Raw genomic sequence first — 41,773 nt, 5'->3', positions numbered from 1 at the left:
GCTCTGCCTCCGGCAGCCGAATACTCGAATCCTCCGGATTCTCCTTTCGCGCGTCCCCGCGCGAATTGCCCACCTCCGGTGGGGAATTGAAAAGGACCTCCGGCCCGTTTCCAATTTTGCTGACCTCCGGTCAGTGAATTGGGCCCCCGGCCCAATTCTGAATGCGCCATATTCCCAGGGGTGTTGAGGGACCGTCAGTATTGAAGGCTGAGGAGTGGTGGGGGGTCAATGCCCTCCGGGCATTTGCTCGGGAATTCCATTCCCGACCACCGTAAAACCAAAATACACGGTTTCCGGGAGAAGAATACGAACTCCCGGAAACCCCATCGGTGTTGGCCCTCCGGGCCAACACCCGTCAGCCGCCCTCCGGGCGGACAGCCGGACCCAGCCCGACAGTTGCCCACCGGACACCTGAGAGGACGCCACAACGTCCCTCACGGGCCCCAGCGGCCCGAGCGCGGCGACCCCTCGACGCGCAACCACCAACCCCCACACCCGATCCCCGAGGCCGCCACGCCGACCGCACCCGCCCACCACCATCCAACGGACGCGGAAGCAGGGGCAGCAGAGGGGATGTCACACCCCCGACATCCTTCCGACGCGTACCTGAACCAGGGCGAGGTGTGGGGTGGGTGAGGCAGGGCAGCAGCGGGGAGCTCTGCCAAACCCCGTAGTGGCCTTTCACTCAAGGTGACCACCTGCCCCAATGCCCGTCTGTGGTCAGCAAGATCTCCGAGTGCAGCAACAGGGCTCTCGTGTACGTACCTTATGTCCGATGCGCGTCCGCCACCGCTGGCCCATGGGACACAGGCCGTGGCCGGATCGGTCCGCCCGTCCGTCGATGGAGGAAGGTCTGCACGGCGGGGCATGTTGCGTCGGCTCAGCCGGTCTTTGGTGGACTTCGGGGCCCGCCATCTCAGTTGCCCCTCGGCGTCGTGCCAGTACTGCTGGACCCACACCTGCCGCAACGTTTCGACCTGCGGGAGCATCTGTTGCGGTGGCGGGGCACCGTCGTCGAACACGGCCCTCAGCAACCAGATGCCGTCCCTGCCAACCTGCAGCGCATATTCCTCCAGCGCCACCTTGCCCTTGGGAAGACGATAGTAGAAGGCCGGTCGCCCGTAACGTTCTGCCCAACCCGGCAAAATCAACCGTGCCAGCCATTCCTTGTTCTCAAGGGCGAGTCACTCCAACGCGGCCCGCAGGGTCTCGGCGTCGAGCTCTATCCGGTTCGGCGTCCGCACTTTGCCCAGCACATGAGTCGAGTCCGTCCGGATCCGGCCACCGCGTCGCTTGCCCAGACCAGCCGCCACGAGGTGTTCCACCATCACGGCCAGCAGCCGGTCGGCTCGGTCCCCCTGGGCCATCCGGTCTCGGAACTCGCTGAGCACGGAGTAGTCGAACCCGGGATCGTCAAGATCCATTCCGAGGCAATACTTCCAGTCCAGTCGGCAGCGGGCCGCCTCAGCGGCCTGCCGGTCAGTCAGATTTTCCGCATACTGCAGCACCGACACCATCGCCAACCGTGCCGGCGACAGAGCCCGTCGCCCGTCGGCCGGGAACCAGTCGGCAAAATCCTCGTCCGTGAACAGCACGTCCAACCGGTCCCGCACCCACATCGCTGCTGCGCCCTGCGGATTGCTCGCCCGCGCCATCCGCACCGTCAACGCCGGAATCGACCGCCCCGAACTCACACTCATTGACATCGCGGTCACCCCTCCGACCGCCGGAACCGCCCTGCGCTACCAGCGCAGCACACCACACAACCGAGAGACAAGACCTCGCGCAGCTTCACACCGTCCGCCGAAGATCACCAACAGCATCCCGAATGTGAGACAGGGCCGTTAGTTTTACAGTCCCGAAGGGGGGCGTCCTCTCAGCCGCCGCCCGCCGTGTGCGTGAGAAGATCCTGCGCCCAGACTCACTCGCTCCGAGGGATCCGCATGTATGAGCAGGCTCTCGACGACGCGTCGAGTCATGAACTTGAGGAGATACCGCAGCCAGGGGATGAGCGCTTGGTCGAACACAATGGGTCCTACTACCAAGTGCGCCTAGCGGAGCTCACAGGTGACGTGCACTTTCCACCTGTCATGAATGGTCTGGACTACTTGGTCAGCGTGGTAGAGCACCTAGAGGGTGGAAGCGAACCAAGTGCAAGGGCCATGAAGTACGCCGTGCTGCACCTGGCTGCGGGCGCCGAAGTGCTTCTCAAGGCGCGTCTGCAGATAGTGCACTGGTCTCTGGTGTTCGCCAACCCCGGGGACGCTACGAGAGAAGCGCTCGAGAACGGAACGCTGAACAGCTGCACTCCGCAAGAGACGCGAAAGCGGCTGACCAACATAGCGGGTATCAAGTTCAGCAAGCGTGATGAGGCTGCTCTCTCCGACCTAGCTGAACGCCGCAACGCTCTGCAGCACTACGGCTTGGTTGGCGAGTACGCCAAAGCCGGCACCGTGGAGAGCACCACTGCCCAAGTACTGAACTTCCTCATCAGTTTCGTCGATGAGCACATTCTGGAGCACATCACAGATGAAGAAGAACGGCACCATGCGGAGATCGACATGGACCGGATCCGCGGAGGGGTCCGCACGATCCAGGGCTACGTGGCAGAGCGCATGAAGGACCTCGCTCCGGTCCTGGGGCCCGTCAGAGCGCGCACCCTCCGGTGCCCGCAGTGCCAGCAGTTCGCCCTCACTCCGACACTCGTCAGGGGCGTGCCGGAGTGGTGCCAGTCGGACGCAAGGTTCTCCACCATGTACTGCCACCTCTGTGTCCAGGGCTATGGCGCTCTGGGCCTCGCCCTGGGCTATGCCGTCCGCGTTCTCAACCGCGCCATTCCTGATGCCTCGTACGACGGTGACGCCCCGGACCGGTGCCCCGTCTGCACGATGAGCAGCCTGGTTCGAGGAGCCTCGACAGCTGCCACTCCGGAGACACCCATCGACTTCTGCTTCCATTGCGCAGATGTGATCGATGGGCTGCAAGAGTGCCAACGCTGCGGCTCTATCTACACCAGCGAGCAGGGTCATCGATGCCGACGCCGTAGCTGAATGCCTCGCGCATGTGGACGACGTCCTCATGGTGGCGACGGGGTCCTGATGAGGGCTGAGGGGGCGTCGCACCGCACCGTAGCTGGGAGAAGGCCGCGCCCCAGCCTCGATCCGCAACTGGACCGCACGGGACATGGACACTGCCCTGTACTGGCTAGATCACCCCACCAACACCACAACCAGCACATACGAACACTCAACAAACATGATCACCACGCGGAGAAACTGACCACACCAGACCAACACTCACTCCACCTGACAAAGCGCCAGCTCAGCACACAGCCCAAGCCGTTCCCTCCCTCACCGAGCCGTAGCAACCGGGGCATGAAGCGCTACCACCACCAGGCACCAAACTGATCAGCCCAGGCCAACCCACGAACTTCTGATCAGAAAAACCGCCCCTGTACAACGCTCTGCGGAAGCTGGGCGTGGCGTAGGTGTGACCGCGGCGGGACGGTGTGTCCGCTTCAAGGGGCGGTGCCGTTTGCGTCGTTGCCAGATTTCGCTATCGGTCCCACAGCGGCTGAGTGGCCCACTCAGCGTCGAAAACCTGCTTCGTCCCCTGCAGCTTGTCGAGGCTGCCGTCCAGGAAGCCCGCCTTGAGCAGCGGGTGGTTCTTGCCGTAACGCGCCAAATCGCGCTGAAGCCAGGTGGCGGGTACCTCCTGGTAGGCGCCCATGAGCTCGGCGCGGCGAATGAAGGCAGGACGAGCCGGGCGGTGGCCGACACTGCGCGCGGTGATGAGGCGCAAGTACTCGAAGCGCTCCCAGGTGCCGGTGTAACTGGTGTCGCTCAGCGCGAGGTGGCCGGTGAAGATGACGCTGAGTTGCTCACGGAGACGCTCTCCGTGATCAGCCACGCAGAGGGTGGCTTCAGGACCGAGCAGCGCCGACGCAGGCAGGACCTCCTCGTTGGACGTTTTCTCAGCCTGCGGCTCGGTGAGGATGCGGGCCAGGGTCGGCCAGCGTTCGGCAGCAAGCGCGGCGATGCCTGCCACGTAGATCACCATCGTCGCGGGGGCGCGCACGAGGTTCAGCAATCCGGCGGTTCCGCTCTCGTACACGGGGACGGCGAGTTGGTCGATGTCGCGGATCCACCATCGGTCGGTCTCTTCACTGCCCCAGTAGGCGACGGTGGCAATCAGGGCGAGGAGCTGTTCCACCTCGGCTTCTAGGATCCGCAGCCGACGCCCGTGTTCAGCCTCGACGTTGGCGGCATCCCACGGCCCGTCTGTACGGATCGGAAGGGTGGCAATGCGGGTGAATTCCCTGCGGAGGGTGTCATGGAGGGAGATGGCCTGTTGGTTGCCGGCCAGGGCGCGCTTGGCGGAGGCCACGGCGATCGCGGTGCTAGCGGGGTGCTGGCGGTCGGTCTCGGCGAGGGCGTCGGCGGCGTCGGCGAGTTGCCCGAAGAAGGTATCGGCGTCAGCCGGCAGGTATGTGGCGGAGCGAAGGGTTGCCAGATCTTGGGCCTGGTCGGCCAAGGGGCGGGGGTCGGCCCAGTAGGTGGTGAATGTGCGGGTGGCGCTCCGGGCAATGGCGTTGCGCAGGGCGGGGTCCCACTTGGCGGACCACCCCGCGATAGCTAGCCCGTAGTCGGCGAAGACCCGGTCCAGGAGAGCGTCGATCTGCGGGGTGTAGTGGTCGAGTTCCTCGGGCGTGTTGAGCATGCTCGTGGCGTTGAGATAGTCGCCGTGAAGGTGCATCACCAGGCAGTTCAGCGTGTGCAGCGGGGCAAGGCCGGCGGCGTCGTCGGGGTGGGCCACCACGGTGGGCTCGATGCCCGCCTCGCGCAACGCGGTCTCGATCAGTCGGTCGAAGTTGGTGGTCAGCACGACGCGTACGAGTCCGGCGGCTACGAGCCGGGCGATGGCATGGTGAGCGGCGGTGGGCTTCTTGCGACCCTCCTCCCGCTCCTGCTCATCAGGCTCGAAATAGGAGCGCAGCAGCGCCTGCCGCTCAAACGCCGTGGTGGTGAGGGCATCCAGGAGGCCGTCGTAGGTGGCGGGCTGTCCGTACCGTTGCTGGTACCAGGCGTGCGGATCACCGATCTCGGCGGCACCCTCGGCGACGGCCAGGCGCTCGATCAGGTTCTGCTGGACGTCCCAGGCGTGCGGGATACCTGAGGGCACCGAGGCACCGGCCCCGAGCAACACGGCATACGCGCCAGGAGTGGCACGCAGTGCGAACGCCAGGGTCACATGCGGTTCCATCTCCAAAACGGCCTCCAGCCACGACAGCATGACGGGCGTCGACCTTCGGGTGAGGCCGCCTGCCCACCTCCACTTTACGTCATCATGACGAAAAGTGGAGATGCTCCGAGACCCACGGCCGCGGCGCGAGTAGCCACTGTCACAAGTACCGCGGGCCAGAACGGTCAGTGAGATCAATGTGCTCCACGAAGCCGTCGCGCAGGTACTCGTGGACCGCCTGCTCAGGAACACGGAAGGATCGGCCAACCCGGATCGCGGGGAGGTGACCGCTGTGGACCAGCCGGTAGACCGTCATCTTGGAGACACGCATTACGGAGGCGACCTCCGCGACAGTCAGGAAAACCACTTCACCGAGCGGGCGCGGATCCCGGGTGGCTCCGCTCCGGTGCTGGGCAGGCACCGGGCCTGCCCGGTGCGCATCAGGGCGCGAGGTCGGCACAGAGGAGACCTCATCGTTCTCCGCCATCCCGTCGAGCAGCCGCTGCTTGCTCCGGTCCAGCCTCGCCTGATCGACAGTCACAGCAGCTTCGACCTGGTGCAGCAGGTTACCGATCACAGTGTCGACGAAGTCGTTGCGGTCGCTGTCCGTCATGCCCGCTCCCCCTCTCCTTCTCGTGTCGTGCCCGTCTCAACGGAGTTCGTGACAACGGGTCCCGTGTCAAGCAGCCCGGGCAACGCCACACGCAGCGCATCCTTCGCCTTCGCCACGTGCTTGCGGACTCCCCCCGGCTGAAGGTCCAGCAACTCTGCGATGTACGGCACGGACTGCTGCTCGAAGAAATAGAGCAAGGCCACCTGTCTACGCCTGGGCGGAAGTCCGCGGATCACCTGCAAGCAGCAGTCCAAGTCGCCCCGAGCAATAACGACATCCGCCGGATCGGGTGCGACACGGCCATACAGCCGTTCCAAGCCAGGCTGCAGACGTTTCCCGACGATCTCCCGTCGCAAGCTGTCGATCCACTTGTTGCGGCACACGCTGCGCAACCAGTTGCGGCGCTCCTCCGAATCCAAGGGAGCGAGAGATTCCCACTGCTGTACGGCAGCAATGAACGTCTGCTGCACGAAATCCTCGGCCTCGTCCTCATCACAGCCGGTCCGAACCATGGCGTAGCGGGTCAGTCCGTCCGCCTCTCGCTCCCATAGCGCGGATACCCCTTCTCGCTGTTGCGTCACACCGGTTTCCCCCTGATTCGATTCTGATGGAGCGCCGACATACACCTGCATCGCAGGCCCCCCTCTCCCCCGCTCCTGAACCACCACCGTGCCGTCCGGAGCGTCATGCACCAAGGCGATCAGAGTGACCCTGCGCTGCCATTCCGCCAGGAACGCGGAGGCACCCGCAAGGGCGGCAAGTAGACACAACGTCAGCCAGAACCCAGCCTGGTCAACTACCGTTTCCACCCAGCCAGTTCCGTGCACGAGAAGAGTGTTCACACCATGAAGTCGAACGATCAGCGCAAAGCGCTGCCTCCACACACCAAGATTCTTAAATTGGATCCACAAAGCGCAGCGCTGAGCATCTGACCCGCGGCTCCGTCCGGCACCAAGGCGCGGGTAAGTCCGCGCAGCAGGTAGCCGAGGCCATCACGCAGGCGGCTGCGGGTGACAGGAGTTCGCCGACTCCCCGTGATTGCGCCGCGCACCTGGGGCCGTGGCCGCTTCCGCGTGCCCGGCAGTTCAGACGGCCCGGGTGACGGGCGCGGCCTCGAGTCGTTCCAGGCGCTCGTAGAGGGCTCGGACGAGGCGGGCCCGGTTCTGGACGCAGCGCACAGTGCCCTCCAGCGTCGCGGACAGCCGGCCTTCCGCCTCTTTGAGGACGACGTCGGCGAGCGCCTTGGGTCCGCTGTCCTTCGGCAGCTGGTCGGCGCGGCGGCGGACATGGGAGGCGACCGCGCGGGCGTGGCCGGTGAGTTGGAGGGCGATCTGCTCGTAGTCGCGGGTCGTGAGCGTGTCCTCGCCGGTCCACGCGAGGACGGCCTTGACGAGGCTCTCGTACGGTTCACGATCGAGTGGGAGCCCGGCTTCGATCAGGCCGTCAGGGTCGTACAGAACCGTGTGCGTGCTGGTGTGTATGGCGGGCCTCGCTACCGGGGCTTCTTCGCGCGGGTGGCCGGCGGTCACCGCTGGGTGTCCTCGCCGCCGTCGGCCCCGCCGTCCTGTTCCTCGCTGTGCCGACCGAGGAGCCGGGCGAAGCCGCGGTCCGCGCGGGCCAGCAGGGCCGGGGAGGGAACGCCGTAGGTAGGCGGCTGGAGGCCGCGGCCCTCCGAGGCCGGGGCGGTGGACTCGGTGTGTGCGCATGGGGCTCCGCCTCTCCGGCTGGTGGTCTGTGGGTGCCGTCGACGCTACGCAGCTGGGGACAGCGTTCTCAACGAAGTTGCGGACGTAATCAAGATCTCTGTGCGCCTGCCTGCGGCCCAATCTCCCTCCCACGCGCAGAGGAACCCCAGGGTGGGGAGTTCGGCGCTGTGCGGGTGCGTGAGTGCGCTCCTGGCGGGTGTGGAGCTTGATCGGCCAGTGGGATCACGCGGGCGACGACGCCTGCGTAGCCATCTCCTCGAGCCGGGCAAGAGTGAGATTGAGGTTGCCCTCGGTGGCAGCAACGTGATCCGCATCCTGTTCGGGAGCAGGGTTGCGGCGCTGCTGCGGCGGTTGCGCCGGGTTGGGCAGACCATTCTGGCCGGCCCCCCTGAGACGCTGGCGGATGGCGGCGGCCCTCTCCTTGACCTTGGCCGATGTCCGGTCCTCGTCACTGAAGCGGCCACGGTCGTGGTCGTCGTCCAGCGGGGTGGCGCGGCAGGGCAGGCAGTCGTCAGCTTCGCGGGACGGGTGCTGCGGGCAAGGGTCCTGCGCCCGGCGAAGCTGCGGCTCAGGCAGATCCCGAAGATCGCGACGGTAGATGACTTCTGGGCAGCGGATCTTCGTCGTGTCGCACCGGGAGATCAGGAAGCGCCGCAACTCCGACAGCGTCCAGCCATCGGCCATAGCGGTCATCGCCAGCGGCGCCAGGGACCGGACGGTCTGTGGCCCGAGGCGGCCGGGGAGGTTCCGCATGAAGTCCGTGGCGGCCTTGCGCCGTGCAGCTGCCTGTTGTTCCTCCTGCGATACCTCCGCCGAGCCAGATGCGGCAGCCGCATCGCCTTCATTCTTGGTCGGCGACGCCGTCTCTCTCTCGGGTCCCCCGGCACCCGTCACGGACGGGGCACCTGTGACAGACAAGGAGAGAGAGTCTTTAAAAACAGTCTCTTCCTTATAAAGAGCCCCCGCCTGACCGACCCCCGGTCGGAGGGGGGTCGGTCGACCGACCCCCGCCTGACCGACCCCCGGAAAAGCTGGGGCCGGTCGCGAAACGGCATTTCCCCTGGTCGGACCGACACCGGGATTCCTGGGGGTCGGTCGCGCACCGCTCGGTGAGGCTGCGCTCGCAGGGCCAATCTTGCGGGGATCCAGGTTCTCCGGCTCGATACGGATCGCCTTCACATTCCCGCCCGCCAAAATCGCGTCGGCCATCTCCGCGACATCCTCGGCGGTGAACCTGTGGGAATCGACGCTGAACGTCGTGTACCAGGAACCACCCCGCTTGATCACGGGCTTGCCCGCCTCATCGAGTACCTGCTCCCCCGCCTCGTCGAGCACGGGCTCGCTGGTGGCGCGCTGAACCTTGAACTTCACGACGAACGCCTCGCTCACGAGCGCACGCATCGCCTTGGACAGCGAAGTCTCACCCTCGGCATAGTCGCCGCACAGCGACTCCACGGTGACGTCCTCGCCGTCCTTGGCACGGATCAGACGGGTGAGCAGACCGACCGCCAGGAGCGAGGGCAGCTTGTCGATCGCATCGTTCTCGACAGCGGCGAACCGCTGAGGCTTCGAGGGGCGCTTCTGCATCACGCCACCGCCTGAGCGGCTCGAATGCGGACCGAAGCGAGGCCAATAGCCTGACGCGTGATGACCGAGAAGATGCGCATGTCCGGAAAGGGGACGCGCTGAGCCGCGGATGTGACAGAACGAGCGGAAGAATCTCTGCCCACACAGCGCGGGGTGGGCAGGCCCGTGGCCACGATGAGACAGCCAGACGAAGCTCAAGGCGGCCTGCTCCGGCCAGCCGGCGAGCATCGAGGACTCGGAGCGGCATCGGCACCATCATCCGCACGTTCCAGTGGCCCTGCCTCAAGAGTCCGCCAAGCCTGCAAATTCAGAGGGCACGTGGAGAGGTCAGTTCACGGAAGCGAAGGTCGAGGAGTCGCTAATCCGCTTCCCAGAGAAGAGCTGAGTGGGCATCAATACTGTGCCAAGCTCGATCCATGGTGTGCGATCTCAAACACGAAGCAGGACTTGCTGGCCATGCGGTTCGTCCCGGGAAGCGATGTGCGCGTAGCCATTCGGGACGCATCAAGGCCCTCAGGCTCGCCCACGCAGGGGACCGGTTCGGCAACCCAGCACGTCCTCTGCGCAGTAGAACGCGCGCACAGCACGTGGCTCCCGGCCCGCGCTGCGGGGCGGCCAGTCCTTCGGTGGGGATGACAACACGGGCAATGGCGGCACGAGTCCCACGCACTGAGGCGGCCGCACTCCGCCGCGGATAACGTGCAGACCGAAGGTCGCGCCACACTCCGTGCCCTAGGAGAAGAAGGCCCTCTTCTTCACAAGGAAGAAGAGGCGTCAGCATTCAAATCCCGGTTACCCACGGCACCTGACCTGCGCAAACTTCCGGAGCCCCGCTCGGACGCCGGTACCTACGTCGGTACCTACGCCGGTACCCACGTCGGTATCAACGCCGGTACCCACGTCGGTACTCGTACCTCCCTGGGAGGTGTCCACGCCGGTCGCCCCGAAGGGCGACCGGCCCGCGCGCCGCATCGCGCCCAGCACAGCCGTGGCGGTGGGCCAACCGACGGAGCGGCCATCGGTCCAGCGCCAGGCGCTCACCCCCAGGTCAGACCGGTGACCAACGCGGAACCAAAGTAGCGGCCAGCGACCACCTCGATGGCTTGGCAGGGAAGGTCATCTCCGTGCTTGAACATGTTGACCACGCACGTCTGCACCGGATGCGTCGGCCCACCCGACCGGGCCCCGGTATCCGCCTCCAACGGCCGGGACTGCGGTGTGGCCAAAGCGAAGCAGGCCAGCACGGTGCGCTCATCCTCGTACCAGTAGTGGTCCAGGATCGCGGGGTTGCTGAAGTCGAGGCACTGGAAGGTGACGGCAATGTCCTGCTGCCCGTAGGGGGCGTCACGCAGTGCGGGCACCACATCGTCGAGGGTCTCGCCGCGAGCCAGGAGCACCGCCCGCTCGACCGATACGCCCCACGGCGGCGGCTCACTGTCCGGACCGTCATCAGCAGGCCCGTCCACAGAGACGAGTTCCGTCCCGATCTCGGGTGGTTCGAACCGAGCGCACCCCAGGACACTGCCCCATCCAAGACCTGCGTTGACACACAGCGTGCCGGCGAACACCGCCCACGGCGTGCGCACCAACTGCTCCCGGCCAAGGTCCACCACCAGGCGCTCGAACTCCTCCAGCGGGAGCAAGACTGGTGTGGCAGGTGCGATGAAGGTGTCGATCCAGATCCCCATGAGTTGGTTCTACCTATGCTCCGAAGCTACGTCATCCCGAGATCAGTGCAGGCAGTGGCACTCAGTCACGCGCACAGCGACCCACGGGCGCCTGGCGCGGTCTACGGAGGCCGGGGCTTACGCGCAGGTGGCCGGAGGTGGTGGAATGCGGAGCGTGCCCCATACATCCGTACCGAGCGCCTCTTCACCACGTTCAGCAGGGCGCCTGCCGGTTCGGCAGGAACGGGTTCTGCAGGCCATCCGGGAATCGATCCGTACGCGTGGATACCCGCCGTCCATGCAGGAGATCGGAGCGGCTGTAGGTCTCACGAGCACCTCCTCTGTCGCCTATCACCTGGACGTGCTGTGCAAGCAGGGGTGGCTGCGGACAGTCCCGAACAAGGCGCGTGCCTACGTGCCGGCTGACCTGGTGCACGAGCCCGACGTGCCCGTACCTGCGGCGGCCCTGGCACGCGTCCCGCTCGTCGTCGTCTCGTCTGACGGGGCCCCGGCCTCCGGCCATCAGGTTCTGGAGGTCCTTGTTCTGCCCCGCCTGCTCGTCGGGGACGGGGAGCTGTTCGCGGTCGCCGTGGCCGACAGTTCGATGGAAGCGGCCAGCGTCCTGGACGGTGATCTGGTGGTGGTCCGGCGACAAGGACCGATGGAGAGCAATGACCTCGTGGCCGTCGTGCTGGACGGCAAGGCCACAGTGCGCCGCTTCAAGCGAGACGGCGCCAACGCGCAACTGCTGACCGGGAACGGCAGCTCACCCATCTGGTGCGACGAATCCGCTCTCCTCGGAAGGGTCGTGACCGTCCTGCGCTGCCTATGACGTGCCCCTGCCGCGCATCAACCGCTGTCGGTGGCAGACCAACCCGACGGGCGTTGGACGGCTGGAGTGGCGGCCACCGGGTGAAGGTTCCCCATGAGGCCAGCCGCCTTGCGGCGATCCAGCAGACGGCCCTCGCACATGCAGGGGCCATCTGCCTGATCGCGCTGGCCACTTACAGTCGGCTCTGAACCCACACGACGATCAGACTGACCGCTCCGGAACCGACTCCGTAGGCGGCTCCGTGCAGTGTCTGGCCATAGAGTGTCCGCCCATTCCGGGCTATCCATTGGTGAAGGCAGGCGCCCAATCGGCCAAGCCGCCTGGGCTTGGGCCAAGGGTCCTTGTTAGGCTCTTCCAAAATGGCATCTCCAGCTTCTACTTCGAAGTGATTGTTGGGGCGCCGCGCAGGGAGCTCACCCGACTCGGTTCCTAGGCCAGTCATCGGGTACGGGCTCCCTTTGCGTTGTAGGTGAGGGTAGCCGCAGGGGCATACAACGCGATGTCCACGCACGGGCAGGACACCCTTGGAGTGCGGCTACTCAGGGGCTTCTGACGTCCTGTCATGCAACCCAAGGCCACCCGGCGCCACCTATCACCACTGAGGTCGGCCCTCAGTGGTTGCATGGACATTGCAGAGTGAAATGCGCCACATTCCGTGCGAAATGCCGATGCACTCCTTTCCGCCTGACTTGGCGCCTCTGCTGCGAAGACCGTAGGGCACTACCTCGAGTGATCGTTCTCGATGGCTGGTTTGACGCCACTACGCAGGTCGTGGCGTTGAAATCCTCAGGAAGACACGGGAATTCGCGGGAATTGACTAACTAGGAGTGAACTAGGAGGAACGGTCTGATAGGCGGCGCTCGCGAGTTCGGCTGAATCCTGGCGGTCAGCGCCGTCGTTTGCTCGCTTCGGGCGCTGGAGGACCGAGCAAGGGTTGCAAGGCGCGCCCGTCGTTCTCCTCTTGAGGGCGCAGCTTGCAAGCGGCGGATACCGCGCTCTTCTCCAGGTGACGTCGCCTCACGGGCGCAGGTAACACAGGGCAGCACTGCCCCGGATCGGTAAGCGGGTGCGCTGCCCCCGCATCCGGTTACCCAGGTGTGCTCCGCCCTGGTGAATCTGCGATTACCCGGTTCTGACCTGGACTTTTGCCGTGATTGGGCAAGCAGTCAGGTAAGGGGCGATGGCGATGGTTCACGGCAGTTGATCCGAAAGGAGCCTGCCGTGAACACCTCGCACCTCGACACCAACGTGATCGATCGCCTGAACGCCGAATGGCGCTGGCTGTGTGACCGCACCGCCCCCGCCGCCCAGGTGCGCGGCTGGCTGATCGAGGCGGGCGTCCTCGACGAGGACGCCCCGCACCGCTTGGACAAGCTCCACGACCATCTGCAGCAGCACTCGCAGGAACAGGGACGGCACTTCAGCGATCTCTGGCTGACCGTCCTCCTCGAGCGGGCCGTCGGCGAGGGCGAGCAGGCGCAGTTGGCGGCGCGGGTGGTGGTGCAGGCGATGCTGCCCGGCGCGGTGCGGATGACGCAGCGGTGCCTGCGGGACGGCGAGGCGTTCGCCGACGTGGCCCAGCTGGTCATCGCGTCGCTGTATCAGGTGGTGCGGCGCTTCCCTATCGTTCGGCGCCGCCGGCAGCTGGCCCGGAATCTGCGCCTGGAGCTGTGGCACGTGGTCTCGCGTGAGTTGGCGCGGGAGTTCGCTCCCAGTGGCGAGGAGTTGCCCGGCGCGAGCGACCCGGTGGCCGGCGACGTCGCGGACCCGGTGGCGCAGGCCGAGGTCGTGCTGTTGGCCAGCGCTGCCCAGGCGGTCGGCCTGCACAGTGCGGGCGAACCGGTCGAGGAGCTCACCGGTGCACGGGGCGAGCTGGTCGAGCTCCTGGTCTGGGCCCTGGCAGAAAAGGTCCTCACCACCGATGCCGTGTCCGCGATTACCGATCACTACCGCACCGCAGGCGCGGTCAGTGACGCAGCGGCAGCCCGCGCGGCGGGAGTAAGTGCGGCGGCCATCCGGCAAAAGCGCAGGCGCGCCGTCGTGCAACTGCGCACCGCAGCCCCGATGTGGGCGGCCGCCGCGTGAGCCGGGGCGAGGTCTTTCAAAGTTTCTTCGCTCCGGCTGTCACATCCACCCCGAGCCGCCTCCCCTTCCCGTCATGTGCGGGCGTGCTGCCTGCGCGCGGCGGGCTGGGAGGAGCGAGGTGGTACGCGATGAGTGAGGAGCCAGGCGGCGTGGAGCTGCAGGCGGATGAGAAGCGGCTGGTGGAGATCAAGCGGCGGGCGATGCTGGTTGCTGCTGCGTTGGTGAGGGAGCCGTTCGCCGAGCGGACGGTGGAGGCCCTTCGGGCGTATGTGGACGAGGACGCGGACGAGGGCCAGGAGTTGGCGGATCGTCTGCGCGCGCTGCCCGAGAGCGTGCTGCGGGCCCGTATCAGCGAGCTGCAGTCCCGCGCGGCGGACCTGTACATCGGTGAGATGCGCGGGGGCAAGACGCCGCTGCGGGCGCTGGACGCCGCAGGCGCGTATGCGGGCGATGGCGAGCGGGGGGCGGGGGCGTGAGGGCGTCCTGGCGCAAGGCGCCCGCCCTGGCCGAGGACCGGTATGAGGACCAGGTGCCCGAGGAGTTCGCGGCGGAGACCGCGGCCGGGTGGGCCACCGTGTCCAGTGGCGCGGCCGCGAACCTGACCGCGCTGCTGCGGTGGGCGGCCTGGGCGCTGCTGCTCGCGGGACCGGCCCTTGGTCTGTATGCGTTGGCGCAGCCCCCGGCCGCGGTGGGTGCACCCCAGCCGCGGGCTACGGCACCGGCGGTGGTGCGCGACGCGGCGGGTCCGTCGGGGTTCGCCGAGCTGTACGTCGCCGCGTATGTGAGGGCCGGGGAGGGCAGCGAGGCCTCGCTGCAGCCGTACTTCCCGGGCGTGCGCGACGTCGTCCTGGACGCCAAGCCTGATCTGCAGCGCGCGGAGCGGCTGGCGACGGTGCAGGTGGAGGAAGCCTCCAGCGGCTATTGGTCGGTGACCGTGGCCGCACGCGTGACCGGCGCCAAGGGACCGGCCAAGAAGGAGGGTTCGACCGGCACGGACTCGGCGCAGACGGCGGGTGAGGTGCTGCGGTACTTCCAGGTCGCGGTGAAGTCGGCTGGTTCCGGCGGCGGGTATGCCGCCACTGCGCTGCCGGCCGAGGTCGCCGCCCCCACTCCGGGCGAGGCGCCGGAGCTCGGTTACGGACACCCGGTGCCCGCGGACGAGGACGAGCCCGCCACCGACGCCGTTGGTGACTTCCTGGCCGCCTACCTCAGCGGCACGGGCGAGCTTGACCGCTACCTGTCGCCCGGCACCGACCTCAACGCCGTCTCCCCCGCCCCGTACAGCGAAATCAAGGTCACTCAGCTCGCTGAACTCGGCGGGGAGTTCCGCCCCGGTGCGGCCGCCACCGAGGGCACGCGGCGTCAGCTGCTCGTCGACCTGGAGGCCACCGACCACGCCGGACAGACCCGGCCGCTGACGTACGCGCTCGCACTCACCGCCCGTGATGGGCGTTGGGAGATCTCCGCGCTCGATACCGCGCCCGCCCTGGGCGCCCAGTCGAAGGGACACAAGTAATGCACAACATCGTGATCGCCGCCGGGGTGCTCGGTGACGTCAAGGACATCGGCACCGACGTCAAGGGCCTTCTGGTCAATGTGGCTCCGCCGATCGCGGGGGCGCTGTTCGTTCTCTACGTCTGGGGGCAGACCAAGTCGCCGCTCAAGGCGTTGGTGGCGGCAGTGATGGCCGGGGCCATCTGGTGGGGCATCGCCAACATGGAGACCTTGCGCGACAAGACCGGCGAAGACCTCGACCGTTCCAGCCCCGTTCTGGTCGTGCCCGTGCAGGAGCGGCTGTGAGCACGACGGAGGCGGCCTTTAGCGCCGAGGTGGAGGACGCGCTGATCGGGCGGTGCTACACCAAGGCGCGGCGGCATCCGCTGGTGGTCGGCACGCTCCCGGGCGGCGGTCGGCTGTGGGGTGGCCCGTACACGATTCCACAGCTGGTTGTCGCAGCCGTCTCGTTCGCACTGCTGCTGTTGTTCCGTCCGGTGTGGGCGCACTTCGGGTCCGTGCTGAACGTCCTGATCGCCGTCGGGGTGCCGCTGGGGTTGGCGTTCGCGGTGCGGCGGGTCAGTGTCGATGGACGCAATCCGCTGGCGGTGGCCGGCAGTGTGCTGAGCGTGCTGGGTGCCCCGGCCGAGGGGCGTCTGGGCGGGCGCCCGGTCAAGGCCCTGACCCGCCGGACATCGGTCCGTGGTGGCTGCACCCTCACTCTGCGCCCGTCCCACGCCCCGGCCGCCGCTCTTGCAGGTCCGGTCACGGTTCCGGTGGTGGAGCGCGCGCCTGTCCGGCGTGCCCGCTCGCAGTCTCCGCTCCCGGCCAACGGCCTCAACATCTCCCGACCGCAGGCGCCGCGCCGCGGCCCGGCATCGGCTGCACCGGTGTCCGGCACGGCTGCTCCAGTGCGGGTGCGCTCGGGGGTCCAAGCGCGGCTGGCCGCGCACGCCAACGCATCGATCAACAAGAAGTAGGGACGGGGAAGCGTCATGCGGGTTCCGGTACGGCACATGTCCGGCAACGTCATCTGGACGGTGCACGGCAGCGTGTGGGCGATCTGGCGGGTGGAGGGCTCGGCGCACGCCAATGCCTCACGGCGCGCGAAGAAGGCGCGCCTGGGCAGCCTGGAGTCGCTGGTCAAGCAGCTTGAGGGCGAGTCGATGCTGCTGTCGCTGTGCCCGCAGGTCAACCCCGCCTCCGTGGTGGAGAAGATGACGGCCGGGGTGAACCTGGCCGCCTCCGAGCGCTACACCGCGCTGGCCCACCGGGTGCTGGACCAGTTGGAGCAGCTGGAGCTGACCGCGCGCACCGACTGGCTCGCAGTGAAGCTGCCCACCTCCCGCCGCCAGGCGGTATCGGACGCTGTGCGGGCGGCGAAGGCGGAACTGGCCTGGCAGCTGGGCCTGCTTCCCGCTCCGGTCTCCGCCGGCGAGGAGCTGGAGCGCCTGGTGCAGGCCGCCGATATGGCCGCGACCTGGCCCTCCGGTGTGCGGATGCGCCCGGCCAGCGAGGCCGAGATCATGTGGATCTACGGGCACAGTGCGCGCCGCGGCGTCATCGAGCCGCTGCTGCCCGAAGGCCCCGCAGCTCAGGCAACCCGCGGTCGGGGACGCTCGGCTGCGGCGCTGGGTCAGGTGATCCTCGCCGAGGGCGGGATCAGCCGCCAGCCCTCCACAGCGAAGAGCGGGCGCGGCAAGACCAGTCGGGCGCCGTCGTTCGAGCGGCGCTGGCTGGAGTCGACGACCGAGTGGGGCACCTCCTACCAAGCGCTGCTGGGCCTATCCCAGATGCCCGAGTCCTTCATCTTCCCCGGCAGCGAGTACCTGGCCGACGTCGACCAGTTCCCCTACCCGGTGGACTGGGTGGTGCGCCTGGCCGTGGAGGGCGGGGCGAGCGCCGAGGCCAAGTCGCGGCGCCAGGCCCGTGAACTGGCCAACCAGTACAGCGAATACGAGGCCGAGACGGCAGGCCCGCCCGCGACTGTGGACAAGGCCGCCAGCGGGATGGATGAGTACCGCGAGCGGCTGACCTCCTCGGCCTCCGAGGTCGAGGTGCGGGCCATGGTCACGCTGTGCGTGTGGGGCGACAGCCCCGCCGAGGCCGAGCGGCGCGCCACGGAGCTGCGCGGCCACTTCGGCGGCAACGAGTACGTCTTTGACCGGCCCCGCGGCGAGATGGAAAACCTCTGGTACGGGATGCTGCCCGGCGCCCGCACCCCCCGCGTGATGACCCAGTACGCCCAGTACCTCCTCGCCCGGGACTTCGCGATGTCCGGCCCGTTCTCCGGCAGCGGCCTGGGCGACGACAGCGGCCCGCTGTACGGGCTGCAGCTGGCCGGCGGCGGCATGCGCCCCGTGCTGATCGACTTTGCGCGAGCGCCGCGGGAGAACGCCTCCGCCTCGGCCGCGTACTGCGGGGAGCTCGGCGCGGGCAAGTCCGTCGCGTTGAAGGCGGCGGTGTACGCGATCCTGGCCGCCGGGCGCCGTAAGGGTGTGCGGGGCAGCCGCGGTCGCGCGGTCATCGTGGACCGCACGCCGAAGCAGGAATGGGTGAAGTTCGCCCGCTCCTGCCCCGGCGAGACCCAGGTCATCACCATCGACAACACCGCCTCCGTCTCCCTCGACCCGTTGCGGATCTTCGACAACCCCCAGGAGGCGCAGCGCTTCACCGAGTCCTTCCTGACGCTGCTGCTGGGGATGTCGCCGATGAGCGATGAGGGCATCGCCCTGTCGGAGGCGATCTCCTCGGTGCTCGCCGCGCCGCGGGCCTCGATGCGGGTCCTGGCCGAGGAACTGGCCACCCGCGGCGCGGAGGACCCGGCGTCCAAGACGATGGCCCGCCGGCTGGGCGCGGTGGCCCGCAAGGACCTGGGCCGGGCCCTGTTCGACGAGACGCTGCCCGTCGTCCGCACCTCCGAGGCCGACTCCGTGGTGTTCTCCGTCGCCTCCCTCACGCTCCCCAAGAAGCGCGAACTGGAAGGCTCGCGCCTGGACCGCCTCGAGTTCGAGAAGACCTTCGGCCGCGCCGCGATGTATCTGATCGCCGCGCTCTGCCGGAAGATCGCCTTCCAGCGCGACGAGGAGTTCACGGCGGTCGTGTGGGATGAGTGCTGGTGGCTCACCTCCTCCCCCGAGGGCTGCGAGCTGCTGCTGGAAGTCGTCCGCGATGGCCGCAAGCACAACTCGGCGGCGCTGGTGGGCAGTCACGACCCTAACGACATCGGGCCCCAGGACAGTGAGATCGGCCAGGTCATCCTCGGGCTGATCCCCCGCAAGTTCCTCTTTAGGCACACCGACCGCGAGCTCGCCCGCCGTGGCCTTCGCTTCTTGGGCTGCGACCCGCACGACGAGGACCTGCTGACCGTGGTCACCACGGGCCTGTCCCCCATCAACGTCGACGACCAGGAGAAGGCCGCGCGGGCGGGCGAGTGCCTACACCGCGATCTCAACGGGCGCGTTGGTGGCATGCAGATCCTCATCCCCGCCGACACGGCGGCCGCGACGGCCATCCACTCCCAGCCCCTGGCCGCCGTATGAACGCCATTGACGTCGTCGGCACCCGAGCACGCGCCCTGGGGCAGCGTGTGGGATCGGGGACCAGGAAGTGGTCCAGCCCGCGGCGTGCCTTCGCGGCGGGGGCGGGGCTGTTGCTGCTCGCCACGCTCCTGTCGCTGCTGCTGGCCGGCAGCGCGGGAGCAGCTCCCGAGCCGCCGCCCGCCCCCTCGCCGTCCCAGTACGAGCCGGGCCTGGAGCCAACAGCCCCCGGCCTGCTGCCGCCCGAGGAGCGCCGCGAGGAGCCTGCGGTCCCCTACGCCCCGGACGGGGATGAGGACGCGCAGGAGGAGAAGGCCGAGGAAGACAAGGCGGAGGAGAAGGCGCGGAAGCGGGCGACCTTTCTCGCCGACTGGAACAAGCGGATCGCCCAGTACAAGGCCGACCGTCGTAACGGCGGCGTGCTGTCCGCGTTCGAGGTCACCGATCAGTACGGCAACCCGGTCTCTGCCTACCGGATCTACTCCGACACCGGCAGCTGGAAAGACTGGGACCTCAAGATCGAAGCCTTCCTGGTCGAGATTCTCTTCCTCGGCACGAAGTGGCTCGTCAGCTTCGCGTGCTTCCTCATCGCCTGGTCGCTCAGCTTCAAGCTCGCCGGTCTGCTGCTGAAACCGGCGCTGATCGTCTCCGATGCGCTGTACTCCAACGTCGTCGTGCAGATCGGACTGCCCGGCCTGTGCCTGACCTACGCCGGGCTCGTCGCCGGATGGCACCTGATGTTCGGTCAGCGGGCCCGCGGCTGGGGCGAAGCAGCCGCCGCCCTGGTGATCTCCGCGCTCGCCGTGACCACCCTGGCCGCCCCGCCGCAGATGCTGCTGTCCGAGCAGGACGGCGCCGTGGCCACCACCCGAGTCCTGGCCGTCGAGGTCGCCGCCCTGGTCCTGGACAACCAGGATCTCAAGACGAACGACAAGGCCACCACCCTCAACAACTCCGGCAAGAACGGCAACGGGTGGGAGACCGACGAGTCCCACCAGCTGTCGCGGCCCATCACCGACGCGCTCGCCGACGCGTTCGTCGTGCGCCCCGCGATGCTCCTGTCCTATGGCCAGACGTTCGAAGGCGCCTGCGGCAAGAAGTTCCAGGAGTCGCGCATCGAGCAGGCCGTCGTGGACCAGTACGTGGACGAACTCCTCGACCTGCCCGAGGACAAGATGCGGGAGAAGATCCCGTGGGTCGGCGGCGCCATCGGCAGCATCGTGGAGGGCACCACGGAGGTGCCCGACAAGGTCATCAAGGAGAAGGTGCAGGCCAAGGGGCCGGTCGCGAAGTTCGAGAAGGCCTGCGTCAAGGGCGACGCCACCGCCTCGCTGAAGAAGGCGTCGATGGACAAGGTGGGCGGCGCCTTCTTCATGCTCCTCGCCGCCTTTCTCACCTGCCTGTTCATCACCGTCGTCGACGGCAGCTTCCTCTACGCCCAGTTCTGCATCGCCAAAGAGGCGATGATCGCCAAGGTCGCGCTCGTCATCGGAGTCCTGCCCGGCCCGGGGCGCTCGTGGCTGTGGTCCAGAGCCACATCGATCGCCCGCTCACTGGCCCTGATGGTCGTCACGGTCCTCGCCCTGAGCGTGCTGATCGTCATCATCACCGCCATCATCAACGCGCCCGAGAAGGACCTGCCGGGCGGCGTCACCATCCGGTTCATCGTCATCGACCTGGTGTGCGTCAGCGCGTTCGTCTACCGCAAGCGCCTGGCCAGGGCGACTGAGAGCGCGGCCCTGCGCGCCCGATCGCGCCTGAACCGCAGTGTCTTCGGCGGCAGCGAGCCCTCAGAACTCGGTCAGCAGGCCCCGCGGCGCAGCATCGGCCGCAAGCTGCTGGTCGGCGGGATGATGCTCGGCGCGCTGGCCGCCAGCGGCGGCGCGGCCGGCGCCTCCTTCGGCCACGCACGCGGCTCCACCGCGCTGGCCGCCCGCCTCGCCCGCGGCTCGGGACGCATGATCGGCGGCACCGCGAAAGCAGCAGCCCACACCACCAAAGCGGCCGCAAAGGGCGGCCTCGCGGTGACCAAGCTCGGGCTGAAGTCCACGCTGGGCCTGCCGGTCTACGGGCCACGTGCCGCACGCCGCACCAGTGCGGCCGCGGCCGCAATCCCCGGACAGGTCACCGGCGGAGTCCAGCAGCTCGGCCAGCGCCTGGCCCAGGTCCACCAGCAATACACCCCGCCCGTACAGAACTTCGGCAAGGAGTACTGGCACAACCTGCGCTCCGCCGGACGCATCGCCACCGGACGGCGCCCGCTCGGCCGCTACACCCCCGCCCCACCCGGCTCCCCGGCTCCCGCCGCTGGCGGACCCGGCAGGCGCCGGCCACCCGCTCCCGCCCGCCCGGCACGTCCGCCGCGCCCGGCTCCGGTGGCCGCCCGCCCTGCCCGGCCCACTCCAGCAGCCGCCCCGGCTGCGCAGCCTGCCGCACCACGCCGTCCCGTTCCCCCGCGCGTCCCCCAGCCCCCGGCCAGCCCGGCCCAGGCCGCGCTGCAACGGCGCCTGCACCGCGCCCGGCAAGGGGCCCCGCGGCCTCGCCCGGTGTTGCCGCCCGCGCCGCCCCGGCGCCGGAGGAATCCGTGACCGGCGCCAAGAAGGCGGCAGCCTGGGGCTGTGGGCTGCCGTTGGCCCTGATGGCCTCCGTCCTCGGTCTGTGCATTCTGTTCGTCGCCGCGGTCGCCGGCGGCGCCGCTGAACACGAAGACGAGGCAGGCGGCGGCGCCCCGGCAGGAGGGCAGGGGGTGCCCGCGAAGGTGGCAGGCGTGGACCCGGTGATGCTCGCCGCCTACAGCTCCGCCGCCGAACGCATCCGCAGCGTGCGCCCCAAGTGCTCCGGGGTTCGATGGTCGGTCATCGCCGGAATCGGGAAAGTCGAGTCCAACCACGCCGGCGGCCGCAAGGTCGCCGCGAGCGGATCGATCACGCCCCGCATCATCGGCGTCCGCCTCGATGGCAGCGGAGCCGGCGGCAACACCACCGCATTCACCGACACCGACGGCGGCGCCTGGGACGGCGACACCAGCTATGACCGTGCGGTGGGGCCCATGCAGTTCCTGCCCTCCACCTGGAAAGGCGCCTCCGGCCAAGACGGCAACAACGACGGCGACAAGAACCCGCACAACGCCTTCGACGCCGCGCTGGGCACCGCCGCCCACCTGTGCGGGAGCGGCAAGAAGAACCTCGGCGACGAAGGCCAGCTGCGCAGGTCGATCCTGCGCTACAACAACGCCGGCTGGTACGCCGACAAGGTCCTCGGTTTCATCCACCAGTACGACCAGCTCGCCCCCTCCACCGACAACAGCGCGGTCGGCGGCCGAGCAGGCGACGTCGTCCAGGCCGCCCTCGCCCAGCAAGGCGAGCCCTACGTCTGGGGCGGCGGAAGCACCAGCGGCCCCACCAAGGGCGGCTTCGACTGCTCAGGACTGCTGATGTACGCCTTCTACAAAGGCGCCCACATCACCCTCCCACGCACCTCACAGGCCATGCGCGGCCTTGAAAGTAAACGCCCCGTCTCTCGCAGCAACGTGAGGGCTGGCGACATCATCGTCATCAACAACGACGGCAACTGGGGCCACGTAGGGCTCGCCATCGGAGGCGGGAGGATGGTCCACGCCCCCAGGCCAGGCAAGAGCGTTGAGACCGTCCCTCTCAGCGACTGGACCCGCTACGACTGGGCAATTCGCCGTGTTCTGTGACAGATCGCACCGCTGTTTCACGGAAGGACAGAAAACCACGCGGCGCGATGTCACATCCGCGGCCGCACGGCTCCCCTTTTTCCAGTGATGCCCAGCTGCGCACACAGACACGTCACGGAGGCGGACGACATGATGTACGACCCCGGAGCCAGCATTCCTCCAGTGGCACTTTCCCCAGACGCCGCTGCGGGACTGCGGCCCTTCGCCGGACAGCCGGCCGGTGGGAGCACGAGTGCCGACTCCAGCAGCGCCTGCTCGCCGAGACCGACCCCGGCGGCCCAGCTGCCTGGCCGCCGAGAAGCCTCCGGGTCGGTATAGGCCTGGAGAGCGGAGGCTGGAGCCGTGTTGTCGGCGATGCGGCTCCAGCCGGCCTCGGCGGGCACGGCTCAGGGTCCGGGAGCCGGCGGTGCGGGGCAGAGCCCACTTCACCTGGTCTGAGGGTAGAAGGAACCCGGGGTTGATCGGAAGCGGGGACCGGTCACGCTGAGAGCTGCTCAGCCTCTGCCCATGGGCGAGGTCCAGCGGCTGGTCATCTCGATCCCTTTTACTTGTGCGCCGCTCTGGCTGTTGCGCTCCTGGCGGTGGCCGGGGCCGTGCATCTGCTCCGCCACCGCTCTCGAGCTGACCTGGCCGCCTTCTGGCGGCGCATTGCGAGCGGGAAACCCCATGACCGTGCTGCCGCTCCGCCGCCGGGCTAACTACTACCGATGTACGCCACCGCATTACGGTGGCTAGTCTGGTGGCATGACAGTTATGACCTTGCGTATCCCCGATGATCTGGATCCCTCGATCCGCGCGAGCGCCGAGGCAGCCGGAATGTCACTGAACGCCTACATCGTGCGCGCTGCGCGCCGTCAGTCCGTCCTCGACGCCGCGCAGCAGCTCGCCGCCCTCGGTCTCGGTGACGACCTGGCTGGCGAGGGCGACACCCTGTGAGGCGCGGTGACATCTGGACGCTCACAGACGGCCGCAACGTCCTCCTCGTGTCCCTCGACGGTCTGGAGGCCACATTCGGCGCGGTGCTCGCGATCGTGCTGCACCCCTCCGGCCGCTTCCCCGACACTGCCATGTCCGTCGTGATCGGTGACCCGCTGCCGTGCACCGCGGTGGCGGTCAATCTGCAGCAGCTGCGCACGACCCGCTTCGAGGGCGCGCAGCACGTCGGCACGGTAGCCGCGGAGACGATGGCACGCGTCGACCAGGCACTGCGCGCGGTCCTCGACCTATAGGCCTGGCAACCAGGCACCGGAACGTCAGCGGGACGCTGGCGAGAGACCCCCGGATCAGCCCTGAACCCGAGCTCCAGGGGCATCACAGGCGACGCCACTGCCGCGTCAGGGGATGTAGGGGTCGCAGGCGATGCCGTCGCCATCCCTGTCGAGCTCGGGGCGGTAGCCCGGCTCACCCTGGAGCAGCGGAGCCGCACCAGCAGCCCGTGCCTCATCGCAGTTCTCGTAGTAGACGTTCTGAGCTGCTGACGACTCAGGTCGCTGTGTGGGCTCCGGCGCCTCAGTCTGCGTCTCTGTGACCGTCTCTGCCGGACGCGGTGGCGGGGTGGCCTTCTCGCTGGATGACGGCGTCGGGCTCGACGTCGAAGGTCGAGGAGTGGGGGAAACACTGGTCGTAACCGGCGCCTGCGGCTCCTCCGCCCCGCGTCCGCAGGAGGACAGAATGGCGCCCAGCGCCAGTAGCCCGACTGCCAAGGCGACCACAGCGGTGAGAATCCGCCCCAGCCAGCCCATGCCAGCCCAGCGCCGCCGCGCACGCTGCACCGGCCCCCGCCGCTGCCCGCCGTTTCCGGCCATGCCTTCAGTGCATCACGTGCCCAAACGGGCCGCACGTCGCACCTACTCGTGGCTTCGCGAGCCGCCAGGCGCTCGACTTACCGGGGAACGAGCACGTCAGGCATGCCAGGGAGCGGGAACAGGGGCTGCTGCCCGAGGAGTTCCGGGTTGACCTCTTCGACGTTGGTGATCAGCAGTGGACCGCTGTCCCGGTTTGTGGCCATGTGTTGTCGGGTCCATCTCACTGCGTGCTGCTGGGTCTGTTCCCGGCGCAGCAGCCCGTTGCTCTCGCTGTAGACGATCCAGTCGCAGCGGCCCCGGGCCGAGCGCACCTTGCGCCGCACCCTCAGCCACAGCGCCGCGGCAACCCGCCCCTCGGCCAGCAGGGAATCCAGCGTGGGCCCCAACCGTGCAGGAGCGGGAGCAGGTGCCCGTGGCAGCTTCTCCAGCTCGGCGAGCGGCGACGTCCGGACAGGTGGCGCGGCGGGACCTGGTCGGCCGCGGGAGACCACGAACATCAACGCGATGACGATTCCCCCCACGAACAGGACACTCACGAGCAGCTCGCCCAGCATGCTGTCGATCATGTCGCCAAATTCCCCTGCCGCGTAGGGTTGTGACCCCACTAGACCTCCCCCTGTCGCTGTGCCGATGAAGCGCGCCTTTGACTGTACAAGCGCGATACGGCACGGCCCGCGCGCGGACGCGGTCCCGGCAGGGGTGCCGGTCTGGGAGGGGCGGGCGAAGTGCCGGAAGCCCTGCCCGCCCCCGGGTGTCGCTGACACACTCGGAACGTTGTGGCACCCCTGCTGATGGAGGACGCGTTGAGCCAGCCGGAACAGCCTTGGCAGCCGGAACAGCCTTGGCAGCCGGGCCCGAGCGATCTGCCCTTCACGACCCACTTGATCAACCCGCACGGCGACCGGCACTTGGGCTTCAACGACGAACAGGGACGCTTCTACCGGCTGTGGCAGCACCGCCCGCCCGAGCCGCTGCATACCGGCGACGCGATCCTGCTGCGTCCGAGCGACATCGACCAGATCATCAAGTTCGCCATGATCTGGGCTACGCGCCACGCGTCCGCCCCGCGCAGCGACGCTTTGATCGATGAAGTCGCCGCCGGAGCCAAGGCCGTCGTTCTGCACTTCGCCCAGGCCGCCCAGGCTCCGGTACAGCGTTAGGCACTGTCCGCGGCAACGGCGGCGCGAAACTCCTGCGTCATCAACGCCACCGAGCCGCGCTGGACAGGGGCCGGGCCCTGCTCACCCCACACTTTGTGCAGCGCGGCCTCGATGTGCTCGTTGACCGCGTCGTGGATGACGCCCCGGTACTCCTCGGGCACCTCGCGCACATCCTGGACGACAACCATGGTGCCGAAGCGGGTGCCGATCATCCCGATCGTGGTGACCTTCCAGCCGAGCTCCCTCGCAGCCTTGCGCATCGCGGCCCGGATCAGCTCCACCCCGCCCAGACCAACAGCCTCCTCGTCATCCAGGTTCACCTGGTACGAACCGCCGAATCCGCCCGCGCCCTCGGGGCAGTTGCGGCGCAGCAACGGCACGAGGGCTGCTGCCATGGCAGTGCAGCGCGGGTCCTTCGCATAGGAGGCCATCGTCAGCTCCCTTCCGTGCCAGTGAGGTGCGGCCACAACAGTTTCAGGTCACTGGCGACCCGGTCGGCCAGGACAGCGGGGTCGTTGGCCGTCCACTGGTGAGCCGTCCCGATGGCGTCCGGGGCCTTGTCCCTGGAAGTGCTCCTGTCTGGGAACGATCCGGACTGCCCGCGGGCGGTGAAGGTCGCGGGACCAGGCGGCCGGGGCAGGAAGAGCAGAGGGTGGTGCGGGGTGAAGCCGAAGTGGCCAAGGCCGGCGGCGGGCTCTTCTTCGAAGAGCTGCGGCTCGGTCCACAGGCCGACGCTCACGACGATCCAGGTGTTCGGACGGTCCGGGTCGTCGCACAGCCACAGATCGAAAGTGCCAACCAGCAGGTTCTCTTCCCACTTCCAGACCTTCGCCCGGGGATCGAGTTCATCGGCCCCGTCCGCGCGCAGCGGTATCAGAGCGTGCTCGAACGGAGCGATCAGATCGTCGTAGGCGACCCGCATCGCGGCACTCCCGGCGTGGTCATACGTGAGTTCGCGATCCGGCGTGATCTCCCACTGCAGACCGCCGGGCAGTTGCCCGACCAGGTACTGGCGCAGCGGGCCCAGGGCCAGAGGAAGGCCGCCCTGGCCCGTCCGGGCATGCTCGGCCGCGGGCAGGCGAACCCACCAGGCGTAGTACGGCGTTCCATCGGGGTAGGAGTCGTGGTCGACGCAGAGTTCGTACACGCAGCCCGACGATGCTGCCAGCTCTTGCATTGGACCCTGGGTGCGCTCGTCCAGGCCTGGATCCTCGCCTGCCAGCCGCTGCGGGTCCTTGACTTCCAGCCGCCACACCAGCCACTCGAATTCGTCCCAGTCCGTCATGCCCGCCCCTCGCCCCTGTCGCGCCCGGCCAACGGACCGCTCCTCCACTGAGTAGGTGTCTTTGAACTCTGGCCGTGAGGCAGAGACGGTTGGATGATCTGTGGTGTGGGGGTTGGCGGGACGGCTCGGCGGTATTGCCGGGAGTGTGGTGATCCGTTGCCGGTGGCGATGGCGGCGGCCGCAGCGTTCTGCTCAAGTCGGTGCAGGTCGCGGCAGTGGCGGAGGATGCGCCGGACCCGGGTGCGGGTGGCTGCGATCCAGCGGGGCGAGCAGGCGGTGTGTCCGGTGTGCGGGCGGTCGTGGACGGTTGGGGTGGAGCGGGCGAGATCGGCGGTGTACTGCTCGGACCGGTGCCGGGTGCGGGCCTGCCAGCAGCGGCGGGCGTGGCGTTTTGGTGTTGCGGAAACACCGTAGGCGAACGCCTCGCCCGCATCTTCAACACCCTTTGTTTTGCACGGGTGTTGAGCCCCCCGGGCGGGTGCTTCCAGTGCTCCCGGCTCGCGCTCTGTCTGCGCCAGGTGGGCTCGCGCGAGGGTGGGCGGTGACCGGGGCCGGTGCCCCTTTCGACCGGTCGCATCCTGGTGGCCGGGCCGGGCTCCGGTAAGGGCGGTGGTCGTGATGGCCGAGGTGAAGGACCGGGTCGGGAACGTCACCCGGCAGCGTTACGAACAGCTCGTCGCGCAGGCCAAGGACCTAATCGCACAGGTCACCCGCGCCCAGTTCACCCTGGGAGACATGGCCTTGGAGATCGAGCCGATGCGCCCGGTGGGCGGGTCGATGCCCAACGGCACGGAGGACCTGTTCACCGTCGCGGAGTCTTTGCAGATCTTCGCGGACGACGTCGGTGTCGAGCGGAACACAGTGGAGGACTGGCGCTACACCGCCAACCGGTGGCCCAAGGACAAACGCAAGGAGGGGGTCTCCTTCACCGTCCACCGCATCCTGGCCTCGGTCGCCAACGAGGACGAGCGGTGGGCGGCGATCGAGGACGCGCCGTTCAACCCGCGCACCGGAGCCAGGCAGTGGACACCCGACGGCGCCAAGCGCGTGGTCGGCCAGCGGGTCGACCGCCCGGTCACGCTGGATGAGAAGGTCGCGGCCGTCGCCGACCTGACCCGCGATGACGAGGTCGCCGCCCAGGTCGCCACCGACCTGCTGAAGCGGCCCAAGGTGACCGAGCACGTCACCCCGGCCGAGAAGATGCGGGTGGTCACCGAGCTGACCCGCGATGAGGAAACCGCCCAGGAAGTCACCCGCGACCTGCTGCGCCGGCCGACGGTGGCCCGCTCGACGATGCGGGATGACACCACGCGGATGCTGGTGAACCGTGCTCAGTTCGACAACACCGCCGAGAGCCGCGAGAAGACCCGCGAGCGGGTCCCGGCCGTCCGCAAGATCGAGCACACCCTGGAGTACGTCGATCTCGTCGGTTCTTGCCACGGCTTCGTGGCCACGCTGGGGCGGCTGGTTCCGAAGATGCGCGGTCAGCAGTTCACCGACGACGAGCGCGACACCGTCCGGCGTCAGCTGGCACGGGTCCGTGCCGCGGCGGACTGGCTGGAGGGGGCGCTCGATCACGGCGAGTTCACCCTGGACGAGCAGCTGACCCAGCTGTTGAAGGGCGAGTAGGCCATGGGGCGGCGCCCGGCGGCGCGGCCGCTGTCCGAGCACTACGGCGACCTGGTCCGCGTCGCTTTGATGGAGGCCAGACCCGCGGGCCTGCACACCTACCAGCTCATGTCCGCCACGCGCATCACCCGCTCCCAGGTCGCCCGGGGGGTTCGGCACCTGCGGGACGTCGGTGCGGCTGAGCACCTGACCCCGATCATCTGGCGGCGCAAGGACGGCTACATGTTCTCCGACGACCCCGCGGACTGGATCGAGTACGAGAAGAAGCAACTGGCCCAGATCCTGGGACGGCTGGCCCGGATGATCACGGGGACGCTCGACCCCCACCTGGCCCGTTACCCCGATGACGATTGGGCCCAGCTGGTCACCGACCAGCTCACCGGTGTCCGCTCCACCCTCGCCCAGCTCTCCAAGCAGTCCCGCTCCTGACACGAGTCCTGCCATGCCGACCGCTGCCCGCCACCGGCCCCGCCGCTATCCCTCCGACACCACGATCGCCGAATGGGCCTTGCTCGAACCCTTGTTGCCCATCGAGGCATGCCAGACCAAGACCGGCGGGCACCCCGAGAAGTGGCCCCGCCGGCAGGTCGTCGACGCCATCCGCTACCTGGTCGACAACGGAGCGAAATGGAGGTCCCTGCCTGCGGATTTCCCTCCGTGGCAGACCGTCTACGGATTTTTTGCGCGATGGAACCGGGCCGGGGTCATCACCTTCATCCGGGACCAGCTGCGACGGCACATCCGCACGGGCAAGGGCCGCTGCCCGTTCCCGGTGACACTGATCGTCGACTCCCAGTCGGTGAAGGCGGCCTCCACTGTCGGCCGGGACAGCCGCGGCTACGACGCGGGAAAAAAGATCAACGGGCGCAAGAGACACCTCGTGGTGGACACCCTGGGCCTGCCCGTGATGATCACGGTGACGGCGGGCGATGTCCGCGACGAGATCATCGCCCGGGACCTCCTCTGGCGCCTGCGGCTCACCCACCCGCAGATCACCCAGGTCTGGGCAGACTCCGCCTACGCCCGTGACCTGCTGCCCGCCTGGACCGCAGACCACCTGTGGTTGTCGCTCCAGCCCGTGCTGCGGCCCAGGGGAACCCGCGGCTTTGTCGTGCTGCCCCGACGCTGGAAAGTCGAGCGCTCACTCGGCTGGATCATGAACGCCCGCCGCAACTGCCGCGACTACGAGCGGCTTCCCCAGCATGCCGAAGCACACCTGAACTGGGCGTTCATCACGCTCATGACCCGGCGTCTGACCCGCAGCGGGTCCCGCACCGACGCCTGGACGAAGAAGCCCCGCGCGGGCGGCGGCTGAGCTGACGCGCGGCGCCCGCGCTCCGCGCGAATGACGGGGGTTCAAAGACAGGCTCTCAGGCGTGCTGCACCCAGTCCTGGTCCAGGCGGTCGGTCAGGTTCGCGGCGGCGAAGGCTGCCTTCAGCTCGTCGCGGCCTTCGGTGAAGTGGGCCCAGCTGTCGTGGTGGACGGGCACGACATGTCGGGCGCCGAGGATCTGGGTGGCTTCGGCGGCCTGGGCGCTGTCCAGGACGATCGGGTTGCCGTCGAAGACCATGGGGAAGCGGGGTGCTCCGGCAAACAGGAGGGCGGTGTCGACCGGGGCGAAGCGCTCGGCGATGTCCCTGACCGCGTCGAGGGAGGCGTTGTCGCCACTGACGTAGACGGTGGGCAGGCCCTCGCCGGTCAGGACGAAGCCGACGACCTGGCCGGTGCTCGCTTCGACCTCCTCGCGCGGGCCGGGGCCGTGGATGGCGGGCACGCCGGTGACGGTGATGGCGCCGGGGCCGCCGTCCCGGCGCTCGAGCTCGACGGACTGCCAGTCGGCCAGGCCCTTGGCCCGCTCCCCCAGCGTCTCGCCCAGGCGCTCCCCGCCGCCGGGGGTGGTCAGGGTCAGCGGGAGGTCGGCGAGCAGGGCACGGCCGGAGGTGTCGAGGTTGTCGGCGTGCTCGTCGTGCGAGAGCAGGACCACGTCGACGCGGCCGAGGTCGGCCGGGGTGCCGGTGGAGGGGGCGGTCTTGGTCAGGGTCGGGCGACCGGGCCTGGAGTAGTCGCCGGGGCCGTCGAAGGTCGGGTCGGTCACGAAGCGAAGGCCGCCGTACTCGAAGAGGGCCGTCGGACCGCCGAACGTGCGGACCGGGACCTGGCTGGCGTTGAGCTGGGACATCACGTCTCTCTTTCTCACGAAAAAAACCTGTGGTTTCCGTGACTCCAGGCTAGGCAAGTATCACGGAAAAACACAAGCGCTACCATGAGGGATATGGATGACGCCCTGGCCGCCGACGTGACGCCGACCGCTCTGCCTCCGGCGCCGGGTGCCGACCGGTACCGCTGTCTGGACTTCGCCGACACCGTCGCCACCCTGCCCGCCGGTCAGGGCTACGACCTGCTCGCCGCACCGGAATCCGCCATGCACTGGCTCGCCGCTCACGACCTGACCACCCCGCAGGTACAGCTGTACGAGGTATGTGCACAGCGGATGCGCACGATGCGCGCTCACATACGCGCTGTATTCGCCGCCCGCGTCGATGCCACCATCCCGCCCGAGGAGTCCCTGCGCGCGGTGAACGAGGCCCTCACGGCCGTGCCCACCGCCCCCCTCCTCGCCTGGGACGGGGCCCGGGGCCCGCGCCGCATCCAGGCACACCCCACCGACCAGGCCGTCAACCACGCACTGGCGACCCTCGCCGCCGACGCCGCCGACCTGCTCACCGGGCCCGACGCCGACATCCTCGCTTCCTGCGGATCAGCCCCCTGCGACCGGTTCCTCCTGCGCACCCACGGCCGGCGCCACTGGTGCTCCACACGCTGCGGCGACCGTGTCCGCGCCGCCCGCGCCTACGCCCGCCGCAGCGGTGCCTCGGGCTGACGTCCCACCCCAGGGCCTATCGCGGACCGCCCGGTGCCACGCCAAACACCTTCAGCAGACCGCTCCCGGTTGCCAACCGACAGCCGGAAGCCCGATCACTGAAGATCACTACATTGCCCCGGACTCTCTCGCGCCCGAGGCGCGTGGCGACCGAATATCCCACCGTCGGTACCAATCGCCCCGGGCCCGCCGAGTGCGGACATCTGCATCGCCTACGTCCGATGCTCGACCCTCGGGGGGCGATCGCACAGGGTGCGGGGTGTGGCGGAGCAGGGGTGACAACGGTGCGGCCGTCGTCCGGGCCCGTGTGCGGAGTTCGGGGACGGCCCCATCGGTTGTCAGGCGGTCTCGTTCTCCGTGATGGTCGGTGTGGCGGGGTGGGTGCGGTGGCCGGTGGTTCCGAGGGCGGCTGCGGCGAGGGCCAGGACGATGACCGCGGCGGCGTACCACTGGGCGACGGTCTGCAGGTCGGCGATGGGGACGAGGAGGCCGGCGGCGATGACGGGGATGCTCAGGGTCAGGTAGCTGACGATGTAGAAGGACGAGTACAGCTCGGCGCGGCGGGCGGTGACTACGGTGCCCAGGAGGCCGAAGGATCCGAAGAACGCCATGCCGAAGCCGGCTCCGGCTATCACTGTGCCGGTGAAGTACCAGGCGGGTGAGGCGCTGGAGAGGGAGACGACTACCAGGGCGGTGCCGGCGGCCAGGATCGTGGTGCCGGCGACGGACAGGGTGCGGGGGGCCAGGGGGCGGGCCAGGATGCCGACGAGGGCGCCGGTTCCGGTCAGGGCGGCCACCGCCACCCCGCCGGCCAGGGCGTTGTCGATGTGGAGGATCTGCTTGGCCAGGGAGGGGCCGAGGGAGAGGTGCAGGCCCAGAAGGGTCCAGATGACACCGGTGGTCGGCGCGGCGCGCAGAAACGCGGAGCGGGCCTCGGCAGGGACGGCCACACGGGGCGGCAGGGAGGCCAGGGCGCCGGGTCGGCGCGGGGAGGTCTCCGGCAGCCGGACGGTGGCGAGGGTGAGCAGGGCGAACAGGGCGGTGAAGGCGGTGAACAGGGTGGTGTCGGGGACGGGGAGGAACTGCAGGACGACGCCGCCGAGAATGCCGCCGGCGGCGATACCGGCGGGCGGACTGACGCTGTTCAGGGTGGCGCCCAGGCGGCGGGAGCCGGCCGGCTGGAGGTCGGCGAGGCCGGCACTGATGGCGCCGGTGGCCGCGCCGGTCGCCAGGCCCTGTACGGCGCGGGCGGCTAGGAGCAGTCCGGGGCCGTCGGCGGCGAGGAACAGGATCATCGCGACGGTCTGCAGTGCCAGGGCGGCGAGCAGGACAGGGCGGCGTCCGACGTGGTCGGACAGGGCGCCGACGGTGAGCAGGGCAAGCAGGAGTGCCAGCGCGTAGACGGCGAAGACCAGGGTCACGACGGCGGCGGAGAAGCCCCAGCGCTGCTGGAAGACGGCGTAGAAGGGGGTGGGGGCGCTGGATGCGGCCATGAGGGAGATCAGCGTGGCGGCCAGCAGCCAGAAGCCCGCGGTGGCCGGCATCCGCCGCGCCGCGCGTGGCGGGGGCGGCTGGTGGGAGCCCGGACCGGAGGCGGCAGAGGTAGCGGGGGACGGGCTGGGAATGGTGGCGGGCATGAGGGGTCCTTGTTCCAGATGGTTCCAAAAATGTCGAACCATTGGAGCGTAGGACACCCGGACCCGACTGTTCAACTATTATCGAACCATGAGCAGCTCGACCCCACGTGTCTTCGACCACCCCGCCACCGAGGACCTGGAGCTGACGGCCGTCCTCTTCGCCCTCAGCGACCCCGCCCGCCTCGACCTGGTCCGCCGCCTGGCCACCGGGCCCCTGGACGTGGCCCACTGCCAGCCGGACGACGGCCGCCCCATCCCCAAATCAACCCTCTCCCACCACCTCAAGACCCTCCGCCAGGCGGGCGTCATCCTCAACCTGCCCCAGGGCCGGCAACGCCAGATCGTCCTGCGCAAAGACGACCTCGACCAGCGCTTCCCCGGCCTGACGGACGTGATCCTCACCCCGCCAGCGCCCGCCGGGACGCGTTCCCCGGCGAGCACCACCGGCACTGCGTGAGGTCCAGCCGGGCACCCATGCCGAGGTTCACCTCGCCGTACGGACGCACGTGTGACCAGAACAGCGATGTCCAGGCCGCGCCGGTCGGCGGGCGTGAGGAGGTCGGCCCACTCCGGCGACGACGCCGTCGCGAGATCACTGCCGTTCGCAGCTGGTGACAGCGTTCTTACCGGCACTCCGCGTACCGGCCCATCTCCGTATGTAACGGCGTTCGCTGTGTCCATTTCTGAAACGCCGTCGCGGAACGGCGACTCCTGTCCCACGAACAACACAGCATCTCTGACCTGCGGCACCGAGGTTGAAAAACACCTACTGACCGGCTCCAGGACGCCAGTACATCAAGGCCCACGGATCCGCGAGCGCCGTCCGACGGCGTCCATCCGCACGAGCGATAACGACCGTCCGGAATGACCCAACAGGGCCGGTCGGAAGGTCGCGAATCCTGGCGGCACGCGAGACTCAGCGGTCCTGAGCCAGTTTGTAGAGCTCGGCGAGAAGGCCGCCAAGATCCATGAGTTCCTGCCATGTGCCCTCTTCGCGAACCCGGCCCTCGTCAAGGACGATGATCCGGTCCGCGATCCGGGCATTTTCAAGGTTGTGTGTCACGAAGACCGCTGCCCGGCCCTGGGCAAGTCCCTTGAACCGGCTGATCACCAGGTGCTCGGCTCGGGCGTCCATCGCGGACGTCGGCTCGTCCAACATCAGCATGGCCGCGTCCCGGTAAAAGGCCCTGGCGACCGCGATGCGCTGCCATTGCCCGCCTGACAGGTCGGTGCCGCCCCAATTGGAGCTCGCGACGAGGGTGTCGAGGCCGTAGGGGACTTTCGCGAGGACGCTGTCCGCGCCGGCCGCCCGGGCCGCATCCAGGAGCAGGGCGTCGTCCTTGGTGCGGGGTTGGCCCAGGTGGATGTTGTCGCGCAGGTTCATGGGCCAGCGGGTGTAGTCCTGCGGGACGAGTCCCACGCGCGGCCAGAGGCTGTGCGGATCGGCTTCGGCCAGGTCCACGCCGTCCCACGTCACCCGGCCGCCGGTGTTCGAGACACGCAGTCCGGTGAGCAGGGCGGACAGGGTGGTCTTGCCCGATCCGTTCTCTCCGACCAGCGCGATCAGCTCGCCACGGCGCAGAGTGAGACTGACACCGTCGACGGCCGGGACATCGGCGCCGGGGTAGGTATAGGAGACGTTCTCCGCGCGGACCTCCGCGGGCGCGCCGGCCGGGACCTGCGCGGTCCCCCGCTCGGCACGTAGGGCCGTGGCGCTGCGCAGGAAAGACTGCCAGTCCTCGAGGTACAGCGAGGTACGAAAGAGCCGTGCTGCGGCCATGACCAGGGAAGTCAGGGCGCCGGTGGAGGTGCGCACCGCGATGACCGCGGTCGCGGCAATGGCCAGGTCCATCCGTCCGGTGGCGGCCAGCCACCCGAGCGCGACCCAGGTCGCCCCGAGCATCAGCCCGCTGACGGCGGAGCCGAGCAGCGTGACGCGCAGGACGCGGGGGGCCGCGCGGCGGTGGGTGGCTTTGATCCGGTCGGTGATCTGCCGGTACCAGGTGGTCAGGAATCCGGCCATGGTGGTGGCCCGGACCTCGGCGGCGGTGCGCTGGTTGGTGGAGTAGTAGCGCACCAGGTAGCGCAGGTGGTTGTCGGAGATGTTCTGGTAGTCGGCGCGGTGCTGGATCCGGGCGGTGGTGATGGCGGCCGCGCCCTTGGGCACGACGGCCAGGACGAGCAGCGGCAGCAGCAGCGGGTGCAGGATCGTCAGTACGGAGGCCGCGGCGATGAGTTGGGCGAGGGCGGACATCAGGGCCTGGGCGTCGCCGATAAGGGTCTCGGTTGCCTCGGCGCCCTTCCCAGCGGCCTGGAGGCGGTCGGTGAAGCCGGGCCGGTCGTACGCCTCCAGCTCCACCTGCGGTGTGGCGGCCAGGATCTGCAGATCAGCTTCGGTGGCGACTTCCGGGGCCAGGCGGGCGGAGGCGTAGATGGCGAGCGCGTCGGCCCCGGCCCGCACCGCGGTGGCGACGGCGACCACGATCAGCGAGCCGGTGGCAGCACTCACCCGGTCGGCGACCGGTCCGCCGGTGAAGAGGTGGTTCATCGCACCGGGCAGTGCGGCGAGCGCGACGGCTGAGGCGATGGCGACAACCAGCTGGCACAGCGCGAGCCAGAGCATGGCGGGGCGGTCGGCAGCCCAGCCGAGGCGTGTGGCAGCGGCGATCGTGCGGGGGAGGCGGGCGGCCATGGCCCACCAGGAGGCGTTCGCGATGTCCTCGAAGCGCGGGTCGCTCTGGTAGCCGACTTGCTGCGGGGAGCCGGAGGATTTCGGGGCGGGTGAGGACTGCGTCACCCGCCCCATCCTGGTGCGTCCGCCGTGGGCCCTGAGGCCCTTTGAGTCGAAGTCGCCCGTGTGATGGACAGGGCGTCTACAGGGCCCGGAGAGCCAGTTCGACGGCGGTGATCAGGAACAGTCCCGTGCGGTACCGCGCCGCCTCGTGCGGGCTCAGCGCAGCCCGCTCGACCGTCTCGGCGAGTACGGCGGCGTCGAGATACCCCTGGTCGATGAGGTGGAGGTCCTTACCCCAGCCGCGCAGCAGACCGGTGGCGTACTCGTGCGCGGCACGGTTCATCAAGTGGCCGAAGTTCTCCCGCAGGGCAGGGTTCACCACGGTTTCGGGCAGGCCCCGCGCGGCGAGGCGCTGATGCAGGAGGAGCTTGTCCTTCTTCCACTCGATCGGGAGGCGCTGGCCAAAGCGGACCAGATCGGCATCAGTGAACGGGGCGATGGTCCATAAGCCGCGGCGGGCGAGCAGCGGGGTGGCGACCTCCAGGGCGACCAGAGCCGTCTCCGGCGCCACGGTGGGCGGCGCAATGCCGGTGTTGACCTCGCCGAGCAGATCGCGGACGCGTTCGCCGCACCAGTCCGGCGCGGACGGCGCCGGCCTCTCCCCGCCTTCGTGGTAGCGGATGCGGGCGACTTCATCGCCACCGAACCCGGATACGACCGTGGTGTTGTCGCGGGTGCGCAGGGCCTGGGCGAGCGCGTCGGCGGCCTCCAGGTGCGGCTCGTCCAGCGGGCTGATCGCCTCGGGGTGCGATCGGCGCAGACCGCCCGGCGACAGCGGTGGATGTGCCGAGGCGGGCACGGTGATGTCGTCGGCGAAGTCGAAGTGCTCGATCACCGTGCGGCGCCGGGCGACCTGCTGCTCTCCGGCTTCGCCACCGATCAGCATGGCGCAGGGCGTGATCAGTTGGGGGTGGTTCAGGGCGAGGGAGATGGCGAGGTTGGTGGAGTCCACCCCGCCCGACAACTGCGCTGCAGTCCGGCCAGGGGTGAGGGGGCGGCGAGCTAGGACGTGGTCGACGACCGACTCGAAGGCATCCACCAGCGCCGCAGCGTCAGCGTTCTCGGCCAGCTCGGAGGGCAGGGCATGCGCGGCGGCGGAAGGGTAGGCCAGGCGCAGGCCCTCGGCATCGGCGTACGCAGTGGAGTGCTCGGAGAGCCGCTGAATGGTGGTGAACAGCGTGTCGTGCCCGTAGCGGGGCCGGCCGACCAGCAGCCGCATCACCTCCAGCTCATTGAGCGTGCCAGGAGATAGGCGTTCGCGCAGGTCCATCAGCTGCCACGAACCGGTCAATGTCCCCTTCGCATGGGCGAGATAGAGCGGGCACACCCCCCCTAGCCCCGTTTGAAGTCGCAGGCCCTGCGGGCCTGCCTCAATCCAGATGCCCTGCACAGGCCAGGTGCGGCACTCATGGACAGCGCGCTCATACACTGACTCGTCCACCGGGGCCGGGGCGATCGACCGCAGCAGGGAGGCCCGGCCTGCGGCCCGTTCGCGCACCACCATCAGCGTTCTGGCACCGTCGGTGACCGACCTCGCTTCCAGGGCTGGATGGGACAGCGGCAGGACTCGGTCCTCCCCCCGGGTCCAGCCCCTCTCCTCACCGCTCCACTGCCACGGCCCTTGGACGGTGCGCAGGTCGACCGAGCACATCAGCATGCCCGAACTCCTCGTGTAGTCGGATACAGAGCGGCGGGGCCCGCGCGGCTCTTGGCCATGCGCGGGCCCCGGTCGCGCTGTGCGATCAGTCGTCAGTCCTCGAACCGGCCCTGGTCCGAGGTGTCCGCGGCCTTCTCGTCGAAGCGGGCCTCATCGCTCGGTACGGCGGTGATCTCCGGGCCTGCGAACACGGACTCCCACGGACGCGTCTGGTCCTGCATCGCGATCCCCTTCCTTGGCTAATCCCGGTCGACACAACGTCACCGGGGCTCACCAATTAGTGAACTGTGCAGGGGAGTTGACGGGTAGCGTGGAGTACACGCGGAGCGGTATATCGGGTATACGAGGGCGGGAACCGATGACCCAGCGCACGCCGAATCCCCAGCTCAGAGGGCTCGTCGCCGAATCTGGTCTGTCCTATGCGGCGCTCGCGGCTGCGGTGCGGACCGTGGCCGCCGAGCACGGCGAGTCTCTACGCACCAACAAGTCCGCCCTCGAGCACTGGATCGGGGGCGTTGTCCCAGCCCCGCGCACCGGCCACTACCTGGCCATCGCGCTCTCCCGCAGGCTCGGACGAATCCTCACAACCGAGGAGATCGGCCTTGGACCCGCACGCGCCATGGAGGATGACAGCATTGGACTGTCCCTCGGCGACGACCCGATCGACGCCCTGATGCCGATGTGGAGAGGCGAATTGGACCGACGCAACTTCCTCGCCACCTCCGCCTACTCCGTGGCGGCCGCCGCCCTCCCGCTGGGTTCTGTCCTCGACATCGCCGCACGCAGCCAGGCTGTCCGCACCGGCGCTGTCATCGGGATGGCTGAGGTCGCCGCGGTGCGCGACATGGTCCACCTGTTCTCCGAGATGGACGAACGCCACGGCGGACAGCACGCTCGCACCGCCCTCATCCAGTACCTGCGCGACGACGTCGCCCCGTTGTGCCGCGGCCGGTTCCGCACCGACGAGGTGCGACAGCAGATGCTGTCGGCCGCCAGCCGCGGCGTGCACCTGGTCGGCTGGAAGGCATACGACGCCGGCAACCAGGCGCTTGCCCAGCGGTATTACCTCCAGTCCGCCCTCGCCGCCGAGGGCGGGCTAGTCGGCCAGGACGGGTTCGTCATGCGGACCATGGCCATGCAGGGGCTCAAGCTCAACCGGCCCGAGCACTGCCAGGGCCTCGCCGAGACCGGCCTGAACCGCGCCAAGGGCAAGGTCGACGTCCAGACCGAGGCACTCTTCCGCATCGTCCATGCCCACACCCTGGCCAAGACCGGCCAGCGGCACGCGGCCATCGGCGAGGCCGACCGGGCCCACGCCCTGCTTTGCGCCGACCAGGGCGACGTCGTCCCCTTCTGGGCCCTGACCTGGGGACCGCCCCAAGGCTCCATCCACTCGCGGGCCGCGAAAGTCTTCGAAGCCCTCGGTGACCACAAGATGGCCGCCGAGCAGTACGGCCGCGCCGCCGCCTCCCGCCCTGCCTGCACCTACGCCCGCATCGTGGCCCTCGACCTCGTCGCCGAAGCCGAGATCCAACTCAAGCAAGGCCGCATCGAACAAGCCTGCGCCACCTGGAACCGATCCATGGACCACATGAGCGGCGTCCACTCCGTCCGCACCCGCAAAGCCGTCAAGAACATGCGACGCGACCTCCGCCGTTTCCGTGCCCGCGGCATCCGCCCCGCCATCGAACTCGCCGAACGCGCCACTGCGTTTCTGACCAACGCCTAGCGTCCTACCGCCTCTGACTCAGCTGACGTACCCGCGGCGTGCTGTCAGGTCGTCCAGGTCGACGGTGGTGCAGCCGTGCAGGCTGACAGCCAGGCGGGCCGCGAGCGTGTGGTGGAGCGTGTGTTCGTCGGTGTAGGGCACGAGCGTGAGCGGGTGGCCGTCCGGATCGGGCAGGGGCTGCAGCGTAGCTGGATCGTGCACGATGCCGGCCACGCCCCAGAAGGGGGCGTACTCCACGAGGGCTGCGGCGTATCCCTGGCGCAGGTGCGGGCAGTCCACCACGGATTCGACGGCGCAGGGCACGCACAGAGGCGGTGCCGTTGTCGTCTCTCCCTCGGCGATCGGCCTCCCATCTGGAGCCCGGACCAGGAACAGGTGGAGCTCGTCGGGGAGCTGACCGATGGTGGAGGCCGCGCACACCTGGCACAGCAGGTGGGTCATCGCGCGGCGCTGGCGCAAGGCGTGGACGTCACCGAGCTGGGGGCGGCCCCCTCCGGGGACGGCGGGCATACGCATCCACAGCACCCCGTCGCGGCGGTCGCTGGGGTGCTCGTTGCGGTAGCCGATGCCCGGACCGTTTCTGCTGTAGCTGCGCACGATCGTGCCCGGCCGTTGCCGCTCGTGCGTCCAGGGCGCGATGTAGGGGACTCGCAGGCCATTCCAGTAGTGCTGAGGTGCACTCATGACGGCGTCACCCAGATCCCGTCGGGGGCGCAGGCAAGCGATCAGGTGCGGGGCCGCGGCCCAGGAGTTCCACGACCGTGACCAGAGCGGGCCCTGCCGGGAGGTCGAGCCTGCCCGTCATCGCGGTGCGCCCCCGCGTCGCCTCGACGACGCCGGGATCCTGGGGTGCCTCAAGTTCCGTCGCATCCTGGCGGCCGGTGAGCGAGACCACGCCCAAGATGACGCGGCCGCCATCGAGCGCCAGAGTGACGGCCTGTCGGCCGCAAGGAACGGCGGCGGCGAGTGCAGCCAGGGTCGCGGCTTGGTTGCCGAGCTCGTCTGCCACGGCCATCGGCAGGCCCCATCCAACTGCGGTGAGTCCCACGTTCATAGCGGCGTACTCGCCGGTCGCTGCGTCGCGAGCAGGGAAGGTCCAGGTCATCTGCTGGAGGGGCTTCTTGACGCGCAGCCGGCCGTGCGGTGGAACCCTCTCCAGCTCAGGCCGCGGGAAGGGCCTCGTATAGGTGGGGACCATCTCCGCGTACAGCGCGCGGGCATGCTCAGGGGTGATCTCGGGGGACATTCGATCCGTCCTCGCTGCTCTGGGCGGTGGACTGTGTCGGGTCGCCGGGGAGGTCGATCTCCGCTCGGACGGTCGTGCCTCCCTCGTCGTCTTTGTGCTGTCCCCACCGGCTCGCCAGGGTTTCGACAATCAGCAGGCCGCGGCCGTGCTCGGCCTCGGGCGCGGCCTGCTGGGCGTGGAGTTGGCGGTGGGGGCCGTGGTCGCCGACGCTGACTGCTGCTTCGTCGTCGGTGAGGGTGATCTCGACAGTGATTTCGGGGCTGCGCGTGTAGGTCACCGCGTTGGTGGTGAGCTCGCTGACGATCAGCTGCATGTTCGTGCGGACGGCCTCGGCGACGCCCCAGTCGGCGAGGGTGAGGCCGACGTAGGCACGGGCCTCGCCGGGCGTCCGGTCGGAATGGCCGGGCAGTCGCAGGCGGGTGCTCAGAGCGTGGGACCGGGACTCGTAGGAGGTGTGCGACTCGGCCGCGTGGCCTCTGGGTGCGGGATGCATCACGCGGGCGCCCCCTCTGGGGTGGTCGCGGCGTGGATGGCCTGACGGAAGCAGTCCTGCGGGTAGAAGGCGAAGGCCGATGCGCCGAGCAGCCACGCCCGCAGCGCGATCCGGTCGCCGTGAGCCCAGGCGATCTCCTGCTCTGCAGGAGCAATGACTCCGTTCACTTCACCGCGGACTACCAGGTTCTCCACCGTGCACCAGCCGATTCGCTGGCGCCGCGGGACCTCGGGTGGGACCAGGTCATACACCTCGTGGACGACCAGCCAGCCGCACGAAGCAGCGAAACTGCCGAGGTGCGCGAGCATCCGGGCCACTACCTGCGGGGCGGTGCTGCTGGTGTACAGCACGACTCGGGGATGGCCAGGCACGGTGCCCACCAAGGTGGTGACAGGCGCAGCGACGGGAGTGTCAGGCATCGTGCTTCAGCTCCAGAACATCTGAGGGGGAAGGCTGTTGGGCACAAGCCCCGGAGCGCGTTGCTGGGGTGCTGTGCAGGGGGCGCTTGCGGTGTCTCATGCCTCGCTCCGCCGGTTGGAGTCGACTTCGGCCCAGATGGCCGACGTTCCGTCCTTGTGGAGGCTGTGGCCGAAGCGATCGGCCTGGCCGAGGAGGAAGTCAAGGACCGCGAGCCGTTCTGATTCGCCGAGTGAGTCGGGGACTTCGACTTCGAGGCGGATCCGCTCGTCTGTGGCGTCCTGGCACGGGATCGCGCCGAGCACGCTGGTGAGCATGGAGGCGATCGCGGTGGCCTGGGTCTTTGCTGAGCTCACGGTCATCCCCCACACACGGAACATCACGTAAAGTATTTCTAATGCATTAGATTGGACCTGATGCATTAGCTTGTCAATCGGGATGCTGGAATCAGGCAATCCATCCACCGCCGACCAGTACAGAGTCCGCGCATGGGCCTCGCCGAGCCGCCCCCGCACCAGCAGGTCGCCGACGATCTGCGCCGTCGCCTCGCCAGCGGAGAATGGGCAGTTGGCGAC

Annotated in this window: 40 protein-coding genes; 19 read left to right on the top strand and 21 right to left on the bottom strand. The window is 68.8% G+C overall.

What is annotated here, in order from left to right; translation table 11 throughout:
- Window positions 1-1,184: 1,184 nt before the first annotated feature.
- Entirely contained in the window at window positions 1,185-1,700 is a 516-nt protein-coding gene (locus ACWGIH_RS18665; RefSeq protein WP_453691673.1) for a transposase, read from the bottom strand.
- 243 nt (window positions 1,701-1,943) lie between these two features.
- Between ACWGIH_RS18665 and ACWGIH_RS18660 the strand changes: the two genes are divergently transcribed.
- Entirely contained in the window at window positions 1,944-3,050 is a 1,107-nt protein-coding gene (locus tag ACWGIH_RS18660; RefSeq protein ID WP_453451772.1) for a hypothetical protein, read from the top strand.
- Window positions 3,051-3,555: 505 nt separating this feature from the next.
- On the opposite strand, the gene ACWGIH_RS18655 is transcribed toward ACWGIH_RS18660, so the two are convergent.
- From ACWGIH_RS18655 to ACWGIH_RS18630, 6 genes are all read right to left on the bottom strand, one after another.
- Window positions 3,556-5,292 carry an SIR2 family protein gene (locus ACWGIH_RS18655; protein ID WP_453451771.1) on the bottom strand — a complete coding sequence of 579 codons (1,737 nt, stop codon included), beginning with the start codon at window positions 5,290-5,292 and terminating at the stop codon, window positions 3,556-3,558.
- 109 nt (window positions 5,293-5,401) lie between these two features.
- Complete coding sequence (locus ACWGIH_RS18650) at window positions 5,402-5,662, bottom strand: helix-turn-helix domain-containing protein (RefSeq protein ID WP_453451776.1); 261 nt, start codon at window positions 5,660-5,662, stop codon at window positions 5,402-5,404.
- Window positions 5,663-5,850: 188 nt separating this feature from the next.
- Window positions 5,851-6,696: an RNA polymerase sigma factor gene (locus ACWGIH_RS18645; protein WP_453451770.1), complete on the bottom strand. Its 846-nt coding sequence runs from the start codon at window positions 6,694-6,696 to the stop codon at window positions 5,851-5,853.
- Window positions 6,697-6,939: 243 nt separating this feature from the next.
- Window positions 6,940-7,335: a DUF6415 family natural product biosynthesis protein gene (locus ACWGIH_RS18640; protein ID WP_453451775.1), complete on the bottom strand. Its 396-nt coding sequence runs from the start codon at window positions 7,333-7,335 to the stop codon at window positions 6,940-6,942.
- Window positions 7,336-7,782: 447 nt separating this feature from the next.
- Window positions 7,783-9,150, bottom strand: a complete 1,368-nt coding sequence (locus ACWGIH_RS18635; RefSeq protein ID WP_453451769.1) for a hypothetical protein — start codon at window positions 9,148-9,150, stop codon at window positions 7,783-7,785.
- Window positions 9,151-10,184: 1,034 nt separating this feature from the next.
- Window positions 10,185-10,835 (bottom strand): hypothetical protein, encoded by a 651-nt coding sequence (locus ACWGIH_RS18630; RefSeq protein WP_453451768.1) that lies wholly within the window; start codon window positions 10,833-10,835, stop codon window positions 10,185-10,187.
- A gap of 145 nt (window positions 10,836-10,980) precedes the next feature.
- Here ACWGIH_RS18630 and lexA point away from each other — a divergent pair, with 145 nt between their 5' ends.
- The 11 genes from lexA (at window position 10,981) to ACWGIH_RS18575 (ending at window position 23,693) form a co-directional block, all read left to right on the top strand.
- Window positions 10,981-11,646, top strand: a complete 666-nt coding sequence (gene lexA / locus ACWGIH_RS18625; RefSeq protein WP_453451767.1) for a transcriptional repressor LexA — start codon at window positions 10,981-10,983, stop codon at window positions 11,644-11,646.
- A 1,221-nt stretch (window positions 11,647-12,867) separates the two neighbouring features.
- A complete protein-coding gene (locus tag ACWGIH_RS18620; RefSeq protein WP_453451766.1) occupies window positions 12,868-13,731 on the top strand; it encodes a hypothetical protein in 864 nt (287 codons plus the stop codon).
- Window positions 13,732-13,859: 128 nt separating this feature from the next.
- Window positions 13,860-14,207: a hypothetical protein gene (locus ACWGIH_RS18615; protein WP_453451765.1), complete on the top strand. Its 348-nt coding sequence runs from the start codon at window positions 13,860-13,862 to the stop codon at window positions 14,205-14,207.
- A complete protein-coding gene (locus ACWGIH_RS18610) occupies window positions 14,204-15,247 on the top strand; it encodes a conjugal transfer protein (protein WP_453451764.1) in 1,044 nt (347 codons plus the stop codon). The genes ACWGIH_RS18615 and ACWGIH_RS18610 overlap by 4 nt, the downstream gene beginning before the upstream one ends.
- A complete protein-coding gene (locus ACWGIH_RS18605; protein ID WP_453451763.1) occupies window positions 15,247-15,531 on the top strand; it encodes a hypothetical protein in 285 nt (94 codons plus the stop codon). The genes ACWGIH_RS18610 and ACWGIH_RS18605 overlap by 1 nt, the downstream gene beginning before the upstream one ends.
- Entirely contained in the window at window positions 15,528-16,205 is a 678-nt protein-coding gene (locus ACWGIH_RS18600) for a hypothetical protein (RefSeq protein WP_453451762.1), read from the top strand. Before ACWGIH_RS18605 ends, ACWGIH_RS18600 begins: the two co-directional genes overlap by 4 nt.
- Before the next feature lie 36 nt (window positions 16,206-16,241).
- A complete protein-coding gene (locus tag ACWGIH_RS18595) occupies window positions 16,242-18,767 on the top strand; it encodes an ATP-binding protein (RefSeq protein ID WP_453510483.1) in 2,526 nt (841 codons plus the stop codon).
- Window positions 18,764-21,352 (top strand): hypothetical protein, encoded by a 2,589-nt coding sequence (locus ACWGIH_RS18590; protein ID WP_453451760.1) that lies wholly within the window; start codon window positions 18,764-18,766, stop codon window positions 21,350-21,352. The genes ACWGIH_RS18595 and ACWGIH_RS18590 overlap by 4 nt, the downstream gene beginning before the upstream one ends.
- Window positions 21,349-22,464 (top strand): C40 family peptidase, encoded by a 1,116-nt coding sequence (locus ACWGIH_RS18585; protein WP_453451759.1) that lies wholly within the window; start codon window positions 21,349-21,351, stop codon window positions 22,462-22,464. The genes ACWGIH_RS18590 and ACWGIH_RS18585 overlap by 4 nt, the downstream gene beginning before the upstream one ends.
- Window positions 22,465-23,208: 744 nt before the next feature.
- Window positions 23,209-23,400: a toxin-antitoxin system HicB family antitoxin gene (locus ACWGIH_RS18580; RefSeq protein ID WP_453451758.1), complete on the top strand. Its 192-nt coding sequence runs from the start codon at window positions 23,209-23,211 to the stop codon at window positions 23,398-23,400.
- Window positions 23,397-23,693: a hypothetical protein gene (locus ACWGIH_RS18575; RefSeq protein ID WP_453691671.1), complete on the top strand. Its 297-nt coding sequence runs from the start codon at window positions 23,397-23,399 to the stop codon at window positions 23,691-23,693. The genes ACWGIH_RS18580 and ACWGIH_RS18575 overlap by 4 nt, the downstream gene beginning before the upstream one ends.
- A gap of 105 nt (window positions 23,694-23,798) precedes the next feature.
- Here ACWGIH_RS18575 and ACWGIH_RS18570 read toward each other — a convergent pair whose 3' ends face one another.
- On the bottom strand, window positions 23,799-24,206 hold the full coding sequence (locus ACWGIH_RS18570; protein WP_453451774.1) for an excalibur calcium-binding domain-containing protein: 408 nt from the start codon (window positions 24,204-24,206) through the stop codon (window positions 23,799-23,801).
- Between the two features lie 140 nt (window positions 24,207-24,346).
- On the bottom strand, window positions 24,347-24,835 hold the full coding sequence (locus ACWGIH_RS18565) for a hypothetical protein (protein WP_453451756.1): 489 nt from the start codon (window positions 24,833-24,835) through the stop codon (window positions 24,347-24,349).
- 210 nt (window positions 24,836-25,045) lie between these two features.
- Here ACWGIH_RS18565 and ACWGIH_RS18560 point away from each other — a divergent pair, with 210 nt between their 5' ends.
- Window positions 25,046-25,429 carry a hypothetical protein gene (locus ACWGIH_RS18560; protein ID WP_453451755.1) on the top strand — a complete coding sequence of 128 codons (384 nt, stop codon included), beginning with the start codon at window positions 25,046-25,048 and terminating at the stop codon, window positions 25,427-25,429.
- Here ACWGIH_RS18560 and ACWGIH_RS18555 read toward each other — a convergent pair.
- Together ACWGIH_RS18555 and ACWGIH_RS18550 are read right to left on the bottom strand one after the other, a co-directional pair.
- Window positions 25,426-25,860, bottom strand: a complete 435-nt coding sequence (locus tag ACWGIH_RS18555; RefSeq protein WP_453451754.1) for a hypothetical protein — start codon at window positions 25,858-25,860, stop codon at window positions 25,426-25,428. The genes ACWGIH_RS18560 and ACWGIH_RS18555 overlap by 4 nt on opposite strands.
- 2 nt (window positions 25,861-25,862) lie before the next feature.
- Complete coding sequence (locus ACWGIH_RS18550; protein WP_453451753.1) at window positions 25,863-26,714, bottom strand: hypothetical protein; 852 nt, start codon at window positions 26,712-26,714, stop codon at window positions 25,863-25,865.
- A 618-nt stretch (window positions 26,715-27,332) separates the two neighbouring features.
- Here ACWGIH_RS18550 and ACWGIH_RS18545 point away from each other — a divergent pair.
- Genes ACWGIH_RS18545 through ACWGIH_RS18535 form a run of 3 tightly spaced genes read left to right on the top strand, consistent with a single transcriptional unit; the run spans window position 27,333 to window position 29,658 of the window.
- On the top strand, window positions 27,333-28,343 hold the full coding sequence (locus ACWGIH_RS18545) for a DUF6192 family protein (protein WP_453451752.1): 1,011 nt from the start codon (window positions 27,333-27,335) through the stop codon (window positions 28,341-28,343).
- A gap of 3 nt (window positions 28,344-28,346) precedes the next feature.
- The gene (locus ACWGIH_RS18540) at window positions 28,347-28,772 is read left to right on the top strand and encodes a hypothetical protein (RefSeq protein WP_453451751.1); all 426 of its coding nucleotides are present in this window, start codon (window positions 28,347-28,349) and stop codon (window positions 28,770-28,772) included.
- Window positions 28,773-28,785: 13 nt separating this feature from the next.
- On the top strand, window positions 28,786-29,658 hold the full coding sequence (locus ACWGIH_RS18535; RefSeq protein ID WP_453451750.1) for an IS5 family transposase: 873 nt from the start codon (window positions 28,786-28,788) through the stop codon (window positions 29,656-29,658).
- A 55-nt stretch (window positions 29,659-29,713) separates the two neighbouring features.
- Here ACWGIH_RS18535 and ACWGIH_RS18530 read toward each other — a convergent pair whose 3' ends face one another.
- Complete coding sequence (locus tag ACWGIH_RS18530) at window positions 29,714-30,523, bottom strand: MBL fold metallo-hydrolase (RefSeq protein WP_453451749.1); 810 nt, start codon at window positions 30,521-30,523, stop codon at window positions 29,714-29,716.
- An 84-nt stretch (window positions 30,524-30,607) separates the two neighbouring features.
- Between ACWGIH_RS18530 and ACWGIH_RS18525 the strand changes: the two genes are divergently transcribed.
- Window positions 30,608-31,225, top strand: a complete 618-nt coding sequence (locus ACWGIH_RS18525) for an ABATE domain-containing protein (RefSeq protein WP_453451748.1) — start codon at window positions 30,608-30,610, stop codon at window positions 31,223-31,225.
- A gap of 338 nt (window positions 31,226-31,563) precedes the next feature.
- Here ACWGIH_RS18525 and ACWGIH_RS18520 read toward each other — a convergent pair whose 3' ends face one another.
- A complete protein-coding gene (locus ACWGIH_RS18520; protein ID WP_453451747.1) occupies window positions 31,564-32,862 on the bottom strand; it encodes an MFS transporter in 1,299 nt (432 codons plus the stop codon).
- A gap of 88 nt (window positions 32,863-32,950) precedes the next feature.
- Between ACWGIH_RS18520 and ACWGIH_RS18515 the strand changes: the two genes are divergently transcribed.
- Complete coding sequence (locus ACWGIH_RS18515) at window positions 32,951-33,319, top strand: ArsR/SmtB family transcription factor (protein ID WP_453451746.1); 369 nt, start codon at window positions 32,951-32,953, stop codon at window positions 33,317-33,319.
- 459 nt (window positions 33,320-33,778) lie between these two features.
- Here ACWGIH_RS18515 and ACWGIH_RS18510 read toward each other — a convergent pair whose 3' ends face one another.
- The 3 genes from ACWGIH_RS18510 to ACWGIH_RS18500 form a co-directional block, all read right to left on the bottom strand.
- On the bottom strand, window positions 33,779-35,668 hold the full coding sequence (locus ACWGIH_RS18510) for an ATP-binding cassette domain-containing protein (protein WP_453451745.1): 1,890 nt from the start codon (window positions 35,666-35,668) through the stop codon (window positions 33,779-33,781).
- A 67-nt stretch (window positions 35,669-35,735) separates the two neighbouring features.
- Window positions 35,736-36,947, bottom strand: a complete 1,212-nt coding sequence (locus ACWGIH_RS18505; RefSeq protein WP_453451744.1) for a hypothetical protein — start codon at window positions 36,945-36,947, stop codon at window positions 35,736-35,738.
- A gap of 458 nt (window positions 36,948-37,405) precedes the next feature.
- Window positions 37,406-37,534: a hypothetical protein gene (locus ACWGIH_RS18500; RefSeq protein ID WP_453451743.1), complete on the bottom strand. Its 129-nt coding sequence runs from the start codon at window positions 37,532-37,534 to the stop codon at window positions 37,406-37,408.
- Window positions 37,535-37,671: 137 nt separating this feature from the next.
- On the opposite strand from ACWGIH_RS18500, the gene ACWGIH_RS18495 reads away from it, so the two are divergent.
- Window positions 37,672-39,042, top strand: coding sequence for a tetratricopeptide repeat protein (locus ACWGIH_RS18495; protein WP_453451742.1), 1,371 nt, complete (start codon window positions 37,672-37,674; stop codon window positions 39,040-39,042).
- 18 nt (window positions 39,043-39,060) lie between these two features.
- On the opposite strand, the gene ACWGIH_RS18490 is transcribed toward ACWGIH_RS18495, so the two are convergent.
- The 5 genes from ACWGIH_RS18490 to ACWGIH_RS18470 all read right to left on the bottom strand — a co-directional run.
- A complete protein-coding gene (locus ACWGIH_RS18490; RefSeq protein WP_453451741.1) occupies window positions 39,061-39,726 on the bottom strand; it encodes a hypothetical protein in 666 nt (221 codons plus the stop codon).
- Between the two features lie 7 nt (window positions 39,727-39,733).
- Window positions 39,734-40,288 carry a hypothetical protein gene (locus tag ACWGIH_RS18485; protein ID WP_453451740.1) on the bottom strand — a complete coding sequence of 185 codons (555 nt, stop codon included), beginning with the start codon at window positions 40,286-40,288 and terminating at the stop codon, window positions 39,734-39,736.
- On the bottom strand, window positions 40,266-40,781 hold the full coding sequence (locus tag ACWGIH_RS18480) for an ATP-binding protein (protein ID WP_453451739.1): 516 nt from the start codon (window positions 40,779-40,781) through the stop codon (window positions 40,266-40,268). The genes ACWGIH_RS18485 and ACWGIH_RS18480 overlap by 23 nt, the downstream gene beginning before the upstream one ends.
- Entirely contained in the window at window positions 40,781-41,131 is a 351-nt protein-coding gene (locus ACWGIH_RS18475; RefSeq protein ID WP_453451738.1) for a hypothetical protein, read from the bottom strand. Before ACWGIH_RS18475 ends, ACWGIH_RS18480 begins: the two co-directional genes overlap by 1 nt.
- A 165-nt stretch (window positions 41,132-41,296) precedes the next feature.
- Window positions 41,297-41,773: hypothetical protein (locus tag ACWGIH_RS18470; protein ID WP_453691669.1), on the bottom strand; the 477-nt coding region annotated here is incomplete at its 5' end.

The organism is Streptomyces sp. NPDC054872 (assembly GCF_053610705.1).
This window is presented reverse-complemented; position numbering and strand designations above follow the sequence as displayed.

Bases quoted from the DNA above. Each gene is read 5' to 3' on its own strand.
- ACWGIH_RS18500 (WP_453451743.1), bottom strand. From the start codon at position 37,534: ATGCAGGACCAGACGCGTCCGTGGGAGTCCGTGTTCGCAGGCCCGGAG.
- ACWGIH_RS18590 (WP_453451760.1), top strand. From the start codon at position 18,764: ATGAACGCCATTGACGTCGTCGGCACCCGAGCACGCGCCCTGGGGCAG.
- ACWGIH_RS18490 (WP_453451741.1), bottom strand. From the start codon at position 39,726: ATGAGTGCACCTCAGCACTACTGGAATGGCCTGCGAGTCCCCTACATC.
- ACWGIH_RS18495 (WP_453451742.1), top strand. From the start codon at position 37,672: ATGACCCAGCGCACGCCGAATCCCCAGCTCAGAGGGCTCGTCGCCGAA.
- ACWGIH_RS18570 (WP_453451774.1), bottom strand. From the start codon at position 24,206: ATGGGCTGGCTGGGGCGGATTCTCACCGCTGTGGTCGCCTTGGCAGTC.
- ACWGIH_RS18565 (WP_453451756.1), bottom strand. From the start codon at position 24,835: ATGATCGACAGCATGCTGGGCGAGCTGCTCGTGAGTGTCCTGTTCGTG.
- ACWGIH_RS18665 (WP_453691673.1), bottom strand. From the start codon at position 1,700: ATGAGTGTGAGTTCGGGGCGGTCGATTCCGGCGTTGACGGTGCGGATG.
- ACWGIH_RS18615 (WP_453451765.1), top strand. From the start codon at position 13,860: ATGAGTGAGGAGCCAGGCGGCGTGGAGCTGCAGGCGGATGAGAAGCGG.
- ACWGIH_RS18510 (WP_453451745.1), bottom strand. From the start codon at position 35,668: ATGGGGCGGGTGACGCAGTCCTCACCCGCCCCGAAATCCTCCGGCTCC.
- ACWGIH_RS18630 (WP_453451768.1), bottom strand. From the start codon at position 10,835: ATGGGGATCTGGATCGACACCTTCATCGCACCTGCCACACCAGTCTTG.
- ACWGIH_RS18485 (WP_453451740.1), bottom strand. From the start codon at position 40,288: ATGTCCCCCGAGATCACCCCTGAGCATGCCCGCGCGCTGTACGCGGAG.
- ACWGIH_RS18655 (WP_453451771.1), bottom strand. From the start codon at position 5,292: ATGCTGTCGTGGCTGGAGGCCGTTTTGGAGATGGAACCGCATGTGACC.
- ACWGIH_RS18540 (WP_453451751.1), top strand. From the start codon at position 28,347: ATGGGGCGGCGCCCGGCGGCGCGGCCGCTGTCCGAGCACTACGGCGAC.
- ACWGIH_RS18545 (WP_453451752.1), top strand. From the start codon at position 27,333: ATGGCCGAGGTGAAGGACCGGGTCGGGAACGTCACCCGGCAGCGTTAC.
- ACWGIH_RS18535 (WP_453451750.1), top strand. From the start codon at position 28,786: ATGCCGACCGCTGCCCGCCACCGGCCCCGCCGCTATCCCTCCGACACC.
- ACWGIH_RS18530 (WP_453451749.1), bottom strand. From the start codon at position 30,523: ATGTCCCAGCTCAACGCCAGCCAGGTCCCGGTCCGCACGTTCGGCGGT.
- ACWGIH_RS18550 (WP_453451753.1), bottom strand. From the start codon at position 26,714: ATGACGGACTGGGACGAATTCGAGTGGCTGGTGTGGCGGCTGGAAGTC.
- ACWGIH_RS18555 (WP_453451754.1), bottom strand. From the start codon at position 25,860: ATGGCCTCCTATGCGAAGGACCCGCGCTGCACTGCCATGGCAGCAGCC.
- ACWGIH_RS18515 (WP_453451746.1), top strand. From the start codon at position 32,951: ATGAGCAGCTCGACCCCACGTGTCTTCGACCACCCCGCCACCGAGGAC.
- ACWGIH_RS18660 (WP_453451772.1), top strand. From the start codon at position 1,944: ATGTATGAGCAGGCTCTCGACGACGCGTCGAGTCATGAACTTGAGGAG.
- ACWGIH_RS18480 (WP_453451739.1), bottom strand. From the start codon at position 40,781: ATGCATCCCGCACCCAGAGGCCACGCGGCCGAGTCGCACACCTCCTAC.
- ACWGIH_RS18605 (WP_453451763.1), top strand. From the start codon at position 15,247: ATGCACAACATCGTGATCGCCGCCGGGGTGCTCGGTGACGTCAAGGAC.
- ACWGIH_RS18580 (WP_453451758.1), top strand. From the start codon at position 23,209: ATGACAGTTATGACCTTGCGTATCCCCGATGATCTGGATCCCTCGATC.
- ACWGIH_RS18520 (WP_453451747.1), bottom strand. From the start codon at position 32,862: ATGCCCGCCACCATTCCCAGCCCGTCCCCCGCTACCTCTGCCGCCTCC.
- ACWGIH_RS18595 (WP_453510483.1), top strand. From the start codon at position 16,242: ATGTCCGGCAACGTCATCTGGACGGTGCACGGCAGCGTGTGGGCGATC.
- ACWGIH_RS18525 (WP_453451748.1), top strand. From the start codon at position 30,608: ATGAGGGATATGGATGACGCCCTGGCCGCCGACGTGACGCCGACCGCT.
- lexA (WP_453451767.1), top strand. From the start codon at position 10,981: ATGCGGAGCGTGCCCCATACATCCGTACCGAGCGCCTCTTCACCACGT.